The organism is Polyangium jinanense (genome assembly GCF_028435365.1).
The window spans coordinates 1-52,178 of sequence record NZ_JAGTJJ010000069.1; the positions used below are offsets into that span (position 1 = coordinate 1).

44 protein-coding genes are annotated in these 52,178 nt (G+C 69.2%); 24 read left to right on the top strand and 20 right to left on the bottom strand.

All coding sequences use genetic code 11. The features are described 5' to 3' along the window. Positions 1 to 175: 175 nt before the first annotated feature. Positions 176 to 1,669, top strand: coding sequence for a short-chain fatty acid transporter (locus KEG57_RS47830; RefSeq protein ID WP_272423628.1), 1,494 nt, complete (start codon positions 176 to 178; stop codon positions 1,667 to 1,669). Between the two features lie 481 nt (positions 1,670 to 2,150). On the opposite strand, the gene KEG57_RS47835 is transcribed toward KEG57_RS47830, so the two are convergent. Further along, positions 2,151 to 3,260 carry a metallophosphoesterase family protein gene (locus KEG57_RS47835; RefSeq protein WP_272423774.1) on the bottom strand — a complete coding sequence of 370 codons (1,110 nt, stop codon included), beginning with the start codon at positions 3,258 to 3,260 and terminating at the stop codon, positions 2,151 to 2,153. Between the two features lie 5 nt (positions 3,261 to 3,265). Then, on the bottom strand, positions 3,266 to 4,453 hold the full coding sequence (locus KEG57_RS47840) for a hypothetical protein (protein WP_272423627.1): 1,188 nt from the start codon (positions 4,451 to 4,453) through the stop codon (positions 3,266 to 3,268). 92 nt (positions 4,454 to 4,545) lie between these two features. Here KEG57_RS47840 and KEG57_RS47845 point away from each other — a divergent pair, with 92 nt between their 5' ends. From KEG57_RS47845 to KEG57_RS47855, 3 genes are read left to right on the top strand one after another with little or no spacing between them, the layout of a single operon-like run. Continuing rightward, positions 4,546 to 4,884 (top strand): hypothetical protein, encoded by a 339-nt coding sequence (locus KEG57_RS47845; protein WP_272423626.1) that lies wholly within the window; start codon positions 4,546 to 4,548, stop codon positions 4,882 to 4,884. Next, positions 4,881 to 6,038, top strand: a complete 1,158-nt coding sequence (locus tag KEG57_RS47850) for a DUF8740 domain-containing protein (RefSeq protein WP_272423625.1) — start codon at positions 4,881 to 4,883, stop codon at positions 6,036 to 6,038. Before KEG57_RS47845 ends, KEG57_RS47850 begins: the two co-directional genes overlap by 4 nt. Positions 6,039 to 6,060: 22 nt before the next feature. Continuing rightward, positions 6,061 to 7,341: a hypothetical protein gene (locus KEG57_RS47855; protein WP_272423624.1), complete on the top strand. Its 1,281-nt coding sequence runs from the start codon at positions 6,061 to 6,063 to the stop codon at positions 7,339 to 7,341. Positions 7,342 to 7,354: 13 nt separating this feature from the next. On the opposite strand, the gene KEG57_RS47860 is transcribed toward KEG57_RS47855, so the two are convergent. The 4 genes from KEG57_RS47860 to KEG57_RS47875 form a co-directional block, all read right to left on the bottom strand. After that, on the bottom strand, positions 7,355 to 9,109 hold the full coding sequence (locus KEG57_RS47860; protein ID WP_272423623.1) for a hypothetical protein: 1,755 nt from the start codon (positions 9,107 to 9,109) through the stop codon (positions 7,355 to 7,357). A gap of 43 nt (positions 9,110 to 9,152) precedes the next feature. After that, positions 9,153 to 9,914, bottom strand: coding sequence for a hypothetical protein (locus KEG57_RS47865; protein ID WP_272459767.1), 762 nt, complete (start codon positions 9,912 to 9,914; stop codon positions 9,153 to 9,155). Positions 9,915 to 10,598: 684 nt separating this feature from the next. Beyond that, positions 10,599 to 11,060 carry a hypothetical protein gene (locus tag KEG57_RS47870; RefSeq protein WP_272423621.1) on the bottom strand — a complete coding sequence of 154 codons (462 nt, stop codon included), beginning with the start codon at positions 11,058 to 11,060 and terminating at the stop codon, positions 10,599 to 10,601. A 328-nt stretch (positions 11,061 to 11,388) separates the two neighbouring features. After that, the gene (locus KEG57_RS47875; protein WP_272423620.1) at positions 11,389 to 12,864 is read right to left on the bottom strand and encodes a multicopper oxidase family protein; all 1,476 of its coding nucleotides are present in this window, start codon (positions 12,862 to 12,864) and stop codon (positions 11,389 to 11,391) included. A 95-nt stretch (positions 12,865 to 12,959) separates the two neighbouring features. Here KEG57_RS47875 and KEG57_RS47880 point away from each other — a divergent pair, with 95 nt between their 5' ends. Together KEG57_RS47880 and KEG57_RS47885 are read left to right on the top strand one after the other, a co-directional pair. After that, positions 12,960 to 15,530, top strand: a complete 2,571-nt coding sequence (locus KEG57_RS47880) for a hypothetical protein (protein WP_272423619.1) — start codon at positions 12,960 to 12,962, stop codon at positions 15,528 to 15,530. Further along, positions 15,527 to 16,957 carry a serine/threonine-protein kinase gene (locus KEG57_RS47885; RefSeq protein WP_272423618.1) on the top strand — a complete coding sequence of 477 codons (1,431 nt, stop codon included), beginning with the start codon at positions 15,527 to 15,529 and terminating at the stop codon, positions 16,955 to 16,957. Before KEG57_RS47880 ends, KEG57_RS47885 begins: the two co-directional genes overlap by 4 nt. 21 nt (positions 16,958 to 16,978) lie before the next feature. Here KEG57_RS47885 and KEG57_RS47890 read toward each other — a convergent pair whose 3' ends face one another. Next, complete coding sequence (locus KEG57_RS47890) at positions 16,979 to 18,022, bottom strand: peptidase associated/transthyretin-like domain-containing protein (protein ID WP_272423617.1); 1,044 nt, start codon at positions 18,020 to 18,022, stop codon at positions 16,979 to 16,981. 99 nt (positions 18,023 to 18,121) lie between these two features. On the opposite strand from KEG57_RS47890, the gene KEG57_RS47895 reads away from it, so the two are divergent. From KEG57_RS47895 to KEG57_RS47905, 3 genes are all read left to right on the top strand, one after another. Beyond that, the gene (locus KEG57_RS47895) at positions 18,122 to 18,808 is read left to right on the top strand and encodes a hypothetical protein (protein WP_272423616.1); all 687 of its coding nucleotides are present in this window, start codon (positions 18,122 to 18,124) and stop codon (positions 18,806 to 18,808) included. Continuing rightward, positions 18,805 to 19,503 carry a hypothetical protein gene (locus KEG57_RS47900; protein WP_272423615.1) on the top strand — a complete coding sequence of 233 codons (699 nt, stop codon included), beginning with the start codon at positions 18,805 to 18,807 and terminating at the stop codon, positions 19,501 to 19,503. The genes KEG57_RS47895 and KEG57_RS47900 overlap by 4 nt, the downstream gene beginning before the upstream one ends. Before the next feature lie 239 nt (positions 19,504 to 19,742). Further along, a complete protein-coding gene (locus KEG57_RS47905) occupies positions 19,743 to 20,324 on the top strand; it encodes a hypothetical protein (protein WP_272423614.1) in 582 nt (193 codons plus the stop codon). Between the two features lie 343 nt (positions 20,325 to 20,667). Here the strand turns inward: KEG57_RS47905 and KEG57_RS47910 are convergent, their stop codons facing one another. Beyond that, on the bottom strand, positions 20,668 to 22,650 hold the full coding sequence (locus KEG57_RS47910) for a hypothetical protein (protein ID WP_272423613.1): 1,983 nt from the start codon (positions 22,648 to 22,650) through the stop codon (positions 20,668 to 20,670). A gap of 86 nt (positions 22,651 to 22,736) precedes the next feature. Next, entirely contained in the window at positions 22,737 to 23,492 is a 756-nt protein-coding gene (locus tag KEG57_RS47915; RefSeq protein ID WP_272423612.1) for a hypothetical protein, read from the bottom strand. Positions 23,493 to 23,731: 239 nt separating this feature from the next. Here KEG57_RS47915 and KEG57_RS47920 point away from each other — a divergent pair, with 239 nt between their 5' ends. The 3 genes from KEG57_RS47920 to KEG57_RS47930 all read left to right on the top strand — a co-directional run bounded on the left by KEG57_RS47920 (position 23,732) and on the right by KEG57_RS47930 (position 25,798). Further along, the gene (locus KEG57_RS47920; RefSeq protein ID WP_272423611.1) at positions 23,732 to 24,463 is read left to right on the top strand and encodes a VOC family protein; all 732 of its coding nucleotides are present in this window, start codon (positions 23,732 to 23,734) and stop codon (positions 24,461 to 24,463) included. An 82-nt stretch (positions 24,464 to 24,545) separates the two neighbouring features. Next, positions 24,546 to 24,914 (top strand): copper-binding protein, encoded by a 369-nt coding sequence (locus KEG57_RS47925; RefSeq protein ID WP_272423610.1) that lies wholly within the window; start codon positions 24,546 to 24,548, stop codon positions 24,912 to 24,914. Between the two features lie 107 nt (positions 24,915 to 25,021). After that, entirely contained in the window at positions 25,022 to 25,798 is a 777-nt protein-coding gene (locus KEG57_RS47930) for a Uma2 family endonuclease (RefSeq protein WP_272423773.1), read from the top strand. 4 nt (positions 25,799 to 25,802) lie between these two features. Here KEG57_RS47930 and KEG57_RS47935 read toward each other — a convergent pair whose 3' ends face one another. After that, on the bottom strand, positions 25,803 to 26,855 hold the full coding sequence (locus KEG57_RS47935) for a C2 domain-containing protein (RefSeq protein ID WP_272423609.1): 1,053 nt from the start codon (positions 26,853 to 26,855) through the stop codon (positions 25,803 to 25,805). A gap of 89 nt (positions 26,856 to 26,944) precedes the next feature. Here KEG57_RS47935 and KEG57_RS47940 point away from each other — a divergent pair, with 89 nt between their 5' ends. After that, complete coding sequence (locus KEG57_RS47940) at positions 26,945 to 27,853, top strand: zinc ribbon domain-containing protein (protein ID WP_272423608.1); 909 nt, start codon at positions 26,945 to 26,947, stop codon at positions 27,851 to 27,853. 18 nt (positions 27,854 to 27,871) lie between these two features. Here KEG57_RS47940 and KEG57_RS47945 read toward each other — a convergent pair whose 3' ends face one another. Beyond that, positions 27,872 to 29,812: a multicopper oxidase family protein gene (locus tag KEG57_RS47945; RefSeq protein ID WP_272423607.1), complete on the bottom strand. Its 1,941-nt coding sequence runs from the start codon at positions 29,810 to 29,812 to the stop codon at positions 27,872 to 27,874. 581 nt (positions 29,813 to 30,393) lie between these two features. On the opposite strand from KEG57_RS47945, the gene KEG57_RS47950 reads away from it, so the two are divergent. Genes KEG57_RS47950 through KEG57_RS47975 form a run of 6 tightly spaced genes read left to right on the top strand, consistent with a single transcriptional unit; the run spans position 30,394 to position 36,998 of the window. Continuing rightward, entirely contained in the window at positions 30,394 to 31,926 is a 1,533-nt protein-coding gene (locus KEG57_RS47950) for an AAA family ATPase (RefSeq protein WP_272423606.1), read from the top strand. Continuing rightward, complete coding sequence (locus KEG57_RS47955; protein ID WP_272423605.1) at positions 31,919 to 32,809, top strand: hypothetical protein; 891 nt, start codon at positions 31,919 to 31,921, stop codon at positions 32,807 to 32,809. Before KEG57_RS47950 ends, KEG57_RS47955 begins: the two co-directional genes overlap by 8 nt. Continuing rightward, positions 32,806 to 34,467, top strand: coding sequence for a hypothetical protein (locus tag KEG57_RS47960; RefSeq protein WP_272423604.1), 1,662 nt, complete (start codon positions 32,806 to 32,808; stop codon positions 34,465 to 34,467). The genes KEG57_RS47955 and KEG57_RS47960 overlap by 4 nt, the downstream gene beginning before the upstream one ends. A 4-nt stretch (positions 34,468 to 34,471) precedes the next feature. Beyond that, positions 34,472 to 35,059, top strand: a complete 588-nt coding sequence (locus KEG57_RS47965; protein ID WP_272423603.1) for a hypothetical protein — start codon at positions 34,472 to 34,474, stop codon at positions 35,057 to 35,059. Positions 35,060 to 35,105: 46 nt separating this feature from the next. Next, positions 35,106 to 35,843 carry a hypothetical protein gene (locus tag KEG57_RS47970; protein ID WP_272423602.1) on the top strand — a complete coding sequence of 246 codons (738 nt, stop codon included), beginning with the start codon at positions 35,106 to 35,108 and terminating at the stop codon, positions 35,841 to 35,843. Positions 35,844 to 35,858: 15 nt separating this feature from the next. Beyond that, entirely contained in the window at positions 35,859 to 36,998 is a 1,140-nt protein-coding gene (locus KEG57_RS47975; RefSeq protein ID WP_272423601.1) for a hypothetical protein, read from the top strand. A gap of 115 nt (positions 36,999 to 37,113) precedes the next feature. Here KEG57_RS47975 and KEG57_RS47980 read toward each other — a convergent pair whose 3' ends face one another. Then, the gene (locus tag KEG57_RS47980) at positions 37,114 to 37,908 is read right to left on the bottom strand and encodes a hypothetical protein (protein WP_272423600.1); all 795 of its coding nucleotides are present in this window, start codon (positions 37,906 to 37,908) and stop codon (positions 37,114 to 37,116) included. A 338-nt stretch (positions 37,909 to 38,246) separates the two neighbouring features. Beyond that, the gene (locus KEG57_RS47985; protein WP_272423599.1) at positions 38,247 to 38,942 is read right to left on the bottom strand and encodes a LamB/YcsF family protein; all 696 of its coding nucleotides are present in this window, start codon (positions 38,940 to 38,942) and stop codon (positions 38,247 to 38,249) included. Between the two features lie 76 nt (positions 38,943 to 39,018). Between KEG57_RS47985 and KEG57_RS47990 the strand changes: the two genes are divergently transcribed. After that, positions 39,019 to 40,059 (top strand): NAD-dependent epimerase/dehydratase family protein, encoded by a 1,041-nt coding sequence (locus KEG57_RS47990; RefSeq protein ID WP_272423598.1) that lies wholly within the window; start codon positions 39,019 to 39,021, stop codon positions 40,057 to 40,059. Positions 40,060 to 40,377: 318 nt separating this feature from the next. Here the strand turns inward: KEG57_RS47990 and KEG57_RS47995 are convergent, their stop codons facing one another. The 7 genes from KEG57_RS47995 to KEG57_RS48025 all read right to left on the bottom strand — a co-directional run bounded on the left by KEG57_RS47995 (position 40,378) and on the right by KEG57_RS48025 (position 49,601). Next, the gene (locus tag KEG57_RS47995) at positions 40,378 to 42,462 is read right to left on the bottom strand and encodes an acetoacetate decarboxylase family protein (RefSeq protein WP_272428977.1); all 2,085 of its coding nucleotides are present in this window, start codon (positions 42,460 to 42,462) and stop codon (positions 40,378 to 40,380) included. A 10-nt stretch (positions 42,463 to 42,472) separates the two neighbouring features. Continuing rightward, positions 42,473 to 43,498, bottom strand: coding sequence for a polyprenyl synthetase family protein (locus KEG57_RS48000; protein ID WP_272428975.1), 1,026 nt, complete (start codon positions 43,496 to 43,498; stop codon positions 42,473 to 42,475). An 18-nt stretch (positions 43,499 to 43,516) separates the two neighbouring features. Next, positions 43,517 to 44,422, bottom strand: a complete 906-nt coding sequence (locus KEG57_RS48005; protein ID WP_272428973.1) for a hypothetical protein — start codon at positions 44,420 to 44,422, stop codon at positions 43,517 to 43,519. Further along, positions 44,419 to 46,587 carry an FAD-dependent oxidoreductase gene (locus tag KEG57_RS48010; protein WP_272428971.1) on the bottom strand — a complete coding sequence of 723 codons (2,169 nt, stop codon included), beginning with the start codon at positions 46,585 to 46,587 and terminating at the stop codon, positions 44,419 to 44,421. The genes KEG57_RS48005 and KEG57_RS48010 overlap by 4 nt, the downstream gene beginning before the upstream one ends. A gap of 135 nt (positions 46,588 to 46,722) precedes the next feature. Next, entirely contained in the window at positions 46,723 to 47,415 is a 693-nt protein-coding gene (locus KEG57_RS48015) for an amino acid ABC transporter ATP-binding protein (RefSeq protein WP_272428969.1), read from the bottom strand. Positions 47,416 to 47,426: 11 nt separating this feature from the next. Further along, positions 47,427 to 49,016: an ABC transporter substrate-binding protein/permease gene (locus KEG57_RS48020; RefSeq protein ID WP_272428967.1), complete on the bottom strand. Its 1,590-nt coding sequence runs from the start codon at positions 49,014 to 49,016 to the stop codon at positions 47,427 to 47,429. A gap of 141 nt (positions 49,017 to 49,157) precedes the next feature. Beyond that, on the bottom strand, positions 49,158 to 49,601 hold the full coding sequence (locus KEG57_RS48025) for an acyl-CoA thioesterase (protein ID WP_272428966.1): 444 nt from the start codon (positions 49,599 to 49,601) through the stop codon (positions 49,158 to 49,160). Between the two features lie 232 nt (positions 49,602 to 49,833). Between KEG57_RS48025 and KEG57_RS48030 the strand changes: the two genes are divergently transcribed. From KEG57_RS48030 to KEG57_RS56340, 4 genes are all read left to right on the top strand, one after another. Further along, the gene (locus KEG57_RS48030; protein ID WP_272428964.1) at positions 49,834 to 50,304 is read left to right on the top strand and encodes a hypothetical protein; all 471 of its coding nucleotides are present in this window, start codon (positions 49,834 to 49,836) and stop codon (positions 50,302 to 50,304) included. Positions 50,305 to 50,434: 130 nt separating this feature from the next. Beyond that, entirely contained in the window at positions 50,435 to 50,653 is a 219-nt protein-coding gene (locus KEG57_RS48035; protein WP_272428962.1) for a hypothetical protein, read from the top strand. Between the two features lie 113 nt (positions 50,654 to 50,766). Further along, a complete protein-coding gene (locus KEG57_RS48040; RefSeq protein ID WP_272428960.1) occupies positions 50,767 to 51,708 on the top strand; it encodes a DODA-type extradiol aromatic ring-opening family dioxygenase in 942 nt (313 codons plus the stop codon). A 320-nt stretch (positions 51,709 to 52,028) separates the two neighbouring features. Beyond that, positions 52,029 to 52,178: IS4/Tn5 family transposase DNA-binding protein (locus KEG57_RS56340; RefSeq protein WP_372518248.1), on the top strand; the 150-nt coding region annotated here is incomplete at its 3' end.

Here is a 52,178-nt window from a genome sequence, read left to right on the forward strand (position 1 = left end):
TCATCGACCCCGGGTCCAGCGCTTGCGCTGGTCCGGGTCCAGGGGCGGACAGCCCCTGGTGGGGCCTGGGGCAACGCCCCAGCTCAGCGCCTCCCCGATGAGACCCATGCTCAGATGGGGCGGTGAAGGAGGTCCAGACGCGACAGCCACGCGCGAGGCGAGTACCCTCCGCCGCATGTCCGGTGCCGAGCTGCCGAGCTCTCTCGACAAGCCCAAAGCTCCCCTGCCGTCCGACGACGATCCGCCCGCGGGCGCGCTCGAGCGGGTTGCGGCGCGGTTCACGGCGTGGGCCGAGCGGTGGATCCCCGATGCGTTCGTGTTCGCGCTCGTGGCCACGTTCCTCGTCGTGATCGTTGCGTGGGTGAGCTTGTCGCAGAAGCGGGGCGCGGCGAGTGCGGCTGCCGAGGTCGCGGCGATCTGGGGCGGCGGGTTCTGGGAGCTCATCCCGTTCACGCTGCAGATGGCGCTCGTCATCATCACGGGGTACGTCGTCGCGACGACGCGGCCGGTCTACCGGCTGATCCGCGCGCTCGCCTCCGTCCCGCGCTCGCCGCAGGTCGCGATCGCGTGGGTTGCGCTCTTCGCGATGCTGTCGTCGTGGCTCAACTGGGGGTTTTCGCTGATCTTCAGCGCGATGCTCGCGAAGGAGACGGCGCGACGCGTGCGCGGCGTCGATTATCGCGCCGTTGCTGCGAGCGCGTTCCTCGGGCTCGGGAGCATCTGGGCGCAGGGGCTCAGCGGGAGCGCGGCCCTGCAGATGGCGACGCCGAGCGCGATGCAGCCGGCGACACGCGCGATCGTCGAGGCGGGCGGGAAAGTGCCGGGCGGCGTGATTCCGCTGTCGAGCACGATTTTCCTGTGGCAGAGCCTCGTGTCCGTCGTGGTCGAGATCGTGATCGTGACGGCGCTCGTGTACCTCTACGCGCCTTCGGCTGCGCGGGCGCGGAGTGCTTCGGACCTCGGGATCGATCTCGGGCGTTCGCCGCTCGAAGCTGACGAGCCGCCGCGGAAGGCGACGCCGGGGGAGTGGCTCGAACATTCGCCCATCCCGAGCGTGCTTTTCGTGCTTCTTTCGGGCGCGTACCTCGTGGGGTACTTCGCGTCGAGCGGGCAGGGGCTCAATGCGCTGAACCTCAACACGGTGAACCTGATCTTCCTGACGCTCGGGGTGCTCCTGCATGGGACGCCGGCGCGGCTGATGCGCGCGGTGAAGGAGGCGACGCCGGGCGTGTGGGGCGTGATCCTGCAGTTCCCGTTTTACGCGGGGATCGCGGCGCTGATCGTCAAGACGCACCTCAATGAGGCAATCGCGGGGTTTTTCGTGGGGCTTTCGACGCCCCGGACGTATCCCGCGATCGTGGCGGTGTACTCGGCGGTGCTCGGGGTCTTCGTGCCGAGTGGGGGGTCGAAATGGGTGATCGAGGCGCCGTACGTGATGCAGGCGGCGCATGATCTGAAGGTGCACCTCGGGTGGATGGTGGCCGTCTACGATCTCGGCGAGGCGCTGGCGAACCTGGTGCAGCCGTTCTGGATGCTGCCGATCCTCGGCCTGTTTGGGCTGCGGGCGCGCGACGTGATGGGCTACACGTTCATCGTATTCCTCGTCCTGCTCCCCATTGTGCTGATCCTCGTGACGGTGCTCGGCGCGACCTTGCCGTATCCGCTCTGAACGGGCACACGCGGCGCAACGCGGGACGTCAAAATCACGTTGAAATCTTGCGGTTTGTGATAACGTGCACGTTCTGCGGCTGCAGAATTGATCGCCGGTGATTGCAGAATTGAGATGTGTGGGGGGCAGGGGGTACGTAAGTATTGGAAAGGGCGAAGTGATCCCATTGGCCCGCGGGTTGCTCCTAAGGATGGGCGAGCGCCTGCTCCGGTCCCCCCCCACCGTCGAGTAGGCGCTCTTTTTTTATCCATCGCTCGCAATTGTAATCGGTATCGCCAATGTTTGGCCGGGGCGAGGACGCCTCGCACGGATGCAACGCATCCTTGCAACATTGCGATGTGGGAAGGTCGATCCGACGCGGATCTTCGCGAATCAGGGGGCTCCCGAGGTTGGTATACGGGTTGCTCTCATCCCCCGCGAGCGCCTGCTCCGGTTCCCCCCCCCGCCGTCGAGTAGGCGCTTTTTCTTTTTGTTCGCGTGATCAATCGACGCGAACGATGGCCACCTGCTCGATCACGCCGGGCGGGATGACGTCGACCGTGAGGAAATGCCGGCCGATGCCATCCATCCGCTCCGGGATCGCGCCGCCGCCGCCCGTGATGTGCGCCGGGATGCCCGCGTTCTCGAAGGCGTAATACGAATGGATGTGCCCGTAAAACGTGAGATCGACCCCGCCCCGGGCGAGCTGCGAGAGGAGTTTGTCGGCCTCGGCACGGCTCGCAAACGAGCCGTTGCGTGAGCCGACCGGATCGATCGGCACGATGTGCATCGTGACGACGTGCAAGCGGTCGCGACTGCCCTCGAGCCAGCCGTCGAGCCACATGTAGACCAGCGGATCGAGCGTGGCGCTCGCCGAGTCGAGGAGCGTGAAGCGCACCCCGCGGAAATCGAAGGTGTAGTTTCCGCGGCCGAAATACTCGTGGTAGAGGTCGTCCCGCGTGCCGAGCTCGTGGTTGCCAAGCGTCGAGTAACAAGGGAAGGCGAGGGCTTTCATCTCGCGCTGGAAGGTCTCGAGCTGCTCCACCGTGCCCTGCGAGGTGAGATCGCCGCTGATGAGCGCAAAGCGGATCCCGGGCGTCGCGTTCATCTTCGTGTAGATGTCCTGGACGCCGTCGATGGCCTCCTGGACGTCCGCAAAGACGGCGAAGCGCCACGGCGTGAGCAAGGCCCGATCGGGCGCGCGGAGGGAGAGCGTGATCTCCTCGTTCGCCGGGAGCTCGAGGCGGAACGTACGCTCCGTGGGGAAAGGCGTGCCTTCGATTTCGACGGCGAGGGGCGCGCCGGCCTTCGTTTCCGCGACGAGCTCCGCGTCGGGGAGGAGGTTTTCGATACGAACGTTCCACGTGCCCCCGCCGGAGGCGCCCGTGGTCAGGCGGATCGAGAGCGTGGGCGCGGAGGCCCAGAGGTGAAGCTCGCGGGCGCCGAGGCGGCGAACGGCCGCGAGGCCTTCGGCGATCTCGACGCCGACGTCGCCCTGCGAGGCGCGGCCGACTTCGAGATCTCGGCGGGCCCGGCCCTCGGCGACGTCGAGGCAAGAGGCGAAGAGCGGCGCCGCGGAGGCGAGGAGGAGCGCGGCGAACAACGATTGCATGGGCTTCACGGGTTCCCTCCGTACCGAAAGAGGAGCGAGGCGCGGCCGACGAGCGCCGATCCGCCCTGCACGTCGAAGAACGCGCCCCAGCGGGGCGTGAAGAAGAGCCGGGTCTGGGCGCCGAAGTGCCCTGCGATGCCGCTGCCGAGGCCGGGGCTCTTGAACCCGCCGGCGAAGCCGTCGTGGCGGTGCTCGTAATAAGCCATGGCCTCGCCGCGCGGATATCCACTGTGGCCGAGGTACATGCCGAACGCCATGCGCGGGGTGAGGAGGTCGTTCGCCTCGACCCCGATGCCCGGATAACGATGCGCGGCATACGCGAGGCCGAGGCCGAGCTCGGCGAAGGAGCCGCGCAGCGTGGGGCCGACGCGGGCGAGATCGAGCCGGCCGAGGAGGTTCACCTCGCCCGTGGTGACGGAAAACCCCTCGGTGCCGTAGCTGTGGTTCGTCAAGGCGAACTCGACGTCGAGGTACGAGCCGTCGCGCGCGCGCTCGCTTCCGCTCGGGCGCGGGCCGAAGAAGCGATACGCGGCGGAGATGCGGGTGCGAGCGTTCGTGTCGTCGAGCGCGAAGAAGCCGAGCGCCGAGAGGCGAAACGAGCCCGCGCGGAGATCGGCGCCGGGCGTGAGGAAGGCGTTGTAGGCGAAGTTCGGGTCGTGGACGAACGTGACGCCGAGCTGGGTTTCGACCGAGGGAAGATAAACCGGGGGGCTGCCGGTGCCGCCCTCGGGCGCGAGGACGCCGTAGACGTCGGCGAGGGCCGAGAGGAAAAAGAACGCAGCGCCGGTGACGGTGCCGAGGATGATCGGGCCGATGAACCTGCGGGTGGCGCCTGTCGCGGCCGCGCCGCCGAGCCCGGCGACGATGAGCCCGAGCCCGAGGCCCTCGGCGCCGAGGAGCACGAGGCCGGTGCGGGTATGGCCGAGGACGAGGTGTCCGGTGCCATGCACGAGCGCGCCGGGGACGAAGGATCCCGCGACGGCGAGGGCCTTGCGGGCGCTCGTGGGGGCGGGATTCGGTGAGGTCTTCGGAGCGGGAGGCGCGTCGTTTTTCGCGGCGGCCGGCGCGTCGGTTTTTCGGGGGGCGTCGTCGTCGGCGGCGGCGGGGCGCGTGGCAAGCAGGAGGAAGGCCGCGGCAGCGAGGGCCGGTCCGGGTATCGATGGCCGCCTCGTGGGCGCGATGAACGCTGTCACGAAGGCGGAGCTTAGCTGAAAATCACGCTTGTATTTCCAGCCTGAACGGCTGTTTAATGCTCGACCCGAGGCGTACCACCGCGAGGCCGTCCATGAACCGGATGAAACAAGGGGCTCTGTATCTTTCGGCGCTGCTCCTTTTGGGGATGGTCGCGGCGTGCGGCGAAGACGCGCCCGGGACGACGCCGGGATCCACGGCCGGCACAGGTGGCGGTGGCGGCACCGGAGGCGAAGGCGGCGCCGGCGGAAGGCCTCTCGTCCCGCCAGGGCCTCCCGGGAACGAGACCGTGAGCGCCGGCGACGTGCTGAAGAGCCCGAGGTACAAGATGGTCTTCACGCTCGGGCAGCCCACGCAGAACCAGTCGAAGACGACATCGCCCAGCTATCGGATGCAGGGCGGACTCATTGGAGCGAACGGGAGCTTGCCATGAGCAACGGGATGATCACGCGTCTGATCTCGGCTTCGGCCTGCGCTCTCGCGCTCTCTGCCGGCGCCGTCGCCGCAGAGGCCGCGGTGCCGCAGACCATCACCCACCAGGGGCGGCTCTACGACGCCGACAATGCCCCGGTAAATGGCACGCTCAAGGTGAAGTTCGCCCTCTACGCCGATCCCGCGGCGGTCGACCCGATCTGGTCCGAGGCGCACGACATCACGTTCGAAGAGGGGTATTTCTCGGCAAACCTCGGGACGCTCACGCCGTTCGAGAAGAACGTCTTCGACGGCTCGGTACGTTATCTCGGCGTGACGGTCGGCGACGATCCCGAGATGACGCCGCGCGCTCCGGTGCAGAGCGTGCCGTACGCGATGGTCGCCGGGGACGCGATCGGCGATATCCACCCGACGTCGGTCTGGGTCGACGGGACGATCGTGATCGACGGGACGGGCAAGTGGGTCGGCGATCCGACGGGGCTCGTGGGTCCCGAGGGTCCGCAAGGTCCGGTCGGCGCGACGGGTCCGCAGGGTCCGAAGGGCGATACGGGCGCGACCGGCGCGAAAGGCACGACGGGCGCGACGGGCGCGACGGGTTCACAGGGGCCGAAGGGCGAGACCGGTGCGACGGGTCCAGAGGGGCCGAAGGGCGCGACGGGCGCGACGGGCGCCAAGGGCGCGACGGGCGATACGGGCCCGACAGGTCCGACGGGCCCGACGGGCGCGACGGGCCCCAAGGGCGCGACGGGGGCCACGGGTGTCGTGTCGACGACGAGCCTCGACGCGCCGGGCATCACCGTGAACGGCAGCTCGCTCGCGTTCGCCTGGGCGGCGACGCCGGTCAGCGTGACCGTCGGGGCCGGGCAGCGGATCACGGGCTCGGCCGTGGCCATCCTCGGGACGAGCTCGGGCTCGGCCACGTCGGTGGGCTTCGGCCTGTGTTACCAGGCCGCAGGAGGCTCGATCATCACGTTCTACCCGGCCTCGTACACCATCACCGCGAGCATCTCGGCGCGCGCGCCGTTCGCCGCGGCGGGCACGGTGTCGGGCCTCGCGGCAGGAACGTACAACGTCGGGTTCTGCGTGCGAAACGTGTCGTCCACCGCGCTGAACTCGAACGACGCGATCAACGGCTGGGTCATGGTGACCAACTGAACGACGGGCGTCCTCGTTCGTCGTGTCCATCCTTTCGCTCCTCGTCGAAACGGTCACGCGCGCGGCGCACGTCTTCGCTTTGGCGATCGCGCCGCCGCTCTTCGCGCCCGAGCCCGCGCCCGGCTCGATCACGGGCGCGCTTCTAGCGACCATCGTGCTCGCGGCCGTGGTCTTTGGCGCGCTCCGCCTCGCCGCCCGCGTCCGCTCGACCGAAGCGAGGATCGCCGCCGCCGCGCTCGTCCTCTCGGTCGTCGCTTCCCTCGTCGTCGGCGCGTACCTCCGCGGCCCCCGCGCGCCGCTCGGTCGCGGCGTGCTCTTCGTGGCCGTGCCGCTCTGGACCGGCCTCGCCGCGTGCGCCGCGATCGTGGCTCCGCGCAGGAACGCGCGCCTCGTCGCGTTCGCCGTCGTGGCTCTCGGCCTCGTGCTCTTCGGCGCTTCGGCCGAGTGGCTCTTCTCGACGCGGCAAATGTGGTGGCAGACCGTGCTCCGCGACGGCGACGCGCGGCGCGCCCTCGACGTGATCATCGAGCCGCACGCGCGCGCGCGTGATCACGCCGCCGCGCTCGCGGTGGTCGATCGATGCCTCACGCTGAAGCCCGCGAGCTGCGCGTGCGCCTCGCGTCGCGCGTTCGTCGTGCTGCACCTGCGAGACCTCCCCCGCGCGCTCGAGGCCGCGCAGGCCGCCGCGACGCAGTGCCCGGCCGATCCGCTCGTGCATGCTGCACTTGCAGCAACGCTCGCGGCGAACGGCGAGGGGAAGCGGGCCGAGGAGGTCGCGCGCGCGGCGCTCGTGGACGGGAGCGAGCCGCTGCTCGAGTACGCGCTCGCGCTCGCGCTCGATCAGCAAGGCCTTTCGGCGGAGGCCGTCGCGCCCGCCCGGCGGGCGTACGAGGGCGGCGTCGGTCGCGACGCGGCGGTGCTGCTCGGCGCGCTGCTCATCCGCGAGAACGATCTCGACGGCGCGGAGAAGGTCCTCGCGCCGATCCCCAAGGAAGCGCCGAACGACGCGGAGGCGCTCTTCGATCTGGGGATCGTCGCGGACAAGAAGAACGATTACAACCGCGCCCGCGAGCGGTACCTCGCCGCGCTGCGCGCCGATCCAGGCCTCACGGCCGCGCGTCGGAACCTCGCGCTCCTGACGCTGCGCTTCGGCATCCTCGAAGAGGCGAAGCACCACGCGCGCAAGCTCGTCGACGCCACGCCCGGAAATGCGCAGAGCGTGGAGCTTTTGCGGCGCATCGAGCTCGCGGCCGTCGAACGGTCCGCGCGGCCGCCGGCGCCCGCACCCACACCCGCGCCCTGACGCGCGGTCGGGCTCAGCGGTAGGGCCCGAGGTTTGTTGCGCCCGCGAGCGAGGCGACCGCGGCGGCGAACGCGTCGGCCGTGCCGAGCACCTCCTCGGGGTCCTGTACGAGCGGCAAGCGAATGCCGAGGCGGGTCTCTTCGAGCAAGGGCTCGCGTCCCGTGGCCTTCGTGAGCGTCTCGCGAAAGGAGGCCGGCAGATCACGCTCGGGCCGCGGCGACCAGAGCCGGCTCTCGGCTGGACGATCTTCCTCCCAGCGGTGATCGAGCGACATCACGATCCCGGCGCGGGAGAAGTTCTCGAGCGCGAGATCGCCGACCCGCAGGCGCGCGCCGCGCTCCTCGGCGAACTGCTGGAAGGCGGGCAGATACGGCGCGAGCGCGGTGGGCGGGGGCAATGCGGCGATCGCCTTCGCCAGGCGATGCGCGAGCATCTGCGCCCGCGCGAGGAACCGCTCGAGGCCCGAGACCTGGTAGACGCCGCCTTTCTGCACGACCACCGCGTGCTCGTCGTCGAGCGCCGCCTCGTCGAAGACGTCGAGCGCCTCGCGCACCTCGGCGTCGAGCAAGCTCGTCGCCTGCATGGGCTCGCGCGCCTGCACCGTGAAGCGCTTCGCGAGGCGCTTGTCGAGGCCGGGCAGCTTCGCGCCGAAATCGGTCCATCGCCGCTCGGCGAGGCGCAGATCGAGGCCCAGCGCGGGGAACGCGAGCTCGGCCACGACGCATGGCCCGAGCCCCTCGCGGTGCTCCTCGGTCACCTCGACGCGGATGCCACGCACGTCGAGGACGAGCACGGCCTGCTCGGGGTCGAAGTCGACGACCGTGGAGCCCGCGGCCCGGGCCGAATCGGCGACCGCGCGCCACACGGACAGATGGCGCTGTTTGCCGACGAGCGGCAGGCCCTTCGCGGACTTGCGCGGGCCTCTCTGGCGCTCGACGACGACGGGCACGCGCAGGGAGAGATCGCGGCCGAAGGCCACGACAGCCGTGACCTCGAGCGCATGATCGACGCGGATGAAGGGCGAATGGAACGTGGGCACGAGATCGGGCGGGATGCCGATCCGGAACGGGATCGAGGCGCCCTCCTCGGGCGTGCCTTCGAAGAGCGTCCAGGTGCGTCGATCGATCTCGGCGGGGCCGGCGCTGCTGGTGACGAGCGCGGTTTCGACGACGCTCGTCGCCAGCTCGACACGCCGAAGCCTCCGATCCCCGAGGCCCGTGAACGCGACGGCGCCCGCGAGGGTGCCCAGGAGGGGCAAGCGTTGATCCTCGACGGAGAGCTCGATCACCGGGTCCTCACCGCGGTGCTCGCCTGCCTGGCTCGTGAACACGCGCGGCTCTGGGGGCGCGGCGCTCGTGGTCGGCACGCGTATCGGGATGACGTAGGCCTCGTGGCGATCGGGCCACCACGGGATGTGGACGTGGACCGAGAGCTCGTACTCGATCGTGGTGTATCCGCTGCGATAGGTGGGCGGGAGGTCCGGCGGGAGGGGGAAATCGATCGCCTGCTCCCAGGTCCCCGGCTGGAGGACGCCCGCGGGGAAACGCTTCCCGAGCCGCACGATCTCGCGGCGATGGTATTTGCGGGTGGAGGTTTTTCCGTTGGAGGACGTGCGCCGATAACGCGACTCGCGGCCCACGAGCTCGACGTCGATCGCGTCGAAGGGCGTCTCGGTCTTGGCTTTCAGGTGAACGTGGACGCGGAGTCTCTCGCCGGCGCTCGGCTCGGCCGGGTCGAGGTAGACGGTGACGTCGGGGCGGCTGCGCATCGGTGCGAGCCATCATCCACGAGGAGACGCCAGGGGCACAAGCTCAAGGCCGCGGGCCTGTGGAAACGAGCCAGGCGTGGTAGGCGCGATAGGCCGCGTGCCAGGCGGCGTGCTTCGACGCGTCCGTCTGGACGAGGCGCTCGTAGTGCCGATCGAGCTCGAATGTCTGCTCCGGCGTGAGGCGATACCGCGCGAGGATCTCGGGCCGTTTGTCCGGAGCCATCGCGAGCTCGACGGTCAAGGACGCGTGTTGTTCGAGCGTGAGCAGAGGCGGCGGCAGGCGTGGCTCGGGCTCGGCGCGGGGAGGCGTGGCGGAGGCTCGGGCGGGGGGCTCGGAACGCGCGAGCTTCGGGGGGACGAGCACGGGCTCGGCCGGTCGGATGGCGGGCAGGGCGCGCGGAGGGGTCTCGGCGGTGAGGCGCGCGGCGCGGTCACGGAGCGCGGGCGCGGCGTCGAGGCGGCGCGCCCAGAGGCGGCCGAGGCGCGAGAGATCGGGCAGGGCGAGGCCGAGGTCGCGGAGGAGCACGAAGGGCGCAGGATGGGCGGCGTACACGGCGAGGAAGGCCACCCAGGCCTCGAGGTTCTCGTCGAGCGGGGGGACGCGCCGCGTGAGGCGATCCTCGGCCTGCGCGAGCTCGACCTCGTATGTGGCGCGGAGGGCCGTATCCCCGGCGAGCGTGATTTTCCATTGGGCGAGCGCGGCCCGGAGTTTGTTCCGGTCGAGTCCCTGGGCCGTGACGATGGCGGCCTCGGAAAAACCCTGCGCCCGCGCGGCCTCGAACGCGGCGAGCTCCGGGAGCGACATGCCCGCGCGGCGCATCTCAGGGACCCGCGCCGGATCCGCCTTGCAGATCGAGCACGCCCATCATCCGAGGGGAGCGAGGTCCGCGCATCGGCGTGGAGCTTACCACGCTTGGACGTGCCAGCGGCTCAGAGGGGTTCCACAGGCGTCGTCGGCCCCAGAGAACCTCACCCCCCAACCCCCTCTCCGCGCGGCGGAGAGGGGGAATGACTCTGGATCGAGCCGGAAATTCCCTCCCTCTCCACTGTGTGGAGAGGGAGGGTTGGGGTGGGTGAGGTCCGGATGCCTGTGGAACACCCTCTTAGGTAGAGGTCCCCGTTTTCGTTGACGAAGTCGTCGTCGGGTGTCGACGAAGTCGTCGTCGGGTGTCGACGATGTCGTCGTCGGGTGTCGACGATGTCGTCGTCGGGTGTCGACGATGTCGCGTAGGCCGTCGACGAGGTCGCCGAGGGCGTCGACGAGGTCGCCGAGGCCGTCGACGATGTCCTGGAGGGCGTCGATGATGTCCTGGAGGGCGTCGATGATGTCCTGGAGGGCGTCGACGATGTCCTAGAGGGCGTCGACGATGTCCTGGAGGGCGTCGATGATGTCGCGGAGGTCGGCGACGAAGTCGTGGAGGTCGGCGACGAAGTCGTGGAGGGGGTCGACGATGTCGTGGAGGACGTCGACGAGGTCGTGGAGGCTCCCTCACCCCGCGGGCCGCGCGCGGCGCTTCGCTCGGCAAAGGGCGAGCGCGGCCAGGGCGACGGTGATCCCGAGCGGCGCGCCTTCGTTCGAGCTTCCCGCGGCGGACACGGAGCAGCCCTTTTTCTCGGCCACGGACGCGGTCGCGGCGGACGGCGTAGGCGCCGGCGTTTTTGCGTCGGCGGGCTGCGGGGTCGCGGTCTTCGCCCCCGTCGGGGCATTCGCGCCCGCCACGCAGCGGAGCCGCTGCCGCCCCCCGAGGGCCTCGGAGGCGACGCACGTGCCGGCCGCGCCTGCGGGCTCGGCGCACGCATCACCGGCGGCCTTGTTTTGACAGGCCTCTTCCGCCGGTCCGATCAAGTCCGCGGCCGCGGAGGCGGGGCCGACGAGCACGGCGATCGCGAGGAGAGCGCCGGAAAGCCGGCACGCGAGGGAGCGTTTGTCCTGGGCAATGGGAGCGTGCATCCTGCACACCTCGCTCCTTCGCCCGGCGAAGTCAAGGGTGACGGTGCGCGTCATGACAGGGCGGCACGGTCCGGGCCCGCTGCTTCGACGCGTGCGGGCTGCGCGGGGACGTCTTCTCCCTCCTCGCCGCCGTTCATCGGCTCGCCCTGCCTGGGGACTTCCGACGGAGAGCCGAGCGAGATCGAACTCGAAGCGCTGGGCGCGGAGAACCAGATTGAAAACGCGGACGCGTACCTCGTTGGCGCGCGCGAGCATCTCGCGCCGTCCCTCGGCGGCCTTCCCGCCGGCCGCGCCCGCAAGGCCGCGAAGTCCCCTGGAGGCCGATCCGTCAGTGCGCGGAATGCCCGGATCCGCCTTGCAGATCGAGCACGCCCATCATGCCGGCGTCGGCGTGATCGAGTATGTGGCAATGGAACATCCACATCCCCGGCCGATCATCGTATCGCACGGCGAAACGGCCCGTTCCGTCGACGGGCACGTTGACCGTGTCTTTCCACTCCATCGGGTGGAGCGGGGCGAGCGACTCGTCGAGCGGCTGGAAGAAGAAGCCGTGCAAATGGAACGGGTGGGCGAAATCCATCGTGTTTTTCACGGTCCACACCTGCGTCTCGCCGACCGTCGCCGGGATGGGCGCGGCCTCCCACGAGGGCACGCCGTTGATGCCCATCACCATCTTGCCGTCGATCTCGCCTTGCGTGAGCTCCAGCGCGATGGGCGTGGCGCCCGCGAGATCCAGCGGTGTGATCACGCGATCCGTCTTCGGCCGCGGCGTTTCCGTGACCTCGGCCTCGTCCGAGAGGCGCACACGAAAGACCTCTTCCTCGGGCCGATTGAACGTCGTTCCGTAGCCGCGATCGTAGGGCACCCAGCGCACCGAGAGCGTCGATCCGGGCGCGCCGCGGGGCACGACCATCACGTCGGCGCGCTCGCCAGGCGTGAGCACGATCGCCGCGGACTCCACGGGTTTTTCCATGAAGCCGCCGTCGCCGCCGAAACGCGTGAAGGTGTGCTCCTTCATCGCGAGCTGGAAATACCGGCTCTTTGCGGCGTTCACGATCCGCCAGCGTTGCCTCCGGCCGGCGCGCGCCTGGATTACCGGGTTCTTCTTCCCATTCACGAGCAAGAGATCCCCCTCGCGCCCGAAGAGCGTGCCGAAATCGAGGCCCGTCTGCGGATCCTGGAGCGAGCCGTCGTCTTTGATCGCGATGTCCGAGAGCACGAGCACGAGCTCGTCGCCGATGTCCGCGGGTTCGTCGGGAGCGTCGACGAGCAGCGCGCCGTAGAGGCCGAAGCCGAGCTGCGCGGCCGAATGCACGTGCGGGTGGTACCAGTACAATCCCGCGTCGGGCAGGACGAAATCGTAGGTGAACGTCTCGCCCGGCTGGATCTCCGGCTGGCTGTGCCCCGCCGCCCCGTCCATCGCCGCCGGGATGCGTAATCCGTGCCAGTGGATCGTCGTCGGCTCGGGCAGCGCGTTACGGAAATGCACGATCAGCCGATCGCCGACGGTCGCCCGGATGAACGGCCCCGGGATGCTGCCGTCGTACGTCCACGCGGGCGTCTTCGTGCCGGCGCGCAGCTCGAGCTCCTCGATGCGTGCTTCGAGGTCCATCTCGAAGGTCCGCGGGTCGGCGTTCTTGTCCACCGCCGGGCGCATCGCGACCGCGGAATCCCAGCCCTCCGGCTGCGCGCCGGCCTCCGGGCCGCCGCACCCGGCGAGGCCGAGGAGCCCGAGGAGCACGATCGTCGCTCGGCGACGGAGGAGAGGCGTTTTCCGGGGCGTAGCGAGGGGGAGCGTCGACATCAGGGGCGAGCATCCGCCGAGCCCCTCACGAATGCAAGTCGCGGCGCGCCTTCGTGTCTTGCGAGCGAAAGGCATCTGCTCGTAGGATGCCCAGGATGTCCGTCCACGTCTCCGGCTCGGCCCTCGGGCCTCGCCCAAAGCGCCGCTCGCTCATCGCGCGACGGGCGCAGGCGTGGACGATCGTGAGCGTTTGGCTGTCCGTCCTGCTGCTCACGTACGGGTGCGTCTCGCCTGACCGGCCGTACGGCAAGGGGCCTCCCGACGCGGGCGAGGGCGGCGCGGCAGGGCAGGGCGGCGCCGGCGGCGTAGGCGGCGAAGGCGGCGGCGCGATCGGCGAGCCTTGCAGCGACGACCTCGCGTGTGGATCCGGCTTCTGCGTGGACAACGTCTGCTGCGACGCCGCGTGCACCGGGACGTGCGAGGCGTGCAGCGCGGCGCACACGGGCCAGCCGAACGGCATGTGCGCGCCCGTGCTCGCGGACATCGATCCCGAGAGCGAGTGCCCCGACGACGGCGCGGAGTCCTGCGGGCGCAATGGCTCGTGCGACGGGAGCCGCGCGTGCGCGCTCTACGTGCTCGGGACCGAGTGCGCGGCGCAGACCTGCGACGGACAAACCAAAACGCTCGCGAAGACCTGCGACGGCCAAGGGGCGTGCGTGGACACGGGCACGGTCGATTGCGCGCCGCACGCCTGCAAGGGCAACGTCTGCGCGAGCGACTGTGGCAACGACGGCGACTGCGCTGCTGGAAAATACTGCGACAACGCCACCGGCGAATGCCTCGACAAGAAGGCCGTCGGCGAGGCGTGCCAGACGACCAAGTCGAACCAGTGCCAGAGCGGCTTTTGCGCGGACGGCATCTGCTGCGACAAGGCCTGCGACGGCGTGTGCGAGGCGTGCAGCGCGGCGCTCACGGGCGGCGCGAACGGCACATGCGCGGCGTCGCTCGGAGGCACCGATCCGCATGGCGATTGCCCCGATCAGGGCGCGGGCTCGTGCGGGACCGACGGCACGTGTGACGGGGAGAGCGCCTGCCGTCACTACCCGGCGGGCACGATCTGCGCGCCGGGCGGCTGCGCGGCCGGCGTGCAGACGAACCCCGATACCTGCGACGGCGTGGGGAGCTGCGTCGACATGGGCACCGCGAGCTGCGCGCCGTACGCGTGCAGCGGCGACGTCTGCGCCTCGATGTGCGCGTTCGATCTCCAGTGCGCGACGGGCCAGTACTGCGCTCTGGGCGCGTGCCTGCCGAAGAAGATGCAGGGCGCGAGCTGCGGGGGCGCGAACGAGTGCGCGAGCGGCTTCTGCGTCGACGGCGTCTGCTGCAACTCGGCCTGCGGCAGTGCTTGCCAGGCGTGCTCGACGTTGAAGAAGGGCTCGGGCGCGAACGGTGTCTGCGGATCCATCGCGGCCGGGACCGATCCGGACAGCGAGTGCCTCGATGAAGGCGCGCCCTCGTGCGGGACGAACGGCGTCTGCAACGGCGCGGGCGCCTGCCAGCTCTACGCCGCGGGCACGGTCTGCGTCGGATCGAGCTGCACGGGCGGGACGCAGACGAACGCCGACACCTGCAACGGCATGGGCGCGTGCGTCGACGGCGGCACGAAGGCCTGCGCGCCCTACGTCTGCGGCGGAGGGAGCTGCAAGCAGGCGTGCGTGGGCGACAGCGACTGCACGGCGGGCAGCGCCTGCGTGAACGGCGTCTGCGGCACGAAAAAGCCCCTCGGCGCGGTCTGCACGCAGGCGAACGAGTGCCAGAGTGGCTTCTGCGTCGACGGCGTCTGCTGCGACACGACCTGCTCCGGCCTCTGCCAGGCTTGCTCGAAAACGAAGAAGGGCGGCGGCACGACCGACGGCACGTGCGGCGTGATCCTGGTCGGCACCGATCCGGATAGCGAGTGCAGCGAGCAGAGCGTGGTGACGTGCGGGACGAACGGCTTCTGCAGCGGCACGGGGAGCTGCCAGCTCTACCCCGCGGGCACCGCGTGCGTCGCGGCGTCGTGCATGGGCTCGACGTTCGTGAAGGCCGACACGTGCAACGGCATGGGCGCGTGCATCGACGGCGGCACGACGAACTGCTCTCCCTACGCCTGCAGCATGGCCTCTTGCAAGGTCACGTGCGCCGCCGACGCGGACTGCGTCTCGACGTTCTACTGCGCGGGAGCGCAAGGCTGTATCGCGAAGAAGAACACGGGCTCGACGTGCGCCGCCGCGAACGAGTGCGCGAGCGGCTACTGCGTCGACGGCGTCTGCTGCTCCACCGCGTGCACGGGCCTCTGCCAGGCGTGCTCGACGGCGAAAAAAGGCGGCACCAACGGCGTCTGCGGCAGCATCACGACCGGCACCGATCCGGACAACGAGTGCGCCGCCGCGGCGGCTTCGACCTGCGGCACGACCGGTTTCTGCGCCGCCGGTGCTTGCCAGCTCTACACGTCGAGCACGGTGTGCGTCGCGGCGAGCTGCACGAACGGCGTCGAGAGCACGGTCGACATGTGTAGCGGGTCCGGCATGTGTGTCGACAGCGGCACGAAGTCCTGTAGTCCCTACGTCTGCGGCACGACGTCCTGCAAGACGACCTGCGCGGTGCCCGCGGATTGCGTGACCGGCTACGTCTGCTCGGCGGGCACGTGCGTGGTCGGGATAGCCCCCTCCGGCGGAGCGCGATGAAGCTCGAAGAAGGCGCGATCCTCGACGAGAAATACCGCATCGTCCGCATGCTCGGGCGCGGCGGGATGGGCGTCGTGTACGTCGCCGAGAACCTCCGGGTGAAGCGCCAGGTCGCCATCAAGGTGCTCTCACGCGCCGCGACGGAGCTACACGGCGACGCGCTCATGCGCTTCGAACGCGAGGCCCAGGCGGCCGGGCAGATCGGCTCCGATCACATCGTCGAGGTCCTCGACATGGGCACCACCGAGGCGGGCGATCGCTTCATGGTGATGGAGCTGCTCGAGGGCGAGACGCTGAAGGAGCGCGCCAAGCGCGGGCGGATCTCGATCGACAAGATCGTCGAGCTCTTCCGGCAGATCCTCGACGGCCTCGAGGCCGCGCACGCCGCGGGCATCATCCATCGCGACCTCAAGCCCGACAACGTCTTCCTCCAGAAGAAACGGGCTGGATACGACGACTGGGTGAAGATCCTCGACTTCGGCATCTCGAAGTTCTCGGGCATGTCCGGCGAAGCCGAGCAGCACACGCGCACGGGCGTCGTGATGGGCACGCCCTTCTACATGAGCCCCGAGCAGGCCCGCGCCGCGAGCTCGGTCGATGCGCGCAGCGATCTCTACTCCATCACCGTGATGCTCTACGAGATGCTCACGGGCCAGGTGCCCTTCCGCGGCGAGACGTTCGCCGAGCTGATGTTCAAGATCGTCTTCGAGCCGCAGCCGCACCCGAAGTCCGTGAGCCCGATGCTCGACGACGAGATCTGCGGCATCGTGGTCAAAGGCATGAACCGCGACCCGGCCGCGCGTTTCCAGAACGCCGGTGAGTTCCGCGCCGCGCTCGTCGCCTGGGAGGAGAAACGCGCGGCCGGGCAGCTCAAGCGTTCGCCGCTCGCCTCGATCTCCGAGCTGTCCTTGCCGCCGTCGCCTCTCTCCTTCGTGTTCACGCCCGAGCCTCCGCCGGTCTCGACGCCGCTCGGCGCCTCGGCCGTCGTAAGTCCGCCGAGCAGCCCCTCCGACCCGGGTTCGTCGCCGAACAGCGCCTCGCAGACGCGGCAAACCTGGGCGCAGAGCGAGCGCGCCTCGGTGCCCGCGGGCAAACGCAAGGGAGGGATCGTCGCGGTGGGTCTGGCGGCCGTGGTCGTCGTGTCGGCCGTGGCCGCGTACATGCTGCTGCGCAGCAAAGCCGTGGCGCCCGAGCTCCCGCCGAGCGTCGCCGCCGCGCCTGCACCCACGCCCGAGCCCGAAAAGACCGCGCCGGCTCCCTCGGCCTCGATGGCCACGCCCGCGCCTCCGCCGAGCGCCTCCGCCGCGTCCTCGGCCGACGTCGGGGGCAAACCCGCGACGTCGAGCGCCGCGCCTGGCGCGCCGATGCAAGGGTCGTCCACGAAGAAGAGCGTGACGAAGAAGATCGTCACGGACTACGGGTACTGAGCCGGGTTCGCCCCGTAAAACCTAAAAGCGACCGACCACGCCGCCGCCTTGCGGCGCGATCCACGGGGTCACGAAGGCCTTCGCCTGCGCCTTCCCGGGCGATCGTTTCGAGACGACGAACAGCACGATGCCCGTGACCGTCAATGCCCCGCCCGCGGCGAGGCCGATGATCCCGATGTTTCCTTTCTTGTTCGCATCGTCGTCGAGCGCGCGCACCTCGTCCGCCGGCGGACCCCAGCATCCGACGCCGCACGCGTCGAACGTCTCGTCCGCCTCGGCGCGCTTCGCCAGCGACAGCCCCCCAAAAACGCCTCCGGCCCCGAGCCCCGCCACGCCGAGCCCCATCAGCACGACGCCCGCGATCCGCCCCGGGCTCGTCTTCCCCGACGGCTGCTCGCGCCCCTCGCTGGGCCCCGTCGGCCCCAAGGGCCGCGGCACCGGCGTGATCGGACCGGCGCTCGCGACGGGCGCGAGTTCCAGCACCACGGCCGCTTTTTCGCCTTCCTTGACGGTCACGCTCTTCTCGGGCGCCGCCATGCCCTCGGCCGTCGCGCGGAGGACGTGCGTGCCCGGATCGATCGGGCTCGGGATGCCGATCAGCGCCGCGGGGAGCGGCTTGTCGTCGAGCGTGACGACGACGTTTTTCGCCTCGGGCGTGGTGCTCACCTGGAGGGAAGGGATCCGCGGGGAGAGCTCGGCGAGCTCTTTTTCCGCGTCGACCTTGGCGAGCTTGAACGCGGCGGGCGCCTTCGGGGCGAGCTCCTCGCGCACGATGGAGTGGTAGGCCTCCTTCGCGAGGACGAGCTTTCCGAGGGCCACGTACGAGCGCGCGAGCATGAGCACGTGGGTGGGCGCGTGGAAGAGCGACTCGGCGCGCAGGAACATGTCGACGGCTTCGTCGTAGCGCGACTCCTTGAACGCGTTCGTGCCCTTCTCGGCGGCGGCGCGGGCGCCGGCTTTCGCCTCGGCGGTCGCGGTGGGCTCCTCGGCGCGGACGCGCGGGGGCGCGAGCGTGGCGCTCACGAAGAGGCCTGCTGCGAGGAGGGCGCGGGCGCCGAGCTTCATGGGAGGGGCGAGTCTACGTGACGAGGCGCGGATCTGGCAAATTGTCCTTTACGGGGCGCTGTGGCGGTGCGAAAACATGCAATTGCAGAGGTGCCGGGTATGGCGATGGCAAGCCCGTGGGGCGCGAGCAAGGCAATCTTCGTGGCCGGGTCCCTCGGGATCCTTTCCGGTTGCGGCAGCTACACGTCCGACTACGTGCCGCCGAAGGACGGACGCGCCCGCGTCCTCTGGGACGACGACCGCGTCGTCGCCTCCCTGCCAAGCGAGGTCTCGGGCCGCGGCTGCAGCGAGGCCATCCGGAACCTGCCGGCAGACCCGGCGCAATATTCGACGTATTACGGCGGATCGACCGGCGTCGTCTATTATCGCCCCTGGATCATCGTGCGCCCCGCGCCCGTGGTGATCGTGGGCTCCGGCGGCGGCGTCTCGAACGCGCCGCGGACCATCCACCGGACGCCGGCGGACGCCACGGTCCGCAGCCCCTCGGGCGGCGGATCGGGCAGCATCAGCGGGCCAGGCGGGGGAGGCGGCGGCGGCAAGAGCGGCGGCAGCAGTGGGGGCGGGGGCGGGGGCGGGGGAGGCGGCGGCGACTGGGGCAAAGCGGCGGTCGTGGTCGCGGTCGTCGCGCTCCTGACGCTCCCGATCATCACGTTGAGCCTCGGCCTGACCCGTCCGGAGCCCGAAGGCGACGTCGCAAACGCGATCGACGAGGTCAATGCGTACAACGACCTCGCGCGCCTGCCAGGATCGCCGTGCGCGGTCGAGCCTGCCGAGGTGGCCCAATGAGCGCGCGGAATTCTCTCGTCGTCCTCGGGCTCTCGGCATTCGCGCTCACGGGATGCGGATCCGGCTTCACGGCCGTCGAGCCGCGCGTGCTCGCCCCGCACGAGCTTTCGCTCCGCTACGAGAACGAATTCCAGGTTCATTCGCCCCAAGGTATCGTCGCAACCGGCGTGCGTTATCGTGGCCTCGCCGAATACGTGGCGTGCGTGCCCGACGCCGAGCGGCACGCGCTCGCAGCCGAGACCGCGGGCGACACGGCCGTGGGGCTCACGGTCGCAGGCATCACGCTCGGCGTGGGCGGCATGGCGGGTCTCGCCGGTCTCGCCTACCAGAACAACCCCGATCTCATGTGGGGGCTCTTGCTCAGCGGCATTGGCGTCGAGATCATCGGCCTCGTGATGACGGCATCCGGTCGCGCCACGAAGATCGACGCGCACGGCCACGCGGTCGACGCGGTCAATTATTACAACGACGCCGTGGGCAGCCGCGGCGGCCGTTGTGGCCCGCGGGGCGCCGAAATGCCCCAGCCGGAATACGTCGACGCGAAAGCCCCGCCAGCCGCGCCCGGGCCGATTCTCCCGGTGCCCGTGCAGCCCGACGTGCCCATGCTGCCGCCCGCATTGCCCGAGCCCGAAGGGACGACGCCCGAGCAGCCTGCGGATCTGCCGCCCGAACGAATCATCCTCGACAATCCTTAGATCGGGAGGCGCTGAGCTGGGGCGTTGCCCCAGGCCCCACCCGGGGCTATCCGCCCCGGGACCCGGACCAGCGCAAGCGCTGGACCCAGGGTCGATGAACTGCGCGATGCGCAGTTCATCGAACGGGCCGAGGCAAGACCAGGAGTGCGTCTGCCAAATCAAGGCAGCCGCGCTGATATCTCGAGGCCAGCCAAAAAACGATGGAGAAGTACGTCCGCCGCGTGTCATAACGCGCGCCCATGCGTAGCCTGCACCGCATCCTCTTTCTGGGCATTCTCGTCGTCCTTCAAGCAGCCTGCGGCGGCAAAGTCGTCATCGATCGCGACGGACAAGGCGGTAGCGACCCGATCGACCAGGAACCGTCCGATGTTTGCCCGTCCTATTGCAGCGCGGAGGTCGCGCTCGGGTGCTTCAAGGAGGAGGCCGGGTGCGTCAGCTCTTGCGAAAACAGCCTCGGAGCCGTGGGCTCCTGCGCCGCGCTCCTCGGCGCGGCATACACATGCTTGGGGCAGAACATCTCGCCGTCGTCGAATTGCAACAAGCCGCCGCCGCCATGTACCGACGAGATTGAGGCCTTCCAGACCTGCGTGGCGTCGGCCCCCTGCACGAGCCTGGGCGAATGCCACGTCTCCGCCGGGGACTGCAACTGCACGAACGAATGCGGCGGTGCGCTTCTGGAATCGGACTGCAATACGGACACGGGAGGGGTGTGCACCTGCCGATTCAACGGTGAGGTCGTCGGGACCTGCACCCCGACGACGACCGCAGTCTGCGACAACCTGGTGGGCTGCTGCGCCGGCCTCTTCGCCGCAAGCCATTGATGCGCCACTGCGCTGGGGCGTTGCCCCAGGCCCCACCCGGGGCTATCCGCCCCGGGACCCGGACCAGCGCAAGCGCTGGACCTTTGGTCGATGAACTGCGCGATGCGCAGTTCATCGAACAGGCGGAGCCAAGACCAGCGAAGGCCCTGCCATCAAGACAGCCGCGCTGACAGTTTTTATGGGCAACGCCGTCCCTGGTCTTGCCACCGGCCCGTGGAAGAACTGCGCAACGCGCAGTTCTTCCATCCCGAGTCCAGGGCTTGCCCTGGTCCGGGTCCAGGGGTGGACAACCCCTGGTCGGGCCCGGGGTGAAACCCCGGCGCTGCGCTTCCCAGCGCCCCCTCTAGAGATCCATCTTGAGCAGCCGGCCCTCTGGCTTCGAGGCGTCGAGCAGCGGCTCCAGGAGGTACGGCGCCTTCTGCATCTCCTTTGGCGGCGGCGCTGTCGTGGTCACGACGTACTGGAACGCTGGCGACCCGTTCGAGCTCTCCTCCAGGTGCCGCGCGTAGAGGAACAGCCGCTCGTAGATGCGCCCGTCCATGTCTGCCTCGCGGGGCCCGTCGTGCACGAGCAGCCCCGGGAGCTGGCCGTGTCCGTCCATCGAGAGCTTCATCGCTGCGAGGTCGAATGCGAGCAGCTTGATCGTCTGCATCGCTGCGCCGTCGCGCTCGCCGCGGTCCTCGACGCGCAGCTCGAGCCGCCGGCCCTTCACCTCGACACGTGCCTCCACGTGATCGCCGAGCAGCGCGCGCACGACGTCGCGGAATCGCTCCGAGATCCGCGCCTCGGCCTCCTCTTGCTCGCGCCGCAGTGCGGCTTGACGCTCCGACGAGGCTTTCACCTCGTCCGTCACGATCACGAGCCGCTCCGTGTTCGCGTCCGCCTCGCGCTCGGCTGCCGTCATGTAGCCGTAGAGCCGCTCGACCTCCTCGATCGCTGCTCGCTCCCGCGCGATGCGCTTCTCCTCCGCGGAGAGCGCGCTCCGCTGCCGCGCATGCTCGGCTGCCGCCTCTTTCTGCGCGGCCCGCGCCTCTGCGAGCGTGCGCTTCGCCTCCATCACCGCCTCGGCGAGCGCCTTCTTCCCTTCGCGCGTGATCGGCGTCGCGGACGGATGCGATGCTGCGAGTGCACATCCCTTCGCGATCGCCACATCGAGCGGCACGCTGCAAATGCCCGCGTGCACCGGCAGCGACGCCTTCGCCCCTTCCTCTGCTTCGCGCTTCTTCTCGCTCGGCCGCTTCGCCTCCTCGCGACGCGCTTCTGCCTCGCGCAGCGCCTCGACCCGCACGCCGCACGCCTCGGCCGCTTGCCGCGCCGCATCCTCGGCTTGCTCCACCGCGAGCGCCTGCGCCGCGAGTGCCTCCTCCGCGGCCGCGACGCTCTCCTTCCGCCGCGATACCGTCTCGCGGAAGCGCGCGGCGAACAGCGGCCCTGCGTCGCTCGTGTCGTCTTCGACGCCGAGCAGCCGCGCGAGCCTGCGCCGATCTTCCGCGGCGCGATCCGCGAGCCTTGGCGCCCTCTCCTCGAGGCTCTGCTTCTCCAGCGCGAGATCCTCGTAGCGACGTTGCGCCTCGCTCTCCTCGTCCGACATGAGCGCGCAGAGCGCTCGCAGCACCACGTGCCGATCGTCCGTCACGAGCCGCGGACTCTCCGATTCGCTCGACGGATCGCGCCACTCCACGAGACCCGCGAACCGTGACTCCTGGTCCCGCGAAAGCCACGGCAGCACGTGCTCCCACGCGATCGGCTCCCGCTGATGCGGCAGCTCCTTCACCGGCACGGGCTCCATCACCACGTGCCGGATGTCCGCGAGAAAATCCTGGTACCCGCCGCGCCCGCGCTCCGCGAGCGCCTCGGCGAACGACATCCCGCGCACGGCGAACGGATGCAGGCCGAGCCCGAACGGCCGCCCCACGATCCAGCGCGCGTCGCCCACGACGATCGCCGCCACGACCCAGCCGTCGGGCAGCGCCTCGCGGATCTTGTCCTGCCCGCGCGTCGTCCCGAACCGATGCTCGCCGAGCAGGTAGCGCAGCATGCGGCAGAACGTGGTCTTGCCGGCCGTGTGCCCCGTGATCTGACCGTCGCCGAGCCGGTTCTCGATGTCCTCGGGCGTGGGTGGCGCCCAGAGCACGTTCAGGCCTTTGCGCAGCGTGAGGTGCCGGATGATGGACGCCTCGGACGCGTCGTAGTCGCGGAGCAGCCAGACCTCGGCGACCCAGACGAGCGGCTCGTCGCGGCCCTTCTTGATCGGCGCGGAAGGAGGCGGGGCGGGGGGCTCGAAACCTCCGAAGAGGTCGAGCTGTTGCATGCGACGCTTGGCCATGACTTCGAGAGCGGGTGCGCGACCCTACCCCACGTTTTCGCGACTGTCTCTGGAAAGGTGTCCTCGTGCCGTCCCGCGCGCGCCGGCTAGTCCTTCAGCGCCAGCAGGGTCCGATCGAGCTCATCGGCCATCTTGGTGAGCTCCTCCACGCTCACGCCGAGCTCCTTGCTCGCCTTGATGTCGGAGACGGCGCCGTCCTCCACGAGCAGGGCCGCGTACCTTTGCGCGAGCTTCGACGAACGCTGCAGCGTGCCGCGCAGATCGAGGGAGAGCTCCGGATCGTTCATGAGCCCTTCGAGGGAGGCGAGCACGCGGAGCGCGCGCACCTGGCCCGGCGCGTCCTTTGGCTTGCCCATCGGTTTCCCCATCGCCGGGACATCGTCGTCCTCGTCGTCGTCCTCGTCGCCGTCGAACCCGGGCAGGCCACGTTTGTCCTCGATCCGGGCGAGCATCTCCTCGACGGGGACGAGCGGTACGTCGTTCGGAAAGACCAGTGCGCCTTCGCCGGCGCGCGGCAGGAGGTACCGCAAGGTTGAGACGAGGCCGCGGCATGGGCCGACCTCGAGGTCCGAGGCCCGGTCGAGGGTGAGGACGGACTTGCAGGCGCGGTAGCGCGCGAGGATGGGCTTGGGGAGTGGGCGCTTGGCGAGCGCGTAAGCGGCCTGGAGCTCCGAGACGGGCGGGACTTCGCCGCCAGCGGCGACCTCGGGCACGCTCTCGTCCTCGTCGATCCGATCGACGTGTTCGTCGATGTAGGCCTCGAGATGACGTTCGTACTCGTCGGCGAGCGCGGAGATCGCGCGGGGCGAGAGGGGGCTGTAGACGAACCAGGTGGCGCTCACGAAGCCGTCCCATACCACGGGATGGCCGGCGCGCGAGCGGAAGCAGGCGAGGAAGCGGTGCTATCGTCTCATCCCGAACCGCGACGCTGGGGCGTTGCCCCAGGCCCCACCAGGGGTTGTCCACCCCTGGACCCGGACCAGCGCAAGCGCTGGACCCGGGGTCGATGAACTGCGCGATGCGCAGTTCATCGAACAGGTCGAGGCAAGGCCGGCGAGCGGATCGAGCGAGGTAAACGACGATGATGAACGGGTTTTGCTGGTACGAGCTCAGGACGACCGACACGGGCGCGGCGCAGGCGTTTTATGTCGACGTGCTCGGCTTTCGAATGCGGGACAACCTGTTTTTCCGAGGCGATCGGCCTGTCGCCGGATGTTCGCCGTTGCCCGAGCGCGCCGCGGCCCGGGGCGCGCCGGCGCATTGGCTCGGGCATATTGCCGTGCGTGACGTCGAGAGCCTTTCGCATCGCATCCTCGCGCAAGGGGGGGAGCAACTCGGACCGACGCGCACGCTCGAAAGTGGCGCGACGCGCGTGATCCTGCGCGACCCATTCGGCTCGGTCCTTTCGCTCGTCTCGTCGAGCGACACCACGAGCGGCGACGTGGTCGTTTGGCACGACCTCAACACGCGAGATCATGCGCGGGCCTTTGCTTTTTATTCGGATCTGTTCGGCTGGAAGGCGACCGAGACGGTGGATTTCGGGCCGGAGTTCGGCGCGTATTTGAAGTTCTCGTGGGACGAAGGCGGGCCGAGCGTGGGTGGCATGGTCAGCAGCGCTCGGCTGCCGCATGTCCACCCGCACTGGCTCTTTTATTTCCACGTGGAAGATCTCGACGAAGCGCTCGCCAAGGTGAGCGCGCGCGGGGGCAAGGTGCTCGCCCCGCGTGAGCTCCCGAATGGCGATCGTGTCGCCGTCTGCGACGACCCGCAGGGGGCCGCGTTTGCCCTGCATGCGTCCGCGGCGCGGGCCTAGCCTCGTCCGCCCCCGCTGGCCGCGTCGGCCGTCGCCTTCGCTTCTCCTCCCGTTTTTGCCTTCTCGGTGGTAGAGCAACCGCATGCGCGTGATTTCCAGTCATCGAACGAGCCCGGCGGTCCTCGCGACCGTCGCGGCGGTGCTGCTCGCGGCCGCGCCTGCCTGTTCGCGCTCGCAGGAGCCCTCCGGCAGCGGCGCCGTCCCGACCGCCGCCCCGAGCGCGACGTACACGACGCGCGGCAAGGTGCGCGCGATCGGCGAGAAGAAGGACAACATCACGATCGCCCACGAGGACATCCCCGGGTACATGAAGGCGATGACGATGATGTTCGAGGTCGCCAAGCCCGAGCTTTTGCGCGACGTGAAGGTCGGCGACGACGTGTCGTTCACGTTCTCGGATCGGGACGGGCGGCTCTTCGTCGAGTCGATCACGCCCGCGCCGCCGAAGTAGCAGGGGGGTGTGTCGACGGGCCCGTTTGTCTCGGCTTTTTTGACCCTCGACGTCACAAAAACAGCCTGTTCCCCGCCATTTTTCGTGGTATCGTCTCCAACGTGACGATGCACCCGACGAAGCTCTTCGCGCCCGGCCCGTTTCAGGCCCAGCAGCTCCGCTCGGGGGACCCGTACGAGCTCTCGAACGGGCATCCGATCCTGTGTCTGCCGACAGGCGGTCGCGGCGCGCGGGCGAACTTGCTCGGCGGCACGGTGCTGGAGACGGATCCGGCCGTCGAGCAGGCGGGCGTGGACGCGGGATTTTCGCCGGAGCCGGGGACGATGCGTGCGCCTGACGTGGCCGTGGGCCACGTGCCGGACGTGCCCGGCTGGGTGCAGGGTGCGCCGCCGCTCGCGGTGGAATACGCGGATCGCGGGCAGGACGAGGAGGAGCTGCAGTCGAAGATCGCCGAGCTCCTCGCGGCGGGCACGCAGTACGTGTGGGTCGTGTGGCTCACGGGTCCGCGAAGGGTCGAGGTGTACGCGCCGGGGCAGAAGCTTCGCACCGTGCGGCCGGGCGAATCCCTCGAGGCGCCGGGGATCCTGAAGAACCCGGTCCCCGTCGAGGCTCTGTACGACCGCGAGGCCGCGCACGAGGCCACGCTGCGCAACCTCTTGCAGCGCCGCGGCTACGAGAGCCTGGAGGCCGTGCGGGATGCAGGGCGTGAGGCCGGGGAGCTCGCCCACGCGCGCGCCGTTCTCCGCCGGCAGCTCGGCAAGCGCGGGATCTCGCTCGACGCAGCCCAGGAAGCGCGCATCGACGGGACGACCGACCTCGAGACCCTCGACCGTTGGCTCGATCAGACGCTCGTCGCGAAGACCGTCGACGAAGCCCTGCGCTGACCCTTCACGGAAACGTCCCGCACGGCGTCGACGTCTTCCCCTCGGACCACTCGGCCGGAAGCGGTCCGGCCACCTTCACGGTGAACGTCGCGTTTCCCTCGTTGTTGCGCGGATCCGCATCGTTCAGCCCCACCCAGACGAGCCCGGGCGTGCGCGCCACGAACCGCGCGCAAGGCGCGACGATCGCCCCCATTCGCGCGTCGCCGCCTCCCACCGCGGCGATGCCGGCGCCGTGGGGCGCGGACCGGAAGGGCTCGTTGTCGAAGTTCGGGTCGTGCGGTTCCTTCTCGAAATACCCGCGCGGATCGATCCACGCGCCGCGCCCCGTCCCGATCCGGTATTGCCCCCGCGCCGCGATTTCGACCACCTCGCCCGCGCGAATCGGCCGCATCGACACCAGCGTGCCGCCCGCCTGCGCCGTCACCGCCGCCTCGGCCGACTCCATGGGGTTCGCAACGGCCATCACGGCGAGATCCATTCGCATCACGCCTCCGCCGCGCATCGAGAACACGGGCCGCGTCGCCTGCGCGGCGAGCAGCTCCTGCCGCCCGAGCTTCACCCCGCCGATCACCTCCGCCCCGGCGCCGTCCCGATCCACCACGGCAAGCGTGATGCCCTCGGCCGGGATCGAATTCGTTGGAATCACGAATTCGCCGTTGAACGTGGTTTGCATCGTATCGTGCGCGGTCGGCGTCTGGTAATGGGCCGCGCTGCCCACGCCGAGCAGCACCACGAGATCGGGCAGCCGCGCGTCGGCGTTTGCGGGCCGCGGGCGCGGATCGATGGGGCAGAGGGCCTCGGCGCCTTTTCCCGTGATCGGATCGGTCGTGGCCATCATGCGGCCGAGCATGCCGCACGCCGTGCCGTCGGTCGGCTGGGGCTCGATGTCGTCCCAGGGCACCTGCGTGCCTGGCCGGAGCGGGGTCACCTCCACCGTGTCGACGCGGACGACGAGCCAGGGCGGCTCCTGGAAAACACTCGGGGTCCCCGGCTCTCCCATCGGCTCGGCGCAGGCCGCGGCGAGGAGCACGAGCGAAACGAATCCGATCCGGCGCATGCCCCAGCGTACGCCAGAACGAGCGGGAAGGGTAGGGGACGAGGCGGCTTGCTCTCCTCGCGACCTGCGTGATACGCCAAACCAGCATAATGACGTCGCAAGCCAAGGAGCCCATCCACGGACGCGCGCCCACTTGCCCGGCGTGCGGCGCGCCCTTGCCCATCGAGCTCGGCGACGCCCGCGTGCGCTGCCGCCATTGCGGCGCCGTCACGCCCCTCGACGAAGGGCTCCGCAGGGCCATGCTCGCCTACGTCGGCGACGTCGTCGCCGTGGCCAAGAAAGAGCTCCAGGCGCGGTTCGTCGCGGCGTTTTACGAGCAAAACGCGAAGGCCGCCAAACCGGTCATCTTCGGGGTGATTGGCTTCGCCACGTTCCTCACGTTCGCCTTCGTCGCGGGGCTCATCACGGGGGAGGTCAACATGGGCCTGCCGCTTCTCTATTTCGGGATCTTGTTCGGCGGCTGGGTCTTGTCCCTCGCCGCCTTCACGCGCGGCTGGGGCGTCATGTACGACATTCCGGACATCGAGACCCTCGCCGCGACGGGGATCGTCCGCTGCGACGGGTGCGGCGCCATGCATTCGTTCCGCGCGGGCGAGGCCGTCTCCGATTGCAAGCATTGCCGGAGCCGCCTCCTCGTCCCCTTTGCGCTCGCCGCGAGCCTGCTCGGCGAGGCGCGCGCCTCGAAAGACCGCGCGGACAGAGAGCAAGCGCAGAGCTACGATCGGGCTGCGAACGCCGGGGATCGCCTCGTCGGCGTTTCGGTGTTCCTCGTGTTCTTCGGCATCCTCGCCGCTATGGTCACGGTCATCGCCATCGGGCGTCCCGAGGGGCCCGAGGTCACGCGCACCGAGATGTGGCTCTCGTTCCTCGGGACGTTCGTCCTGTCGATCGTCTTCATGGTGCGAAGCACCAAGCGCGGCATGCAGAAGCGGCAGGAGATGGACGCCCAGGTCGACGCGCTGGCCCGGCGCGTGGGGGATACGGCGCGCCGGGGCTGACGTCGCGGGTGCTGAGGATCACGGACCGCAGAGTGCGGGATTCGGCGCGGGCGGGAGTGGGAACGCGTCCGTCGCTTCCTTGGCGAACTGGCACTGGAGATCCTCGGTCTTGCACCCGGCCTGGCTGATGCAATTGCCGGCGGCGTCCGTGCCTTGGCAAAGGCAGGCCGTATCGCCCTCAGGGCAGATCTCGACGAGCTCCATCATGCCCATGTCCTCGTGGTTCAGCTTGTGGCAATGCAGCACGAATTGACCCGTGAACTTGCGAAAGTTCGTCAGGATCTGCCGCGGCCCGTCCTCCGCCTGCACCCAGAACGTGTCACGCCAGTGCGGGAAATTCGGCTCCTTGTTCGAATCGTTCGCGCAGACGAGGTACGGATTGATGTGAATGTGGAACGGGTGCCCGTCGAACGCGCGGATCTCCCATTTCTCCGTCGTGCCGACCTCCATTACCCGGTCGCTGCGATATCCCCAGGCGCGCCGATCGTCGAAGCGCCGGCAACTGATGTTCGGGGCGGGGCAGAGGCACGTCGGCGCGTCCGGATCGATGCCGTGCATGTGGTCGTTCGGACTGCACGAGCCGAGCTCGGAGGGTTTTTCCGGGTCGGGCTCCTCGCCCGGCGTGGGGACGAGCAGCGCGATCTTCTGGTGGACCTTTTCGACCGATTCGCAGCTCGCTTCCATCGTCTGGCCGTCGACTTTGCCCATGAACGTCGTCGGCGGCGCGATGGCCGCGAGGGCCGACTCCTCCGGCATGTTCGTCTCGGTCGGCTCGCCGTTCGCCGGATCCACGTCGAAGATCGCCACGAGACTCCCGAGCGGATCGGCCGGGCGCCGCCCCACGAGGCAAAGCGTCGTCTTCTCGGCGGGCATCTTCACCACCGCCTCGATACGATATCCGGGTGATACCCATATCGTATCGCTCACGTAAAACTTCGGCAGCGTGATGCCGTCGCGGGCGATCTGCGTGATCTCGATCGGATGGAGGACGTCGAACGATTCGCAAGTCGGATCCTCCGAGGGGTGGAGCTTCATTCCGAGCTCGTTCGGGGTGCCGGCGTGCACGATCCGGAGACGCTCGACCTGATTCGGCGACGTCTTGATGTGCGGCAAGAGCTTGCCGCTCACGAGCGTCGGCTTCGTATCGTTCTCCGCAGCCTCGAAATCGTTCGCCGACAGCGTGTCCTCGGAGCAAGCTTCTCCATCCGCGAGCGGTCGCGTCGATTCGACGTTGATGGGCACGCCGCCGAGCACCATGATCCGCTCGTTCGCCTTGGCGATCCCGGGAACCTCGTCGAGATCCCCCTCGAAGATGAGCGCGCCTGCGGCGCCGTTCGTCACCTGAATGGCCGTCGAACCGTGGATGTGCGGGTGATACCAGTTGAAGCCCGCGTGGTGCGTCCCGTCCTCGTCGAGATCCCAGCGGTATTGCGCCATCTCGCCGGGCGGCACCTCGTGCAGCACGTCGTCGGCGTGGTACCGCGCGTCTGGCCCGCAGCCCGAGCCCTCGCATGGATCCCCCGCCGCGGGCGTCGCGTAGTTCGGCTGGACGTGCGCGCCGTGCGCGTGCAGGTTCGTCAGGTTGAAATCGTGGCACGTGACGGCGGACGTGTTCGCGGCCCCGGCCACGAGCCGATAATCGGAGCGCTTGAAGTCGTTGTGCAGATTGACCCGCACCTTGCGGTCGGTCCCCGAAGGAACGCGGATCGTCGGCCCCGGGATCGATCCATTGTACGTCCGCAGGCAATACCTCTTTCCGCCGATCGTCACCTCGCTCGGCGCGAGGCGCAGCTCGTGGACCCCCGCCGCGTTCGGCGCGAGCTCCGGCGGGTTCTCGAAGATCTCGGGCGGGCCAGCCGGCGCCGCTTCGTCCGAGCAACCGCCGAGCACCGCGCTCAGCAAAAGGAACGCGCATCGACCTGCGCGCGAAATGGGTAAGCCAAGGCTCCCTTGCTTCATGGTTTCCCTCCACGCCCGGCTTCGAGCGCCGGTGATTCGTTGCTTCCGGGCCTTCCGAGGTCGACTCTAGACGAACGGCATCCTCTCGGATGGCCGCAGGTGGTCAGTGGATGGCCAGGATCCGGCCATCGAGGAGGGAAACCATGGGTCTCCTCTGGGAGGCGCTTCGCTGGGGCGTTGCCCCAGGCCCCACCAGGGGCTATCCGCCCCTGGACCTGGACCAGCGCAAGCGCTGGACCCGGGGTCGATGAACTGCGCGATGCGCAGTTCATCGAACAGGCCGAGTCAAGACCAAGAGCGACCCTGCCAATCAAGAGAGCCGCGCTGCCATTTCAACCGGCAACGTTGTCCCTGGTCTTGCCACACCGGCCCGTTGGAAGAACTGCGCGGAGCGCAGTTCTTCCACCACGAGTCCAGGGCTTGCCCTGGTTCGGGTCGAGGGGCGAACAGCCCCCGCGGGGCCCGGGGCAGCGCCCCGGCGCGGCGCCCCCAAGAAGAGACCAATCCTCAGCGCGACGACGACGGGAGGCTCGATTGGCCTCCCGCTCCCGCCACAAGCTCTGGCATAGTCGCGAGCACGAATGGATCCCCATCGCCTCGTCGCTTCGTGGCTCGACGGCCGCGCCCGCGTCGAAAAGGACGGCGCGCTCGTCCTCGGGCCGCGTAGGAGCGCGGGCCTCTCGGGCAAGCTCCGCCGCGCCTACACGTGGATCGCCACGCAAGCTCTCGTGTGCCCGTACCTCGACATGGAGCTCGGCGAATCGACGACGCTCGGCAAGGGCGAAGCGCGCGTCGATCTCGGCCGCGCGGCGCACGCCTCGTACGTCCTCTTGCCGCTCCTTTGCCTCGTCACCTCGCAGCGCCTGCTCTTCGTTGGCGCTCCGGGCCGCGGCAAGACCACCATGGCCACGATCATGGCCGCGCTCGCGGGCATCCCGGAGGGCGAGATCCGCCGCATCGTCCAGCACGGCCATCCCCAGCTCACCACGGCCGATCTGCTCGGCAGCCCCTTGCCCGGTAGCCTCGTCAAGGCCGAGGAATCCCGTGAGATCCGTGTCGAGTGGCGCCGCTGGATCGGCAAGCGCGTCAAGATCATCGACGAGTACAACCGCATCCCCACGAAGACCCAGTCCGCGCTCCTCTCGCTCCTCGCCGAGGGCTACGCCGAGAGTTTCGAGCAGGTCGCGCTCGCCGGCAAATCCGCCTGGTATCTCACGGCGAACGAGGACTCCGGCGGCGGCACGTTCCAGGTCATCGAGGCCCTCAAGGATCGCATCGACGTCGTCGTCCGCGCGCCGCCGTTCCACGCCCGCTCGCTCGATGCCCTCGCCGAGCGTGTCGCCACCGCGCGACCGCCCGAGACGCGCATCCCGGCCGACGTCGTCTTCTCCGCGGAGGAGCTCGATCAAGCCGAGGCCGAGATCCGCGCCGTCCCGGTCCCCGAGAGTGTGCTCGACGTGCTCGGGTTTTTCGCGGGCCAGCTCGATTTTTGCCGCAGGGCCTCGGACGTCCTCGAATACCGCAACAAGGACACGCTCCACCTCGCGGGCAAGAAGGTCGCGCACGTCTGCAACGAGGATTGCCCGCTCGACAAGAACGTCCACGTCTGCACGCAGACTGAAAATGGCGTCTCGGCGCGCGCGCTCCAGGCCATCCTGCTCTTCGCCAAGGCCCTCGCGTATTTCCGCGGCAAGAGCGAAGTCTCCGTGACCGACGTGCGCCTCGTCCTGCCGTTCACGCTCTTCGAAAAACTCCGGCCGAACCTGCAGAGCGCGTTCTTCCAGAAGGCCGAGAGCCGCGTTCTTTTGCTCGATCGGGCCACGTGGATCACGCGCCTCTTCGATCAAGCGGCCGTGCAGCACGCGGCCTACGCGCCGCTCCGCGCGAGCGTGCGCGAGCTTCAGGCCGAGGCCGAGGCGACCGCGCTCGGCGCCACCACGGCCGAGCTCAAGCGCCGCGTCGGCAAGGTGCAGCGCGCGATGGAGGAGCTGCTCAAGCGCGCCGATTTGTCGGGGCCGATCTACGAGGATCTCGTGCTCCTGAAGAGCCTCCACGAGTCCTACCAGCGCAGGCTCGCCGCTGCCGAGCGACTGGAAGGAGGGGCCCGTGAGTGATCTCGAAGCGCTGGCGACGCACCATGTACGGGAGGGAGAACGCCGGTTCTCCCGCTGGGACGCCGCGCTGTTCGAAGCGCTCCTCGCTGGGCCAGGCAAGCGGCTCGCGGCGGGCCTCGACGGGTCCGAGAGCTCGCTTCGCGCGTTCGAGGCTTGGCTCGGCCTCGTGGTCGAGGCGATCGGGCTCGGATACATCCGGCCCGGCGTCGTGGGCGAAGGCGACGCGCCACGCGTGCGCAGGCCGGAAAACCTCGTGGAATGGCTGTTCGTGGACATGCTCCCGGACACCCTTCCCACCGTCCCGATCGAGGCGCGCATGGGCCTGCTCGCGAAGGCATGGAACCTCGGCGAAGGCCTGTTCGGCGAGCCGCCGTGGCTGAACCTCTGCGTCGCTTCCGCGATGGCCGCGCCGAGCGCCTCCGCGAGCGCCGGCGCGCGGTTCGACCTCGAAGGCCGACTCCTCCGTATCCTCGACGCCGCGCTCGCGCCGCGCGCCCGCTCCACGTGGAAAGGACCGTTCGTGGTGCGGACCATCGATCTGCGCGAGGTCGAATCCGCGTTCTTGCCGGGCCGCGTGCATTTCGGCGCGCCCACGCTCGTCTGCGTCCACGATCGCAAGCGGCCCGATCTCTCCGCGGGCGTGCTCCTCGGCGCGCGTGGCGCCCCGAACCTCGCGTTCCGCTCGCCGTGCCTCGCCGACAAGGTCGAGCCCGATCCGAGCTTGCCCACGGTCACGCTCGGGCAGGCCGTCCTGTACGTGAGCGACGCGCGCGTCCCACTTCCGCACTGGAAACGCGGGCACAGCGTGGCTGCCTCGCGCGCGGGCCTCGTGGTCGCGACCGCGCTCGACTCGCAACGCCTCTGGCTCGTGGAGAGCCCTTGAGCGCCGAGGAGCGCATTGCATCCCTTGCGGCGCGCGCCTTCCCTCGCGCGCTCGCGCGTTACTCGCCGTATCTCCTGATCGGCGAACCCGTCGTGGACCCGGATGGCGAAACGTTCGCCCGCATCGACCTCGCCTCGCGCACGATCCGCCTCGGCGCGCGCCCCATTGCCGAGGCTTCACTCGAAGACGCGCTCGAAGCGCTGATCGCCCACGAGCTCGGCCACCACGTCGCGTTCCCGGGCCATCCCGTCGAGCACGCGCGCCTCCTCCTGCTCGAACGCACGTTTTTGCCGCGCCTGCCGCGCTCGCTCACGGGCCCGTTTTACGACCTGCTCGTCGACGAGCGGCTCGGCCAGGGTTTGCCCTCGATCGAGGACGACCTCTGCCGCATCCTCGTGGCGCGCGGCGCGCGTGCGCCTGACGACGTGCTCTTCACGTTCCAGCGCGCCGTGATTGAAGAGCTCTGGCAACGAAGGGAAGGGGAGTTGCTCGGGAAAAATGCCGCCGCCTTCGCGCGCGCTTTTCCGGACCACCGCCTCGACGCGAAGCTCGTCGCGGAACACCTCTTCGCGTTCGCGCCCGACGTCACGCTCCAGTACCTTTATTTCGCCTCCATCGCCTGGCGATACGCGATGGCGAGCCCCGCGCAAAAACACGCGGGCGAAGGCGACTGCGCCGAAGGTGAGCTCTCGGCCGAGGATCTCGCCGCGGCGCTCGTGCCGAAGAAGAGCGAAAAAGCGGCAATCGAGCGGGCGATCCGCGAAGGTTTTTTTTCGAAGGACCTCGCGGAAAAACTCGCCGATCAGAGCCTCGAACGCCGCGCGGGGGCGATGCCGGGCGACGGCGCGGGCAAATCCGAGCTGCTCACGACGGCCATGGCGGCCCATTACCGCCGCGAGGCCGAAAAATACCTTTTTCGTCCGCCGCCTGCCCGCGTCTTTGCCGACGCGCTCGTGCCCACCACGCACCTCGAATGGGAGCCCGGCGATCCGGTCGCCGATATCGACTGGGTCGCCACGCTCCTCCGCCGCGGCGAGACCCTCGGCGCCGCGATGCCGCTGCTCCGCGAGCGCATTGCCGACGAGGAGGGCCAGAGCACGCCGTCGTTTCTCGGTCGCACCGAGATTTACCTCGATGTGAGCGGATCCATGCCCGACCCGAAGCGCGCCCTCAACGCGATGACCCTCGCCGCGCAGATCCTCGCGACCGGCACGATCCGCGCGGGCGGCGCGGCGCGCGCACTCGTCTATTCGGTGGGCCACGAAAAAGCGTGGGACTTCTGCCGCTCCGAGCGTGTGCTTTCGAGGTTTCTCATGCGCTATATCGGCGGCGGCACGCAGTTCCCATTCGACGTCCTCGCGGCGTCCGTCGAAGAGACCCGCTCCGAGCAGCCGATCCGCGTTGTCATCACCGACAGCGACTTCGACGCGAACTACGACGCGCACCGGCAAAACGCGACCATCTTTGCGCGTGCGGCCGAACGCTCACCGGCGTTCGTGCTCCTCCTGCACGCGCCGAATCGCGAAAAGGTGCGTCGCTACGAGCAGGCCGGGGCGCGTGTCGTCGCCGTGCGCGCGCTCGGCGATTTCCCGCGTGTCGCGGCCGAGCTCGCCTTCTCCTTGTTCGACGACCCGGGCACGACCCACCCCAGCGGATAGAGCCATGTCTTTCCTGAAAAACTGGACCGCGAAGCCTACGACCGCGCCGGCCACGCAAGACGCCCGGCTCCTGCCGGAAAGTGTGCCTCTCGACCTCGCGCCGATCCTGGCCGCGCTCGGCCAGGTCCTCGCGGAGATCGAGCCCGCCGCGCTGGATGTCGACGTCGCGCGGGCCAAACTCGCGGACCTCTGCCGGGATCTCGCGATCGAGCCCGTCGATCCGCTGGAGCTCGATCCAATCGCCGCAGAGCTTGATCGCGGCGCGATCGAGCGGCTCGCGCTGCTCGTGCTCGTGCTCGAACGGCGCGGGATTCCCGAGGCTCTGCTGAAGCGCATCTTCGAAGGTCGCGCGCGCACTGCGGCGCGGGAAGGGCTTTTTGATGTCGCGCGGGGATCGAGCCTCGTGACGCTCGATCTTTTGCGCGGCAGCCCGCTGCGCCGCGAGGAGCTCGCGCGTAGGCTCGTCCTCGGGCTCGGCGCATCCGTCGCGGGGGAGAGCCTGGCCGAGGCGCGCGCGGCGCTCGAACGACTCGATTATGGGCGGCTCATGGCCGAGGCGGAGCGAGCGCGGCGGGCGGCGGGGAAGGGGTGAGGATCATCCTTGCCAGGATTTGAGGTTTCCTGATTGCATCCCGAGAATGAAGTTTTCGCGCCTGCGCACCCTCCTCTCCTTCGGGTTCCTCGGTTGCGCGACGATGGCGGTCGTGCCGCTCGGCTGCGGGGCCACGGTCAGACAACTGGCGCAGCAGGACGACCGCCCGCGTGTGCCGGACGCCACCGCGGAGCGCCTACGCGAATGCGTGGATGAGTTCGGTGGCGACCTTCACCGGGGGTACTACACGTTCGACTACACGGTGACGGTCGATGAAGAGGGCCGCGTGGTCGATGTGGCGTCGAAGGGCGTGCCCCACGCGGATCTCGCGGCGTGTACGCGGATCGCGCTGCGAGGCATGACCATCCCCGAGGAGCTACTCGGGCTGCGCAAGCTGCGCCTGTCCGAGTCGACCGCGCCTGCGAACGGGCAAACGCCGGCCGAGCGTGGCCTCGTCGGCAACCCCGGGGTGCTCGTGGCCGTGGCGATCGCCCTCGCCGACCTCATCATCGAAGTAGGCCCCGTCATCATCGTGATGGCCGCCGAGCTGGAGCTCAGCAAGGATATTGCGGTGACGGTTCGAGAGAAGGAAGAGTGGGAGAAAGAATGCGGTAAGCACCTGAACGCTTGCCTGGATTCGTCTAGACAGAGCGACCCGGGGTCCGTCTATGGCTCAAAGAGATGCCTCATGTGCCACGAGAAGTGTAAGGCTGAGCAAGAATGGCCCAAAGGAGTTCGGTTTACGAACGGCAGATGGGCAAGTTGTGTTTACAAATCCAATTAGCAACAGTGGGACGTGATGAGCACGGACGAAGAAATAGTAGAAGAAGACAACGAGCTCTTATCGGCGTTTGCGGAGGCGAGCGTTGCCATTTACTTGAAAGCGACGGAGCGGACCCGAACGTTCGCTGAGGTCGTCGACGACTACCGCGGGCTCGAAGCCGAGTTTGTGGCGCGTGCAGGCGACGACGAACGCAGCGCGCTCGAGGTGAGGAGACGCATCGCCGAACACGTTCTCTCCGCAGCACGGGATAAGGCGCCCCGCTTCGAGGTCTGCCGGGGGGCCTGGAACGAGCTGATTCGCCTCGGCTTTACGAATATCTGGATAAGGTGCCTGACGACCTGGTCTTATTTAGATTGCTGCGCGTATGATGAGCAGCCCGAGGAGGGGCTCGCCGTGGTCGAACCCCTCCTCGCCGAACTCGAGCGCGGGCTCGAAGAAGCCAGGGCGGCGCAGCGCCCCACGGATTTCTACGAAGAGGAGCTTGAGCGGTACGGGGACCTCCGTGACGAGCTCCTGGCCCAGCAAAGGGGCCAGCTCAGCCCGAGCCGAAGGACGCGGCGTATGGACGAGGCGTCCCAGCCGGCCCCGGAAAAAGAGAAAATCGACGAGATCGACGACGAGCTCAGGAAAGCGTGCAGGGCCGTCTTCAAAAGCTTTGCACGATCGCAGGATCGAAGCTTCGCCGAGGTCGCCGCCGATTACAAACGGATCGAGGCGGACACTGTGGCGCGCGCAGGCGAAGGCCAAGCGTTCCAGGCCTTCGTGCTCAACGTGAGGCAGCGCATCGCCGAAGATATTCTCCAGGCAGCCTGTTGGCTCAAACAGCCCTTCGAGGTCTGCCGGGAGGCCTGGAACGATCTCGTTCGCGTGGGCTTCACGAGCATCTCGGAACGATGCTGGAAAACGACGTACTACGCGGAGTCCTGCGGGGAGAACCAGAAGCCCGAGGAGGGCCTCGCCGTGCTCGAACCTTTCCTTGCTGAGCTCCAGCGTGGGCTCGAAGCAGGGCTCGCGCGACGGAGCGAAGCCCGCGCGAAGCTCGAACCCCCCCGCCATGGGCCGTCCCCGAGGTTCTACCGACAATGGATCAAGTCCCTGGGCGAGCTCCGGGACAAGCTCGAAGCAGCGCGCAAGGGCGCCGAGCCATCGACCTGAGTACCGTCAGGGACGACGCGGGCGTGGGCGAGCGCCGCCAACGCCGCGGCGCCCACCCTCCTCGTCGCTCGAACCACGCGCCCGAGGCGCAGGCGAATCATCCCACGTCCCCCACTTACCCCTTGACTTCCTCCGCGTCCTCGTCCTCGCCGGCCTCCTCCTCCGCGCCGCTCCCGCCCTTCGACCGGTACAACCTGTCGAGCTTGAACGCCTCCGCCATCGCCGGGTTCCCGAGCCGCTTCGACGCTGCCAACGCCGCCCGCCGCGCCCTTCGCACGAGCTGCACGATGATCCCGTCGAGCAGGTCGAGCGTCTCTGTCTCCACGGGCGTCCCGCGCCCGCCCACGTCTTCCTGGTCGGCTTTTCGCAGCGCCGGGATCGACGCTTGAACGTCCGCCAGCGCCTCGGGCCCGCCCTGATCCGCCGCCACCGGCGCCACCACCGGGTGCTTCAGCGTATCGCCGAGCAGCGCGAGTTGTTGCGCCAGCGGCTCCGCCTTCTTCGCGGCCGACCGCGTCTGCCGCAACGCCGCCGCAACGGTCGCCGCGGCCTCTTCGGCCTCCCCGCTCGCCTCCAGGTCCTCCTTGACCCCCGCGAGCACCGTGCGCGCGTTGATCCGCGCCGTCGCCGCCTGGTTGTACGCCTTGACGTAGGCCTCGCCCGTCACCTTCTTTTTGCCTTTGGCCGCCTCGCGCCCCACGCCCGCTTCGACCAGCCCGTCGCGCGCTCCTGCGAGCTCCGCCGCGTGTTTCGCGCCGAAGCCCGACATCCTGAGCAGCGGCGCGTGTTTTTCGTAGGCGCCGAGCGTCTGGTTTGCTTGATCCAGCGTGTCCTGCGAGCCGAACTGCTCGCCCAATCGAATGAGCGTGAGCCGGCGCGTCTTCGGGATTGTGTCGGTATTGATGGGCATGCGGCGTAGCCTAACGAACTTCGGGGCATCACGAAACCACCTGCGTCCGTCCGGTCGTCACCTCGTCCTGCCCCGGAGCCACCGCTGCGCGTCGCGGCATCACCGCTGTACGTCGCGGAGCCACCGCTGTACGTCGCAGAGCGACCGCTGCGGCTCGTGACACGACCGCTGTAGCTCGCGAAGCGACCGCTGTAACTCGCAGAGCGACCGCTGCGGCTCGTGACACGACCGCTGTAACTCGCGAAGCGACCGCTGTAGCTCGCAGAGCGACCGCTGTAACTCGCGAAGCGACCGCTGTAACTCGCAGAGCGACCGCTGTATCTCGCGAAGCGCGCCGCCTACCGCGACAAGAGCCCCTGACTCTCCAGCGCCGTCCGTACCGCCCCCGCGATCTCCACCGCGAGCGGACCTTCTCCGTGCACCCCGATCGCGTCGAACCGACTCGTCCTCGCGAGCCTGAGCGCGTTCTCCGCGGCGGCTGCGGCGCTCTCGACCATCGCGCCCGGCTCGCCTTCCGGGATCAGGCTTCCATCCGCGCGGTAGCCCCGATCCGCGTACGCCTCCCGCAGATAATCGAGCCCGCCGGTGCGCACGTAGTCGAGCATCGGACCCTCGAACGGGCCGATCACGGGCACGTCCATCGACAACCCTTCGAACGCGCCGTCGAGGATCGCGTCGGCCACGCGCTGGTTCGCCGTCGCCGCGAAGAGCAGCGGATCCGTCGCCTTCACCGCGAAGATCCGCGCGCCTTGCCACTCGGCCACGCGCAGCATCGCGGTACACTGATCACGCACCACGCTCCGCACCTCTTCCGGCTCGACGGAAGGTCCGATCGGCCCGCCGTGCGCGGGGAACGAGACGAGCGCGACGATCTTCGCCCACGACTCCTTCGCCTGCTGGATCGCGCGCTTGATCGACCGCTCGTCGACGCCGGGGCCTCCGCAAGCGATGCTCGCCATCGTGGCGAACTTGTAGAGCTCCCGTGGCTCGTCCAGTCGAAGGCCCACGGGGATGTTGAGGCTGACCGCGCGCATGAGGCCGACCATCGTAACGCAGGGCGCCGCCGCCTGGGTAGTCTCATCGCGAAGGGTCTCCGCATAGGACGCGTGGGTGCTTGACGCCGCCGAGCCGGCATGGTTTCCGCGCTCGATGCAACCGAGCGGCGCCCGCGCCCGTGCCCTCGTCCTCGGCGCCACGGGGCATATCGGACAGGCGATGGTCCGCGAACTGCTCGCGCACGGCTACCAGGTGACCGCCGCGACGCGAAGGAAAAGCCCCCCGAACCTCGCCGGCCTCGAGGTCGACCTCGCCGTCGGCGACGCGGACGCGCCGGGCCAGATCGACGCGTGGGCCCGCGGGCACGACGTGCTCGTCGACGCCGCAGCGCCTTATCCGGTCCACCGCTTCGCCCCGCAATCCTCGGCCGAGCGGGATCCTCTTCGGTATGCCGTGACGCGCACGCGCGCGGTCCTCGACGCTGCATTCCGGAGCGGGGCGCGCCTCGTGTACATCGGCTCCTTCACCACGTTGCCTCGCCACGAAGCAGGCCTTGCCACGCTCGAAACGAACTTCCGCCGGCAGAGCCATCCGTACTTCACGGTCAAGGCGCACATGGAGGGTATGGTCCTCGATGCCGCGCGCCACGGCCTGCCCGCCGTCCTCGCCAATCCCACGGCGTTCCTCGGCCCCTGGGACGACAAGCCCCAGGAGCTCGCGCTCGTCCCGCAGCTCCTCTCGGGCCAGGTCCCGGCCACGGTGCGCCGCGTCGTCAATGTGGTCGACATCCGCGACGCGGCCTCGGCAATCCGCGGCGCGCTGGAAGCCGAGGCGTTCGGCACGCCGATTCCGATCACGGGGCACGACGTTTCCACCGACGTGCTCGCCGCGCGTATCTGCGAGCTCGCGGGCGTGCGGCCTCCGCTTTTGCGCGCTTCGGCCCGGCTCTCCGCGACGGGCGCGTTCTGGATGGAGGCGGCGCTTTCGCTTGGCGGTCGGCCTTCGCCGCTCCCGTCGCTCGCGCTCCTGCTCGTGCTCGACGCGTATGCGATGGGCCCGCCGATGGGCACGACGCGCTTCGCAGCAGGCGTACGCCCGCTCGACGAAACGTTGCGGGATGCGATTGCGTGGTATCGCGCGCAGCGGCGCGCCTGAGCATTGGTCTCATCTGGGAGGCGCTGCGCTGGGGCTTTGCCCCAGGCCCCACCCGGGGCTATCCGCCCCGGGACCCGGACCAGCGCAAGCGCTGGACTCGGGGTCGATGAACTGCGCGATGCGCAGTTCATCGAACAGGCCAGGTCAAGACCAACGACGATCCTGCCCGCCTGCCACCGGCCTGTGGGAAGAACTGCGCATCGCGCAGTTCTTCCCCAAATGGTCCAGGGCTTGCCCTGGTTCGGGTCGAGGGGCGAACAGCCCCCGCGGGGCCCGGGGCAGCGCCCCGGCGCGACGCCTCGCGATGAGACCCATGCTTCAGGTCTCGTCGCGCGGGGGGATCACCCATTGCTTGCTGCCCGCGCGCATGGCCAGGTTGCGGCCGAGATGCTGCCGCATCGCGACGCGGGCCCAGAAGGGGCGTATGGGCTCGAGGACGTACACCTCGGCCGTGCCGCTCACGTCCACCGCTTTCCAGTGGAGCCCGAGCGTCTCGACGATGGGCTGACTTGGATAGGCGTGGAGTCGGATTTCGAGGCGGTTTTTGATTTCGTCGACCTCGAGGACTTGCTCGAACACCCGTTCGAGGAGGACCACGCTCTGGTAGCAGGCGGCGATTGGATCCTGCGCGTCGCGGAATTGTTTTACGGTGAGGATGTCGAGGGAGCCCGTCATCGAAAGAGGGCCGAGCGCGTGGTCCTCCTGCTCCACGTGCTGGGGGAAGGTCTCGTTCAGGAGGAACGAGGTCGTCGAGACGGGCGGCGTCGTGGATCCCTGGACAATCTCGATGAGCCGCCGACGCTCCGCCTTCTGGCCGTACCCGAGCGTGGGGAGCACGTCCGCGAGCACGGTGAGCAAGGGGCGCGGCATTCGCGGCGAGGGCCCGGCGGGATCCATCCATCCATCGGCCGGGCTCGCGAATTCGGCGGGTAAGGTCGGGATGCCGCACACCTCGGAGCGCGCGATCGCGGCGGCATCGCGGTTCGCGTAGCAAAACACCGGCACGAGCGCTCGGCCCTGTAGCTCGCCATTGAAATGCCACAGGATCGGCAGGAGCATTTCGAGGTCGCGATCCTCGTCGAAGCTCGATGCCACCATGTACACGTACGTGCCCCAGGCCTCGACGCGATACGGTGTGTCCTTCAGCATCGCGCCGAAGGAGGCGTCGCAGAACGCCTGGAGCTTCGCCCGGTCCGCGAGCATCGGGAGCACGCGCAAGGTCGCGTCCGGACGATGGAAGGGCCCGGGGGCGGGCTCGAAGGCGACGCCCCGCGCGGTGTTGAAGCGCGGAAGGGGCTCGGGATGGGTCGCGGGTGTCGACAGGGGCAGCCCGCCGTCGCTGCGCCAGCCGTCCGAGAACGGCGTGCGCCACGCGAGCACGTCGCCGCGGGGGTACTTCATGTCGAAATGGAGCCAGAAAGGGAACACGGGTTCGAGCACGCTCACCGGCTCGCCGTGCGCGCCCCGCTCGCGAGGGCCCGTGATTTCGAGCCCGAGAACGTCGCCGAGGGAGACACCGGCATGTTCGTGCAGGCGAATCCGATATCCACCCGTGACGTCGCCGGAAAGGAGGTGGCGATCGCCGAAGAAGCCGACCTGCTTGATGCTGTCGATGAGCATCTTCGTCGTGACGAACCCCTGGTAATCGGCGATTTCGGGCTGCGCGGCGTCCCGGAATTGCTTCAACGTGAGCGCGATCCAGTACGGGGTCGACGTGTGGAGACCGACGACGAAACGCCCGAGATCCCGCGCCATCCGTACGGCGTTCGCGGGGGCCCCGCCGGGTCGCTCGCGCCAGAGCCCCATGCCCTGGAGCATGTCGATGCCCTGCGAGAGCCATCGGCTGGGCGTCTCGAAGGGCGAGAGGGATGCGACTTCCTCGATTTCGAGGAGTGTGCCCCTCGGCGCGTTCACCCTCGCGAGGATCCTTCCGGCCGTGGGATCGTCGACCCACCCGCTCGCGGTGGGCACGAGGTGCCCGGGCGATTTGGGCCACCCGTACACCCCGCGGCCCGTCGTCATCGAGAGCGGGTTGTCCACGAAAATGTGAGGCGTGAGGTACACCCAATCCTTGAAGACGAGCTGATGGCCCTCCTTTGTGTACCACGCGAGAGGGATCGTCAGATTGATCTCGTGCTGCGCGATCCACCCCAAATTCGCCGATTCGACCGCCATCTTGCCGTAATGGAGGATTTGCAGATACACGTACGGCAAGAACACCCGGAATTGCCCGACCTCGGGCGGCGCGATGTCGTTCACGTACGCGTCGACGAAGCGCTGCACCCGCTCCATGTCGGCGAGGAGCGGGAAGACCCGCATCGTCACCCCCTCGAAACGGAAGGGCGGGACGAGCTGCATCGTCGGATACATGCCCGGCGCCAGGTTGAAGAGGGGTTTGGCCATGGCCCGCGCGTCAAGCCCGCTCGATGACCCAGCGGGGGAGCGCTTCGAGGAACCGTTTGTCGCGGGAGTCCGGCAGCGCGCCGAACAGGAGGGAACACTCGTGCGAGGCCGCGCCCGCAAGCCCCTGCGCGACCTGACGCGCGTATTCGATGCACCCGTAATGATCCATTCGCTCGCGCACCCAGGTGATCTCCTCGCGGGTGCGCTCGACGCGCGGCAGCGCGAGCAGGCGGCCGAGGCGCTCGCGCTCCTCCGCCGTCCCCTCCTCGAAGAGGCGAATCAGCATCATCGTCCGTTTGCCCTCGTGGATGTCGCCCCCGAGCTCCTTGCCGTAATCGTTCTCGTCGCCGGTCAGGTTCAGGAGATCGTCCTGGATCTGAAACGCCGCGCCGAGGAAGAAGCCGAAGCGGATGAACGCGTCGGGATCGATCGAGTCGAACGTGGCGATCATCGCGCCGACGCGGACCGGGTGAATCATCCCGAGCCAGCACGTTTTCTTGAGGACCATTTCGAGGTAATCGGACTCGCGCACGCCGGTCGCGTTCTCGTGACGCCAGCCGAGCTCCATGGCCTGCCCTTCGGCCGTCTCCGAGGCCATCCGCTCGGTCTCTTCGAGGATACGCAGCGCGAGGCGCGGGCCGAGGTTGCGGAAATTCGCGAGCAGCGGGCGGAGGCCGAGGAGCCCGAGCATGTCGCCGACGTTGATGGCGATCGGAATGCCATGCGTCGTGTGCAGCGTGGGTTTGCCCCGGCGGCGCTCGCTTTCGTCCTCGATGTCGTCGTGGACGAGCATGGCATTGTGCAAGAGCTCGATGGACGCGGCCGTGTCGAGGGCGTCCTCGGGCGGGCAGCCGAAGGCGCGGGCCGTGGCGATGCAGAGGCTCGGCCGGAAGCCGCGGCCGCCACGCTGCGGATACTCGGCCACGAGGTCGTAGAGAAAGCGCCGCGGCTCGCGCGCCGGGAGGTATTGAAAGAGCCGCGCGCGCGCGGCCGCACCGTATTCTTGCAAGACGGCGGGGACGATCTCGGCGAGCATGGTGTCCTCGGCCCCCCGTCAGGCCTTCAAGGTGACGGTCACGCGACCGACGGGCGAGCGGCTCGTTTCGTCGATCACCACGCCGCTGTAGGTGCCGGCGGGCTGCTCGGGCGGTATTTGCAGGGTGAGCCCGAGGGCGCCGTCGTTCGAGAAGCGCACGCCTTCGAGCGGGAGCGCGCCCTGCACGTCGAGCGCGGCGAGCGCCGGGGCGACGAGGTGTTTTCCGGTGGCGCCGGGCCCGAGGTGCAGGCGCACCTCCGCGGCGCGGCCGAGGTGAACGTCGAACCGCAATGCAATGCCCGCTTCCCGCTCCGGAGCGTCCTGCGGCGGGCGCGGCGGCTCGTAGCGCTCGCGCGGCGGTTCGTAACGCTCGCGCGGCGGCGGTTCGTATCGGCCAAACGGGGCAGGGGGCTCGGGCCGCCCGTACGGCGGCGGCGGCTCGTAGCGGCCTTGCGGCGCGTACGCCGCGCGCGGGTCGTATCCGCCATAGGGCGAATGCGCATACGGCGACTGCGGCGCGCGGCCCTGCGGCATGAAGCCCATCGGCCCGGCGAAATCGAACATCATGCCGATGGCGTCCGACCAGTACCGCATGGCCCTTCGCGCCATGTCGCCGTACGACGGCGGCGGCCCGGCTTCGGGCCAGGATCCGCCGAACCCGCGCGCCGCCTCGCGGCCGCGGCGCATGTATTCGTCATACACGCGATACGCCGTGGACACGCCCGCTTCGAGGGAGGGACGGCCGTTCGGCGCGCCCGGGCCATTGGGCCCCGGCATGGGATCCGGGCGGCGCTCCGGCGGGGAGCGGAAGATCAAGGGCACGTCCCGAATGGGCTGGGTGCGGGCGGGGGGATCACGCCGCAGCCGGTCCTGCACGGGCGCGTCGTGGGGGAGAGGGCGATCGTGCGGATTCCACGGGTTCATGGGTGATCGTATCCGATGATTTCTTCGAGGGGAGGAAAATGGCTGATGGCGTGCGCGGCGAGCAGCCCCGACATGACGGCCGACTCGACGCAGCCCGTATCGAGCCCGGAGCGCGTCCAGTCGCCGGCGATGGTCAGGTTGTCGAAGGTCATGTCGAGCGGCGAAATGCGATATTTGATGGTCCCGGGCAAAGACAGGACGTACCGATCCGACGGGTTCACGTTCGCCGTCCAGAACTGCGAATCGAACCGCGCCGCGCCCGTGCGTTGTGGTGCGCCGGCACGGGCCTCCTCGGGGTCGACGAGCAGATCCCAGCGGAACTCGCCCGGCCTGCGGACGGCCGCGGGCCAGAGCCAGCCCACGTCCCAGTCGAGGAAGCGCACCACGTTGTCGCGCACGTAGGCGCGCGCGATGGCCGGCAAGTCCGGGCTCTCGGGCGCGACGTCCGGCAAGACGCTGCAGAAATACGCGATCGATCGGACCGGCTCCTCGAAGCATTCCACGCGCTCGAGGTGCGTCATGTCCGCCCACGTATCGAACGGCTCGACGAACCCCGACACGTTGACCGGCCCGGGCCGATTCCAGCCGAGCTCTTGCGCGTCCGCCCGGAGCCACACCTGAAACGCCTGCGTCGCGACGCTCTTCACGTTCTGCACCATCGCCCGCCACGACGGCGCCCGCTCGACGAGCTCCGGCGCCACGTGCGGAATGGCACCGACGCTCACGCCGAGGACGACGAAATCGAAATCCGCGCCCACCCGCAGCGTCTTCTCCCCCGCGCGGCGTGTCTCCCAGTGGGATTCGAAGGCCCAGCCCTCGCGCTCCAGGCGTTCGCCGTCCACGAGCTGCCGGTGGTCGGCCTTCGCGGGCCAGCAGGGCAGCCCCTTGAAGTCGACGAGCGGCGTGTACTCGCCGCCGCCCACGATCTCGGCCTGCACGTCGAATTCGAGCGCCCTGACGTGCGCCGGCCCCGCCTCGGGCGGCGAGAGTTTTACGTTGCGCAGGCGGTGGAAAAACTCGAAGTGGGCGCCGCGCTGCTTCAGGACCTCGTACATCGGGGCGAAGACGATGTCGCCCATGCCGGCCTGCATGCGGAAAAACAAGGATCCGCGGTACGTGAAGAACATCCGCAGCGCGCCGCGAAGCGCGACCCCCGCCGCGAGGGCCGGGCGCCGCACATCGCCGTCCTCGTACGCGAACGCGAGATCATAGAGCGCGCGGACGAACCCGGAGTCGAGCGAGCGCTCGGACGCGCCATTGCGGCGGAGCCAGTCCGACCATTCGTATTCGTTGATCGCGTCGAACCCGTCCGGATGGAACACGAGCCCGTACCGGAGCGAGCCCCGCACGATGCAGAGGATGAGCTCGACGACCTCCCACACCCGCCGAAGCCCCATGTCACCGCCGACGAGCGCGTCGAGCTCCCGCCGCACGACCGCGCCGATCGCGTCGAGCAGCCGGAGCAACGTGCCCTCGACGCTGTCCCGCGGCGACAGCGCGAAGAGCGATTGCAGCGCCGTGCGCAAGAGGTCCACCGCCTCGAACACGGCCGCCGTCGTGGCGAGCTGCCCGTACCGCAGGATTCGCTCGATCATCCCGAGCACGTCGCCCGGCGACGCCCCGACGCGGCGCGCCCCCTCGGACCCGGGCATCGTGGGCGCGGCGCGCCCCGCGTTCGCCGAACGCAAGAGCTCGGGGACGAGCGCGAGGGCTTTCTCCAGGTATCCCGCGACGCTGAAGGGGTTACGCTCCTCCAGCGGATCGCCGGGCATTCCTTTGCCGGGCGGGAACTGGGCGACCCACGGCTCCCACGCGCCGCTCGGCAATCGGTCCGTCACGCCGACGACGGGCGCGGGGGCGAACGCGTCCTCGAACGTCGCGATGGGGCAGGTGCGGGGATTCCGCCGGAGCTCGCCATAACACGAGCGCATCAAGCGGAACGCATTCTCGTAAAACCCCATCCAGAGGTGCAGGCCATGCTCCTCGATGCGGCCCGACGGCCCGCGGCCCGAGGCGCCTTTGCCGCCGAGCCGGAAGCCCATCTGATAGACGGTGACGTCGTAAAGGCCGCGGTGCTCGGGGCGGGTCAGTTCGAAGGCGGTCGCCATCGACGCGCATCCGCCTCCAATGATCGCCACCCGGACGGGGCGTTGGGGAGCGTACATTGCGGGCGCAGGATGCGGAGTTTCCGTCCTGTTTGCAAGAGGAAACAGTGTATTTCAGGACACGCGTTTCCGCGTTCCAGCCGCACCTGGGACGCCCGCGATCGAATCTCGCCCCTTGTCAAGGGGCTTCTCGCTTTACGCCGCCTCGGCGATCACTTCTTCCGGCGGGCCGAAGGCCGCCACGCGCCCTCGGTCGAGCACGAAGACGAGATCCGACGCCTCGCGCGCCACGGGCAGATCGTGCGTCACGACGATCTGCGTGACACCCGTCCCGGCCACGCGCCGCAGCGTCCGGCCGACTTCGTGTTTCAGCGCCGGATCGAGCGCGCTCGTGGGCTCGTCGTAGAGCAGCACCGAAGGCTCCATGGCGAGGGCGCGCGCGATCGCCACGCGTTGCTTCTGCCCGCCGGAGAGCGCCTCCGGGTACGCCTTCGCCTTGTCCTCGATGCCGAGCTCCGCGAGCAGCTCCTTGGCCCGTGCCTCCGCGCGCGCGCGCGCCTCGCCCCGCACGATGCGCGGCGCGAGCGTGCAGTTGTCGAGCACCGAGAGGTGCGGGAAGAGCTCGAAACTCTGGAAGACGAGCCCGATCTTCCCGCCAAACGAGCCGTGCTTCGCGCCCGCGCCGAACGTCACGCCGGAGACGTCGATCGTTCCGCCGTCGAAGGGATCGAGCCCGGACAAACAACGCAGGAGCGTGGTCTTTCCGGCGCCGCTGCGCCCGAGGACGCTGGCGATCTTGCCCGTCGGCACCTTCATGCAGAGCCCCGCGAGCGCGGGCGCGGCGGCGCCCGGGTGTCGCTTGACCAGATCGGTGACGCAGATCGACATCGTTCCCTCCTTCAAGCAGAAGCTGGCCGCCGGACCTTCGATCCGAGCCGTTCCTCCACGCTGCGCGACAGGCGCGCGAACGGGAGGCTCAAGCCAAGGTAAAACAGCGCCACCACGAGGCCGAGGCCGAGGTGGTCCCGCATGGCGCTGGCGAGGCTCGTATACGTCTTCGTGAGCTCGGTCAACGTGACGACCGAGATGAGCGAGCTGTCCTTGAGCAGCGCGATGAAATCGTTCGTCGTCGGCGGCAGGGCCACACGGATCGCCTGCGGCAGCGCCACGTGGCGGAGCGACGCGAGCTTCGAGAGCCCGAGCGTCCGCGCCGCGTCCATCTGCCCCGCCGGCACGCTCCCGAGCCCGGCGCGGTAGTTCTCCGCCTCGGCCGCGGCGTAGTTCAGCCCGAGCGCGATCACGCCCGCGACGAACGGCGAGAGCGTCAGGCCGAGCTCGGGCAGGCCGAAGTAGACCATCGTGAGCTGCACGAGCAGCGGCGTGCCGCGGAAGAGCTCGATGTAGCCCACCGCGAGCCACTGGAGCGGCTTCGGCCCGTAGACCCGCGCGAGCGCGAGCGCCATGCCGAGCGTCACGGCCACGGCCATCGCGAGCACCGAGACCACGAGCGAGAGCAGCGCGCCCCGCGCGAACAAGCGGAGCGTCGCCGGATATCGCTCCGTCACGCGTGACCAGAACGGAAGCGGTTTTCCGACGGCCGCGCGCCACGCGTCGTGCGCCTCGGCGACGACTGTGGATGGGGGCGCAGGCCCGCCGAGCAATTTTTCGGTGGGCTCGTTCCAGAGGCCCCAGCGCGCGTAGAGCGCGGCGAGTGTTCCGTCCTTCGCGAGCTCGTCGATCGCCCCGTTCACCGCGGCGAGCGTTTCCGCATCGCCCTTCGGAACGCCCACCGCATACGAGACCTCGCCAAACGAGCCGTCGACGACCTCCAGCGCGGGATCGATCGCCCCGTAATAAAGCGTGATCGGATCGTCGAGCAGCACCGCGTCGGTGCGGCCGATCCGGAGATCGTCGTAGATGTCGTTTTGCCCGCCGTCGTACGTCTTCACCTCGGCGCCCTCGCGCGTTGCGAGCCGCGCGGCGAGCGATCCGGGCAAGGTGCCGAGCTTGCGCCCGCGCAGCGCTTCGAGCGTGCGCGGCGCGCCCGCGTCGCCCTTGCGCACCGTGAGCCGCATGGCGGCGACGTAATAGGGACGCGACAGATCGGCGACGCGCTTCTTCTCCTCGGCGACCTCGATGCCGTTCACGACCACGTCGAAATCGCCGCGGGCGAGCAGCTCGAGCAGCCCGTCCCACTGCCCTTGCACGGGCCTCGGGCGCACGCCGAGCTTTTTCGCGAGCGCGGCGGCGAAGTCCACCTCGAAGCCGATGAGGTGGTTCGGATCCATCGGATCCTGGAAGACGTACGGCGCGCCGCCTTGTGAATCGTTCCCCCAGCGCAGCTCTCCGCGGGCACGGGCCTCGGCGACGGCGTTCCTCGCCGTCACGGGCGCTGTCTCGGTTTCCTCGGCGAGCACCCTAGCGGGGGCTACGAGCGCGAGGAGCGGGAGCAGGAGAAGAAGCGTGACCGCGAGGCGACGCTTGATCATCGTTTTCTTCGAGCACCTCCTACCGGGAAGGATCCCGAACGAGCGCGAAGGATGCGGGACCGGCGGGACGAACGCAAGGGGGTTCGGGGCGAAGCTCGGCTTGTCCGAGCGTAGCCCCGAGCGTTGAACGAAGAGCGGCCTTCAAACAGCGCTCGGAGGCACGACGAGCCGCTCGAGCGCGGCGCGGATCCGATCGGGGATCGGCGTGGGCTTTCGGTTCACCCGATCCACGAAGACGTGGACGAAATATCCCTCCGCGGCCACGAGCGCCTCGCCGCGCGGGAAGAGCCCGATCTCGTAACGCACGCTGGAGCGGCCGAGCTTGCCCACGCGCAGCCCCGCGTCGATGTCCGTCGGGAACGACACGCCGCGCAGGTACCGGCAATGCGACTCCGCGGCCACGCCGATCACGTCGCCGCGCTCGATGTCGAGCCCGCCTTCGCCGATGAGCCAGCGATTGATGACGGTGTCGAAATACGAGTAATAGACGACGTTGTTGACGTGGCCGTAGATGTCGTTATCCATCCACCGCGTCGGAATGACCAGGAAGTGAGGGTAGCCGTCGCGCCCGATCGTCTCGCTCATGGCGAACCCATACACGAAACGAGAGCGGGCGGGGACGCCGTGGGTGGGAGAGCGTTCGTCGCCCTGGCTCCGGATCGATCCTGCGGAAAACCTCAGGGTCGCGCGCTTTGTCCTTGAGTTCGACGAGCCCCCGCCGTTAGTGTGACCTCAAATGATCGGCGCCCCTTCTCCTTCCCCCGGCATCGTCGATGCTGGCCGCGCGAGGCGGCGAGGGGGAGCACGTCGGGGCGTCGTGGTCACGGTGCTTTCCGTGCTCGCGCTCGTCTCCGCCTTCTTCGGCGTCGAAGGAGGCTGTTTCGCCGCGGATCTTACGCGTGTGGTGAATGGCGGGGGCAAGGCCGTGCCGCGGGTCGCGCGATCGGCATCGCCGGGCGGTCGGCGTTTCGAAATTGCGCCGCTGGCTTCGAGCGGGCCGCACCGGCATCCACCGCCAGAAGCGGAGCACGAGCGCGGGGATCTCTCTTCGCAATCGTCGTCCGTGTCGTCGACACGCTTCCGCACCTCGGAAGCGAACGCCCCCGCGATCGACCCTCCGACCGGAGCGCTGCCCTGGCAAGAAGCCGGCACCGAGTCGAATCGCCTCCACGCGGACGAGCGCACCCAAGAGCTCACCCAGCGCCTCGAAAAAGCGGTCTGTGTTTCCGAGCGCCGCACCCCGCAGGAAGCCCGAGCCCCGCCGCGCCCGTCGCGGGGCTCTGTCTGAGCCCCCAGGCCGCCATTTCCACCGTTGAAAGGCGCGCGACGAACACCGCGTGAGCCCCCCTCGGCCCAGCGCCGCGAGCCGGGGCCCATGGCGTCGTCGTGCTCCGCTGGCATTGGCTCGGAGTGGGACATTGCAACAGCTCGTCCAGATCGATGGTTTGACCGTCCGTTGCCCGGAAGACGAGGTGGAGCGGGTACGCTCGCTCATCCGCGCGGCCAGCGGGACCGGCAAGGTCCCCGCAAAAGTCCTCGTCCTCTTGTTTTCCTGGCATCCGGAGCGCCACCGCACGACGTCCCTCGCCACCGCGCTCGAGTGGCTGGGGGCCGAAATCATCGAGGCGGCGACGTAACACGCCGGCTCCGATTGTTGCCCCGAGGAGAACAGTGTGTCTCTCCAGCGTGCTCTGGTGCGGACGAAGGGGCGGGTGCATCCTTCCTCGGTCCCACGCGAGGAGAAGAATGCATGAGCCAGGAACGTGAAGAGGGCCTGACGCGCCGCCAGGCGATCGTCGCGGGTATCGCCGGAGCGGCGACGATCGCGGCGCTGCCGGGCGCTCTGGGCAGCGCCGCCGAACCTTCGGCGGACGAGCACCAGAAGCCTTCGGTCCCGGGGCGTTTGCCCGTGGTGTTCCTGCCGCACGGCGGCGGTCCGTGGCCGTTCGTGGACGTCGGGATGGGCAAAGCAGAGTTCGACGAGCTCGCAAGCTACCTGCGCTCGATCCGCGCGCTGCCGAAGTCGCCGCCGTGGGCCCTGCTCGTGATCTCGGCGCACTGGGAGGAGCCGGTGCCGACGGTGATGACGGCCGAGCGTCCGCCCATGTTCTACGATTATTACGGCTTCCCGCCCGAGTCGTACACGCTGCAATGGCCAGCATCCGGCGCCCCGGAGCTTGCGGCGCGCGTGCAGGAGCTGCTCGGCGGGGCGGGGTTCCAGACGGCGACGAACGCGAAGCGAGGCTTCGATCACGGGACGTTCGTGCCCCTCAAGCTCACGTACCCGGACGCGGAGGTGCCGACGATCCAGCTCTCGCTGAAGCTCGGCCTCGATCCAGAGGAGCACCTCGCGATGGGTCGCGCGCTCGCGCCGCTGCGGGACGAGGGGGTTTTCATCCTCGGGAGCGGCATGACGTATCACAACATGCGTGGCTTCCGAGATCCGAGCGCAGGCGCAGTGTCGGAGGCGTTCGACGCCTGGTTACGCGAGACGATGGCGCTGCCGTCGAACGAGCGGGACGCGCGTCTCGCAGCATGGGCAAGCGCGCCGGCCGCGCGGCTCGCGCACCCGCGGGAGGAGCACCTCTTGCCGCTCATGGTCGTCGCCGGAGCGGCGGGCGCCGATCGGGGAACGACGGCGTACAATGGCGCGGTCTGGGGGAAACGTTTGTCCGCGTATCACTTCGGTTGAGCAGGGGCTCAGGTCGAAGGCGCCTCGCTGGGGCTCTGCCCCAGGCCCCGCGGGGGCTGTCCGCCCCTCGACCCGGACCAGCGCCAGCGCTGGACCTTTTGTGGAAGAACTGCGCGGTGCGCAGTTCTTCCAACAGGCGTCGCCGGTTGAAACGCCAGCGCTGCTGTCTTGGTTGGCAACGTCGCTCGCGGTCTTGACTCGGCCTGTGCGATGAACTGCGCACCGCGCAGTTCATCGTCCCGGGTCCAGCCCCTGGCCTGAGCATTGGTCCCATCTCCGATCGGTACATTCCCCCCCTCTGACGACATTTACCGAGTGAGATGTTGGATGCAGGGGCGGCCTCGTCGGCGGAAGCGTGGGCGGAGGAGGAGTTCGGGCATGCGGACCTTGGAGACAAGCGCCGGACCCGGCGACTGACGCGCATGGCCGCGCAGGCGGCGCTGTTTCCCTCGGGGAAGGTGAGTGAGGTT

What these genes read in the sequence shown, in the direction of transcription:
- KEG57_RS47830 (WP_272423628.1), top strand. Translation starts at nt 176, where the DNA reads ATGTCCGGTGCCGAGCTGCCGAGCTCTCTCGACAAGCCCAAAGCTCCC.
- KEG57_RS47835 (WP_272423774.1), bottom strand. Translation starts at nt 3,260, where the DNA reads ATGCAATCGTTGTTCGCCGCGCTCCTCCTCGCCTCCGCGGCGCCGCTC.
- KEG57_RS47845 (WP_272423626.1), top strand. Translation starts at nt 4,546, where the DNA reads ATGAACCGGATGAAACAAGGGGCTCTGTATCTTTCGGCGCTGCTCCTT.
- KEG57_RS47850 (WP_272423625.1), top strand. Translation starts at nt 4,881, where the DNA reads ATGAGCAACGGGATGATCACGCGTCTGATCTCGGCTTCGGCCTGCGCT.
- KEG57_RS47860 (WP_272423623.1), bottom strand. Translation starts at nt 9,109, where the DNA reads ATGCGCAGCCGCCCCGACGTCACCGTCTACCTCGACCCGGCCGAGCCG.
- KEG57_RS47865 (WP_272459767.1), bottom strand. Translation starts at nt 9,914, where the DNA reads ATGTCGCTCCCGGAGCTCGCCGCGTTCGAGGCCGCGCGGGCGCAGGGT.
- KEG57_RS47870 (WP_272423621.1), bottom strand. Translation starts at nt 11,060, where the DNA reads ATGCACGCTCCCATTGCCCAGGACAAACGCTCCCTCGCGTGCCGGCTT.
- KEG57_RS47875 (WP_272423620.1), bottom strand. Translation starts at nt 12,864, where the DNA reads ATGTCGACGCTCCCCCTCGCTACGCCCCGGAAAACGCCTCTCCTCCGT.
- KEG57_RS47880 (WP_272423619.1), top strand. Translation starts at nt 12,960, where the DNA reads ATGTCCGTCCACGTCTCCGGCTCGGCCCTCGGGCCTCGCCCAAAGCGC.
- KEG57_RS47885 (WP_272423618.1), top strand. Translation starts at nt 15,527, where the DNA reads ATGAAGCTCGAAGAAGGCGCGATCCTCGACGAGAAATACCGCATCGTC.
- KEG57_RS47890 (WP_272423617.1), bottom strand. Translation starts at nt 18,022, where the DNA reads ATGAAGCTCGGCGCCCGCGCCCTCCTCGCAGCAGGCCTCTTCGTGAGC.
- KEG57_RS47895 (WP_272423616.1), top strand. Translation starts at nt 18,122, where the DNA reads ATGGCGATGGCAAGCCCGTGGGGCGCGAGCAAGGCAATCTTCGTGGCC.
- KEG57_RS47900 (WP_272423615.1), top strand. Translation starts at nt 18,805, where the DNA reads ATGAGCGCGCGGAATTCTCTCGTCGTCCTCGGGCTCTCGGCATTCGCG.
- KEG57_RS47905 (WP_272423614.1), top strand. Translation starts at nt 19,743, where the DNA reads ATGCGTAGCCTGCACCGCATCCTCTTTCTGGGCATTCTCGTCGTCCTT.
- KEG57_RS47910 (WP_272423613.1), bottom strand. Translation starts at nt 22,650, where the DNA reads ATGGCCAAGCGTCGCATGCAACAGCTCGACCTCTTCGGAGGTTTCGAG.
- KEG57_RS47920 (WP_272423611.1), top strand. Translation starts at nt 23,732, where the DNA reads ATGATGAACGGGTTTTGCTGGTACGAGCTCAGGACGACCGACACGGGC.
- KEG57_RS47925 (WP_272423610.1), top strand. Translation starts at nt 24,546, where the DNA reads ATGCGCGTGATTTCCAGTCATCGAACGAGCCCGGCGGTCCTCGCGACC.
- KEG57_RS47930 (WP_272423773.1), top strand. Translation starts at nt 25,022, where the DNA reads ATGCACCCGACGAAGCTCTTCGCGCCCGGCCCGTTTCAGGCCCAGCAG.
- KEG57_RS47935 (WP_272423609.1), bottom strand. Translation starts at nt 26,855, where the DNA reads ATGCGCCGGATCGGATTCGTTTCGCTCGTGCTCCTCGCCGCGGCCTGC.
- KEG57_RS47940 (WP_272423608.1), top strand. Translation starts at nt 26,945, where the DNA reads ATGACGTCGCAAGCCAAGGAGCCCATCCACGGACGCGCGCCCACTTGC.
- KEG57_RS47945 (WP_272423607.1), bottom strand. Translation starts at nt 29,812, where the DNA reads ATGAAGCAAGGGAGCCTTGGCTTACCCATTTCGCGCGCAGGTCGATGC.
- KEG57_RS47950 (WP_272423606.1), top strand. Translation starts at nt 30,394, where the DNA reads ATGGATCCCCATCGCCTCGTCGCTTCGTGGCTCGACGGCCGCGCCCGC.
- KEG57_RS47965 (WP_272423603.1), top strand. Translation starts at nt 34,472, where the DNA reads ATGTCTTTCCTGAAAAACTGGACCGCGAAGCCTACGACCGCGCCGGCC.
- KEG57_RS47970 (WP_272423602.1), top strand. Translation starts at nt 35,106, where the DNA reads ATGAAGTTTTCGCGCCTGCGCACCCTCCTCTCCTTCGGGTTCCTCGGT.
- KEG57_RS47975 (WP_272423601.1), top strand. Translation starts at nt 35,859, where the DNA reads ATGAGCACGGACGAAGAAATAGTAGAAGAAGACAACGAGCTCTTATCG.
- KEG57_RS47980 (WP_272423600.1), bottom strand. Translation starts at nt 37,908, where the DNA reads ATGCCCATCAATACCGACACAATCCCGAAGACGCGCCGGCTCACGCTC.
- KEG57_RS47985 (WP_272423599.1), bottom strand. Translation starts at nt 38,942, where the DNA reads ATGCGCGCGGTCAGCCTCAACATCCCCGTGGGCCTTCGACTGGACGAG.
- KEG57_RS47995 (WP_272428977.1), bottom strand. Translation starts at nt 42,462, where the DNA reads ATGGCCAAACCCCTCTTCAACCTGGCGCCGGGCATGTATCCGACGATG.
- KEG57_RS48000 (WP_272428975.1), bottom strand. Translation starts at nt 43,498, where the DNA reads ATGCTCGCCGAGATCGTCCCCGCCGTCTTGCAAGAATACGGTGCGGCC.
- KEG57_RS48005 (WP_272428973.1), bottom strand. Translation starts at nt 44,422, where the DNA reads ATGAACCCGTGGAATCCGCACGATCGCCCTCTCCCCCACGACGCGCCC.
- KEG57_RS48010 (WP_272428971.1), bottom strand. Translation starts at nt 46,587, where the DNA reads ATGTACGCTCCCCAACGCCCCGTCCGGGTGGCGATCATTGGAGGCGGA.
- KEG57_RS48015 (WP_272428969.1), bottom strand. Translation starts at nt 47,415, where the DNA reads ATGTCGATCTGCGTCACCGATCTGGTCAAGCGACACCCGGGCGCCGCC.
- KEG57_RS48020 (WP_272428967.1), bottom strand. Translation starts at nt 49,016, where the DNA reads ATGATCAAGCGTCGCCTCGCGGTCACGCTTCTTCTCCTGCTCCCGCTC.
- KEG57_RS48025 (WP_272428966.1), bottom strand. Translation starts at nt 49,601, where the DNA reads ATGAGCGAGACGATCGGGCGCGACGGCTACCCTCACTTCCTGGTCATT.
- KEG57_RS48040 (WP_272428960.1), top strand. Translation starts at nt 50,767, where the DNA reads ATGAGCCAGGAACGTGAAGAGGGCCTGACGCGCCGCCAGGCGATCGTC.